The following is a 57,671-nucleotide window of genomic DNA, read 5'->3' as shown; positions in this document are numbered from 1 at the left end:
AACAGTTCGGTTCTTAATGGTACTGTGAAGTCTTTTAAGACGTTGCGGCTCTGCCCTTTGTTTTGGAATGATAAGTTTTTGCACTCTATTGAGAGCCGAAAAGACGAAAAAAATGTGTTCGTGATACGCTCATTGAGAGAATTAAAGCGCTTTGCAAATAGCATGTGAAAAATGCTTTAGGGCCTCGCGGACAAGTCGCAACTTGTCGACCCCTGTACTTGGATTCTCATCCGTCACATCCCAGCAAATACAAAAAAACCGGCGAAAGCCGGTTTCTTTATATTTGGCGGAGAGAGAGGGATTAATTCAAAACGCTCATGCGTTTTCAACCCTTTGGGCTTGGCGGACAAGCCGCTCGTTTCAAGTTGCTCAGTCGCAACTTGTCGAACCCTGTACTCGGGTTCTCATCCGTCATATCCCAGTAAATATAAAAAAACCGGCGAAAGCCGGTTCTTTTGTATTTGGCGGAGAGAGAGGGATTCGAACCCTCGAATGTAACCAATTCATAAAAAACACATGCGTATCAACACGTTAAGATTATCCGGTTAGTTCATATTGTACAACTTTTTTGTTTATCTTAGTCGTACAGTACCCATGGAGGAATACAGTCTAAATAAACTTCTTTGAACTTTGACCCCACCAAGCTCTTAATCTCGCTGTTGCCTGAGCCTATCACTAATCCCCTTCCAACAACTTTATCTGGATAACCTCTAAACTTTGGTGCCAGAAGCTCTAGCAGCTTTGGACCATGCCTATCTTTTTCATCTTTGACTGCCATCTGTATAAATTCACGGGTCGCCCCTACAATCATGTCCGCTAATTGCAACATAGTGCTGTGCTTCATTCGCGTGTAAAGTATCGAATCAGAAAAGTTCAAAGAGCAAAGTCTACCTGCATCATAAGTGTTGTTAGCTACACACACCCCTTTGTTGTACGCTGATGCGTATTCTTCATCATAAGGCTTAGATACGGACTTAGTTGGCCAATCCATAACTAATTCAGCTCTCGCCGGCTGATCGTCCTTTGCTTGATATGCAAACCTCATAAGACCATTAGTGAAAACGTAACGGCCTAAATTATCTTTTTGCTTCTTCAGCTTATCTTTGTCACTACTATATGACTTAACTAATGACACGATAATTGAAATGTCGTAGCGAGCAGCTGCTTCGAATATCTCTTTTCTTATATCAGCCATATTATCTTTCATCATTTTGTAGTACTGATGACTATTCGCGCTGATATAGTCTTTCTCAAGGTCCTTGAAATTCCACTTTATAGGAGCTCTTCTATCTGCATATTTCGCTTTAATTGCCTCAATGTCATTCTTTAGGCAAAGCTCGTCTTTAAACCCAATAGTGAATCCACCAAATAGCACAACATCAGGTGTATTATGGGTACTCAACATACTTAAATCAGAGTCATCTGCAAACCATCGCATAACGCCACTCAACTATTAATTTCCTTTGTCTAAACAATAGCAATCTATATTCATTAGGTATACCCACACGAGCATAGTCAAAACTGCCCCTAAACGTACCTATATGACTTGATTTTTATTTATGGGTACTTTACCGTTAGCCACCTCTTAGAATCAAACAGGTACAGGAAGTGGCTGATCTAGCATACATTAGGGTCTCTACTGCGGACCAAAACACAGACCGTCAGTTGTCAGACTCAGGGATTTCTTTCAAGAAGCAGTTCATAGACCGTTGTAGTGGTGGTACTACTAAACGTCCAGCATTGGAAGGTCTTAAGGAATATGTCAGAGAAGGAGATACTATCCATGTTCATAGCATTGACAGGCTCGCTAGAAACCTCGTAGACCTAAAGACACTTGTAACCCAATGGAACTCAGATGGTATCAACGTAAAGTTTCATAAAGAAGCTCTGTGTTTCAATGCTGGTGGGTCTGATGCTATGTCAGAATTGATGCTAAGCATGTTAGGAGCTGTTGCTCAGTTTGAGCTATCCATGATTCAAGAGAGGCGTCAGGAAGGCATAGAGAAAGCCAAGCAAGCTGGTAAGTATCGTGGGCGTCCAGTCAATCAATCTAACCACCAGCGCATCCATACACTGCGCTCTACAGGCATATCACTTCGTAAGATAGCCTTTATAGTAGGAGTGTCATTATCAACAGTACAACGAGCTCTAGCAGCCTCAGAGAAGCCTTAAGTAATCATCAATGAGTAAAGTAGTAACACCAAGAAAGTGTAGTGAGTGTGGTAAGCGTCGAATACCAGCTAAGCGGTCTAATGGGCGATTGAGTACCAAGTGTAAAGAGTGTTTTGGAGGACAGTTCTGGCTCTCAGAATTTGGTCGCTGGTTTGCTGAAGCTGCTAAAAGGCAGTCACAAGTAAGTATGCCCACTGATGAGAGTGATATTAAGGGAATTTATGCTCTCTGGGCTGAGCGTAAGAAAGCCACAGGTTTTACCAAAGCTAACGGTCAACTGAAGCCAGTCTATGATTACCACATTAGTCACAGAGACCCAGCGAAGGGAGAAGGCTTTCAAGGCCGTTTTACTGCTGCGAACCTAATCATAGCTACCGCTAAAGCTAACAAGATGGCCTATAACAATGAGTCAATAGATCATGGGTTTAGGGTCTACACTAGTAAGAAGCCCTTTGGAACAGCAGCAAAGGTAAGGGAGTGGTGTGGAGGGCAATATGACCTAACAGGGCTTGTGAGGGAGTTAGAGCTCAAGAAGTACGCACCTAAGAAAATCAGCACTGGTGATGTAAACTCTGACTTCTTACCAGAAGGAGTGCCGCCACAGACAATGCTGGAACGTCAACTGAGAAGGTTTAAGGGAGGCAGCACTGATCCGTGGAGACGTACCATCAGCAGTCCTAATGACTCGTTCACATCGGCTCTTGTCTATGGAATTGGTCTTGGTAGTGGTGAGCTCGATGAGTCTTATGATGGACCCAAAGAGCTTAAAGAGGAAGACTTTTAGTCTAATTCAAGGGCTACACCGTTACCACGAAAAACACTTCACGCTCCCCCGTGAGACCCATGTATAACGAGGGATACAGAGGTTTTTTCAAGGCCATAGTGCGCACGACATGACGTTACAGTAGCCCTTTTGCAAACCCTAGAAAGAGGCTTAGTTAACTGTCCCCTGAAAAACGAAATACCATCGACCCATATTAACCTTTAACAGTATTATTGCTTGTTAACAGGATGTACTGAAAAAATGAGCAAACGATAATAACGTTTTTTTGTAAAGTCATGGAACGATGCAATCGTTACTAAGGGTCATTACCTCGCCCCCTCCCCCCCTAGACACCTACCAGATACGCTTAAGGTTTAACCTTGGTAGTTTATCTATGGCAGATCTCTTAGTGTCTATAGTCACAGTGCCATAACGACCACCTTCATTAACCGCTGCGTGGCCTGTAATAGCATCACTAACACTGTCTTCTACTGAGAGACTTCTCATCAAAGTCTTAAAGGCGTGGCGAAAGCCATGAGAAGGCTGACTGATTTTGATTCCCTTGCCTCTTACTGTGTCAGTCCACCATTGCCCCACTTTAACACCTCTATTCCCGTACTTGTTTGGGCGTAGCTTTGGGAACAACCAGTCACTTTGCCTATTCGCATAATCAACAAACCCTAGTTCTACAATGTGCTTAGGAACCGGCACTTCTCGTACTGAGCTTGGTGACTTAAGGCTTTGTTCCTCGCCTTCTCTAAGATACAAATGGACTAAGTCCTTGCCTGTTATGATGACATCCTCTTTCCTCAGCTGTGCTATCTCATTAATCCTCGCACCAGTATATCGACATAGTATAGGGACCCAGTAAGACGCCATTCCATAGGAAGTTGTAACCTTTGTTGAATGAAATATTTCGTCTTGAAATGCTAGTTCAATATCAGCTTGAGAGTATCCTCTATCCTCTTTTGTCTCAGATTTATCAACAATCTCCTTCACCTTTACACCGTTAACGGGATTATGAGGTATCAGCCCCATATCCATTGCATGCGTAAACACTGTCGACAATAACTTTAAGGCTTTCTTAACTGAATTAGGTGCATAGCGTTTGAGATCTCGCTGTTCAGCTATTCGAATCTGCTCTTCTGGAGATTTATTCTTAACACTTTTACCACCGGAGCTAGGCATCAATCCCAGAGTGTCCCTTAGTTTCACAATATCACTACGTTGAACCGTTGTAACATCAAGATCCCCTATAATTTTGACTAAAGACCTTACCTTAGAGTCAGTCTCATCGAGTGTCTTGAGTCGCCCACCTTTTGCTGACACTCTCGATTTCTCTAACTCAATGTACGCGTCCAGTACTGATGTAATAGTATTGGTTTTCTTAACTTGGCGACTGGTGTTATTCACAGATTTCAGCGGTGCCTGACTTTCTTCTATTGCAACTGACAGTGCATTACCAGCAAGTTCACACCTTATTGGCTGATACGTCCAATCGTCCTTGTAGCGAGCTCTACAGAGCGACTCAAGCCTTGGAATGTAAGGGTAAAAGGAGCGTGCTAACTGAATGAAGCTAGGGCAACCAAATGGCACAGCAATCCCTTCAATGTCGAGTTGACTTTCAATGTGGTCTCGCAAGTCTTCAGCCAACTCTTTCAACTGAGCTTCAGTAGCACGAACTATCTCTGAACCTGATATAGGAAGCGAGTCAGACAATCCAAACTCATGGTAACGGTATTTCCCATCACACCACTCAGCGTCCCTTACAAGTATCTCTGTGAAGTCGCCACTGGCTTCCATACGGTCTCTAATGCGGATATACCAACGCTCAGCGAGTATGACGCAATCTTTGACCGTTAAGTTAACTGAGGGCTCATCACTGAGTTTAAGACGTGCGAGTTCAATCTCTCTGTGAGCTTCTTCGAGGTAACTGGGGAACAGTCTCTTAGCTTCAGCGAGACTTTTAGTCTTAAGGGAAGTCTTAAAGGCAGTTTTGCCTATGATAGGAATGAGGTCTTTAGGGACCGCCATTCTGAAGTAATACACCCCTGATTTTGGGTGCTTTTCAGGTGTAGCCATTCTACTCATTTATACCACCACTTTGTACAAGTTAGTGGTTACATCAAATTCTCTGTAAGCCTTATACGACAAAGCCCCGCGAACCGCGAGGCCTTGAGGTAATCTGGCGGAGAGAGAGGGATTCGAACCCTCGATACGCTATAAACGTATACACACTTTCCAGGCGTGCGCCTTCAGCCACTCAGCCATCTCTCCAAATTTGGTATCAAGGTTTCCCTTGAGCGCGCGTATAGTAGGTAATGCCGCGCGCTTAATCAAGAACTTGCTAAAAATTAGTGAGCAAGTGCTTATAAAACGCGCTGTTTTACAAGCCGCCTTTTGCTTTTAGCTCGGCAGAAAAATCTAACATGCGATCAAGGGGTATAAGTGCACCTTTTCGAAGCTCATCGTCCACAAAGATTTCATGCCCTTCACTTTCGCCCGTCAAAGACGCCTTAATCGCCTCTAAGCCGTTCATTGCCATCCAAGGACAGTGAGCACAGCTTTTACACGTAGCGCCGTTACCGCCCGTTGGAGCCTCAATAAAGGTCTTCTCAGGAGTAAGTTGTTGCATCTTGTAAAAGATGCCTTTATCAGTAGCGACGATAAAGGTGTCGTTGTCCATAGTTTGAGACGCTTTGATAAGCTGGCTCGTAGAGCCAACCGCATCAGCCATATCAACTACACTTGCAGGTGACTCTGGGTGAACCAATACTGCAGCGTTAGGGTACAATGCTTTCATGTCAGCCAGTTTTTGTGCAGAGAACTCGTCGTGCACAATACATTCACCTTGCCACATCAACATGTCTGCGCCGGTTTGCTTGGCGATATAAGAGCCTAAGTGACGATCTGGCCCCCAAATAATTTTTTTGCCTTGGCTATCTAGGTGCTCAACAATCTCTAATGCAATGCTAGAGGTAACCACCCAATCTGCACGCGCTTTAACGGCAGCTGATGTGTTCGCATAAACAACAACAGTATGATCTGGATGCTGGTCACAGAATTCGCTGAATTCTTTTACCGGACAGCCAATGTCTAACGAACATGTTGCTTCCAGTGTTGGCATAAGCACGGTTTTTTCGGGGCTAAGTATTTTTGCTGTTTCGCCCATGAAACGCACGCCAGCAACAATTAATGTTTGTTCTTGCGCATCGCGACCAAAGCGCGCCATTTCTAGCGAGTCTGCAACACAACCACCTGTCTCTTCAGCTAGCGCTTGAATTTCATGGTCGGTGTAATAGTGTGCTACTAGCACCGCATTGCGGGCTTTTAACAAGGCTTTAATTTCAGCCTTCAACTCAGCTTTACGTGCTTCTGATAATGGCTGTGGTTTTGCAGGGAACGGGTACTCTACCTGCTCCACTCGAAATGCTACTGACATTAACCTACATCTCTGTTGCGACAAGGGTGCGGATTATACCCAACTGTCATAAAAATTACACACTCCATAGACAACAATAGCGTAATAAAATAGTCGTAGTCATGCTTACTATTCAACGCTTTTGCTAAGTGCTTGAAATAAAGTACATGGGGACAAGAAGAGAAGATCAAAGGGCAAACGTGAAAGCACGTTCAAAATCGCTGCGAGAGTTTTGCCGACCAGCTTCGCTGGTTCAAATCCTAATTTCACATCGAAGGAAATTTTGCGTATTGGGGAGTATTTGGTTCTTGGCTTGATGGTGGGTCGTGCTGGATTCGAACCAGCGACCAATTGATTAAAAGTCAACTGCTCTACCAACTGAGCTAACGACCCATCAAGTGACACTATGATGTGCTGCGCATTTCAAATGATGGTGGGTCGTGCTGGATTCGAACCAGCGACCAATTGATTAAAAGTCAACTGCTCTACCAACTGAGCTAACGACCCATCATTTGATGCTAGGAGAGAAAGTGGTGGGTCGTGCTGGATTCGAACCAGCGACCAATTGATTAAAAGTCAACTGCTCTACCAACTGAGCTAACGACCCTTTCTTTCCTGTTGTTGCCTGTGTCTTGGCAACGGCGGCATATAATACTCAGATTTTTTTCTGACGCAACCCATAACGTCCTTTTATTTTCATTTTTCTGTCAAATTACGACTAAACGGTCAAAATGAAAACAATTCGCTGGGTATTTATACCAATGGATATTGAGTTTAGTAGATTTTGTACGTGAGCACACAAAAATAAGTGCAGAAGAATTGTGCAGTCTGTCTCTCATTTTATAAATATTTATTTTCAGAAAGACACAAAAAAGCCTCTTTAAAAGAGGCTTTGTTCACTACAAGTTATTTAATCGAGATTCTGCTAGGCGTTTTGCCGAGGAATTTGGATATTCATTGATAACTTGTTGCAGTAATTGGCGAGCCGAAGAAGCGTCTCCTGTACGTTCTGCAATCACACCAAGCTTAAGCAATGCATCGGGTCGTTTTGCAGAATCTGAGAAACGATTAGCAACAATATTAAATTGTTCACTCGCTTCACTCCAATTTTGTTGATTAAACAACAACTGCCCTAGCCAGTAGTGCGCATTTGGTGCGTAACTGCTATTAGGAAAGCGCTGAATAAACGACTGAAATGCAGGAATGGCTTTGTCGTACTCACGCGACTTCAGAATAAGATTCACCGCATTTTCGTACGCTTCATCCTCACCTGCTTGTGGCGCTTGTGGTGTGGTTACAGCAGGTGTGCTTGAAATTGGGGTTTCTACACCCGCGCTTGGCATTGCATTACCTTGTAGCGCTCCACCCTGCTTTAACGCCTCTACACGCTTGTCTATTTCTAGATACAGTTCACGCTGACGTTCCAACACTTTTTGAAGTTCATTGGTATTCACTTCAACAGCACCACGCAGCTGGTCAACTTCCATCTGCATGTTGTCTAACTGAGTTTGCAAGCGATGTTGCATTTCAGTACGACTTTTTACTATGCGTTCCAGTACTGCTATACGCTGTTCTAGTTCACCGCCGCCATTAGCGTTAACCACAGGGGCCTGTGCAAATGCAGTAGAAACAGCAAGGGCGGCACTTAACGTGACGCCCAGTTTTAATGTTTTATTCGCTAGAATAATCATTAGCGGTATACAACCACTCCGCGACGGTTTTGAGCAAATGCATACTCAGTAGAACCCATCACAGCTGGCTTTTCTTCACCGTAAGATACAACAGATACTTGGCTGCTGCTTACGCCTGCGTTAAGCAGATAAGTTTCAACAGATTGAGCACGACGCTCACCTAGTGCAATGTTGTACTCAGGTGTACCACGGCTGTCAGTGTGACCTTCGATAGTTACTTTCATGCTTGGGTTTTTCACCAAGAATGCAGCGTGCTTGTCAAGAATACGTTGGAATTCAGGCTTAATGCTTGAACGGTCGAAGTCAAAGTAAACGGTCTGTTCGTTTTTCAGCGCTTCCATTTCTTGTTGAACCATCTCTTCTTGACGCTTCATGCGCTGAGCGGCTTCAGCTTCAACGCGCTGTGCTTCTGCTTCACGTGCTTCTGCTTCGGCTGCAGCTTGCTCTTGTGCAAGACGGTTGCGTTCTGCTGCTAACTCTTCATCGCTAGGGCCTGACGAACATGCCATCATTGTCACTACTGGCAAGGCGATAATGAAGCTTTTCATCACTTTATTCATTTGCATCCTACTAATCCTTAAATTTTATTGTTTAGTCGTTAAATTGTTAGAACAAAAATGGTGACCAACTCGGCGATTTAACTTGCCCATTGGCTGCTGGTAACCTAGCTTTAAAGCGCCCATCAAGAGATACCAGTGACAACACTTGGGTGCCTTCATGCAGGGTGCTATATATTATCATGCTTCCATTCGGCGCTACACTTGGTGACTCATCTAAGTACGTCCGTGTCAGTACTTGTGGTGAACCGCCATCTAAAGACTGCTTAGCAATATGATAGTTACCATTTGTCTGGTTAACCATAATCATCTGCTTGCCGTCTGGAGAAATTGTACCGCCAAGGTTCTGTTCACCTACAAAGGTAACTCGCCTTACTTTCCCAGAATTTAAATTTACGCTATATATCTGGGGTTTACCACCCCGTTCAGAGCTAAATATTAAACCACTGCCGTCTGGAAGCCATGAAGGCTCTGTATCAATCGCTCTATTACGGGTGATACGGCGCAAGTTTTTGGTCGCCAGATCCATCACATACAGCTCTGGATTACCATCTTTCGACAGAACCATTGCAAGTTGCTTGCCATCTGGTGAAAACACTGGACTACTGTTTATTCCAGGGAAGTCCGTAATACGCTCACGCTCACTGGTATAGATGTTTTGAATGTATATCTGTGGACGGCGATTTTCAAAGCTAACGTATGCAAGCCTTTCACCGTCAGGAGACCATACAGGCGACATCAACGGCTCAGGCGACGATAGCAATCGAGTTTCGTTCTCGCCGTCATAATCGGCAATCACCAACTGATATGGTTTTTCTACTGTGTCTCTGTCGCGCACGATCACATAGGCGATTTTGGTAAGAAACGCTCCGCGCACGCCTGTTAGTTTTTCATAAACAATATCGCTAATGCGGTGTGCGTACTGACGAAAGTCATTGCCGTTAATCGCAGCTTGGCGCGCCACAATTACATGGTCATTGCTGGTAACCAATACACCATCTTTAAGTACTTTTGACTGGCCGCCATCAAGCTGGCCTTTCAATATGTCTATTAATTGATAGGTTACCAAATATCGATTTGCACCCTGCTCTTCAATACTCCCCACTAACACAGTATCGACACCCAGCGTTGCCCACGCGGTGTAGCTTACCTCATCAGCGGTTTCAGGGTACTGTGGCATTTTATCAACCGCTACAGGGTTAAATTTACCACTGCGCATCAGGTCAGCCATAATCACTTTCGAGATGTCACCAGGCATGGCGCCCTGCCCTTTCCATTTAAATGGTACAACACCGATAGGGCGTGCACTGTCGACACCTTCGGTAATCACAATTTCTAAGGAAGCAAATACTTTGGCACTGAAAGCCACGGTAATAAGCGCTATCCATAATCCTAATTTTTTCATACCACTATAATTCCACTTTTAACGTAATGTCTTTAAGTTGTTCGTACACATCCGGCGCTTCTGACACTGGCAATTTCTCTGCACGTCGTACCGCTGTTTCAGCGGCTCGACACAAGGCCTCATTACCACCTAGTACCCGAATGCTCGTCACAAATCCTGTTGTCGCTAGCCGGATATTCAATCGGCATGTTTTGCCTTCAAAACTATCATCAGAATATAAATTGCGTTTAATAGTCTGTTGGATTCGCGCTGTATACTCCTCTACTTCAGTTAGCACCTGCTTTCTGCGCCTCTCTTGCTGCGCAGCACGCTCCTGTGCTAATTGCTCTTGCATTATCCTTTCCATTTCTGCGCGCTCAGCGGCTTCTTTTTTCTTTCGTTCAGCCTCCGCCTTTGCTTGCGCCTCACGCTCTTTACGCTCTTGCTCTTTCTGTGCAGCAAGTCGTTCGAGTTCTTTCTGGCGTTTTGCTTCTGCGGCTTCAGCTTCTCGTTTCTCTCTTGCACGCTTAGCTGCAAGGGCTTGCTGGCGTTTTTTCTCAGCCGCTGCTTGTGCTTTTCTTTGGCGCTCTTGCTCTTCGGCGCGAGCTTGCGCCTCTGCCTGTGCTTGCGCACGCTTTTGATCCGCAATGGCTTGAGCATCAATAAACGTAGCTTCAATAACCGGCGCATTATTTGGGAGGCTGGGTAACGGATCAGGCGAAAAACTGACGCTAATTAGCAACAGTGCAGCCATAACAGCATGCAAGCCCAATGACTTGTACAAGCCAAGTTGTTCTGGGCTTATCTTGCTCGAGGTTTTTTTAACTGTCGTCGTCGACATTTCAGGCTTCGCCATTTCCTGGTTACTCGACTGGATCAGTCATTAGGCCTACTGAGGGCACACCGGCTTGCTGCAAGAGTACCATGAGCTGAATGACTTCATTGTAAGCCACTTGGCCATCGCCTTTAACAACCACAGGCGTATTTGGCTCTTTGGTTAACTGCGCTTTTACAATTGCACCCAACTCATCTTTACTAATTGGTGACTCTTGATCATTACCGACATTCAAGAAATAGCGCCCCTTCACGTCTACTGACGCAATAATAGGTGGGTTATCTTCTTGCTCAATAGGATTAGCACTCGCCTTCGGCAAGTCTACTTTAACCCCTTGAGAGATAAGGGGAGCCGTTACCATAAAGATAATAAGCAGCACCAGCATCACGTCGATGTATGGCACAACATTAATTTCAGATACTGGTCGGCGACGTTTTCTTACGTACATAACAAGTCCTCCGCTTCGTGATGTAGACGCTTAGGCTTGTTGTTGTGCTTGCGCAGCAACCGCTTGGCGATGAAGAATGGCTGAGAATTCTTCCATAAAGTTTCCATAGCTATTTTCAAGCTTCTCTACTTGGTGACTAAAACGGTTGTACGCTATAACCGCAGGGATAGCCGCAAATAGACCGATTGCAGTGGCAATAAGCGCTTCGGCAATACCCGGTGCAACCATTGCTAGCGTTGCTTGCTGTACTTCGCCTAGCGCAATAAAAGCATTCATAATGCCCCACACGGTTCCAAATAGTCCGATGTAAGGGCTAATTGAGCCTGCAGTCGCAAGGAAGGGTAAGCGGCTTTCAAGCTCTTCAACTTGACGTGACATAGACACACGCATAGCGCGGTATGTGCCATCCACAATACCATTGGTCGCGGTATTAGATTTACGCAAGCGAACGAACTCTTTAAAACCTGCACAGAATATACTCGCCATTCCAGTTAGGTTAGTTCGAGCAGATAACTCTTGATAAAGACGATTGAGATCGGCACCCGACCAGAACTTATCTTCAAACTGGCGCATCTCTGTGCGCGCTGCCGACAGCGCTTTGCTGCGCTGAAAGATAAATGTCCATGATGCAACAGACACGCTCAGTAGTAACAACATTACCAGTTGAACAATAAAACTTGCCTGTAGAAACAAGCCAATAAATGTAAGATCAGATGACACGCGAAATTTCCCCTAACAAAGTACGTGGTAGTCGTTTTGGCTTCATGGTCGCCAAATCGACACAGGCTACTTGAATATCTCCAGATACCAATTTACTGCCCTGTTCATTTTTTATGATTTGTTGAAACGTCATACTAGCGCCTTTCAATTCTACAACGTGAGACTCAATACTCAACAGTTGGTTAAATCGCGCTGGCGCATAGTTATGCATCTCAACGCGTTTGACGACAAAAGCGACAGATTGTTCCATTAATGTGTCTTGTTCGAATCCAAGCCCGCGTAACCACTCTGTTCGCGCACGCTCCATGAATTTTAGGTAATTGGCGTAGTACACAATTCCACCTGCGTCGGTGTCTTCGTAATACACTCTTACCTGATGTAGATGCATAACTATTCCCTTACCAAGAAAATTATTAATCCAAGTTACCGTTAAACGGCCTAGATAATACGATAAAATGCAGTACCGCTTTAGCCCTCAAAGCCCATGAAAGCGGACTTTTAATCAAAATTATACCATTGGTAAACATACTTTTAACACATTAGTTTTTTTAATGCGAAAGAACAATTTTACTCAATTGTGGTTTTTTCAGGTCACTCTATAATGCACAGCATCAGTCATACAGAGCGTGATGGTGCGAAGCACGGTCATGCAAGAGACATTCTCCTGTTAGACATGAGTTCCCTGGATTTATTTCCTTCAACACTTGTTGTTTTAGCCCGCTCTCTGAGCGGGCTTTTTTTTGCCTGTTTCTCGCTAGGCGCAACATCATACTCGCCTAGCATTGCGTTATTTATTTTGATGGCGTAAAGCCAAAGTGTAGGTAGGCGCGGTTAGACACGATACGTCCGCGCGGAGTGCGTTGTAAGAAGCCTTGCTGAATAAGAAACGGCTCGATCACATCTTCTATCGTTTCTTTTTCCTCGCCAATTGCTGCCGCTAGATTATCAAGCCCCACTGGACCACCATCAAATTTCTCGATAATAGCAGTAAGCAACTTACGGTCCATGTAGTCGAAGCCCTCTTTATCTACATCAAGCATATCCAATGCTTTCGCTGCAATGTCAGCGCCTACCGTTCCGTCAGCTTTTATTTCAGCGTAATCACGTACACGACGCAAAAGTCTATTAGCAATACGAGGCGTACCTCTAGAGCGACGCGCTACCTCTTGTGCGCCGTCTTCACTCATATCAAGATTCAGAAAGCTGGCACTGCGAGCCACAATGCTTGTGAGATCTTTAACCGAATAAAACTCAAGGCGCTGAACGATACCAAATCGGTCTCGCAATGGAGATGTCAGTGAGCCTGCGCGCGTTGTAGCACCCACCAAAGTGAAAGGAGGGAGATCAAGCTTAATAGAACGAGCAGCAGGCCCCTCACCAATCATGATATCAAGCTGATAGTCTTCCATAGCAGGGTAGAGAATTTCTTCCACGACAGGGCTTAAACGATGAATTTCATCAATAAACAACACATCGTTGCGCTCAAGGTTGGTCAGCAATGCTGCCAAGTCACCCGCTTTTTCCAATACCGGGCCTGATGTGGTTTTAATATTAACGCCCATTTCATTGGCAACAATATTAGCGAGTGTTGTCTTACCCAGACCAGGAGGGCCAAAGATAAGCAAGTGGTCTAGCGCATCATCGCGATTACGGGCAGCCTGAATAAAAATTTCCATTTGCTCGCACACGTGAGGCTGCCCAGTGTAATCCGCTAACATTTTGGGGCGAATAGCGCGGTCGATTACCTCGTCTTCCGTATTTGCATCTGGCGTAATCAGTCTGTCTGCTTCAATCATAATATATCTACTTAAAACAATACTTTGTGCAACTGCATATCACCAGCTAGCACACTTTTGTACTATGCGTTAAAGGGCTGCTTTGAGCGCCTCGCGAATAAGCGCTTCGCTTTCCATACCATCATTGTACACACTATCCACCAATTTACTTGCCTGTGCAGGCTTATAGCCTAATGCAATTAATGCACTTTGTGCTTCTTCTCTAGCATCATTGACTGCAACGATGGTATTCGCAGACAATAAATCACCACTGGGGGGAGGCACGGCAATACTCTGCGCTTTGCCAAATTTGGCCAGCCTGTCTTTCAGTTCAACCACTAATCGTTCTGCCGTTTTCTTACCTATACCTGGTAAACTAACCAGTGCCGAAACATCTTCGTTTTGTACACTCGCTAAAAATTGTGATGCAGACATACCCGACAGAATTGCCAAACCCAGCTTTGGTCCAACGCCATTGGCCTTAATTAACTCTCTAAACAGGCCTCGTTCCATCTTATCAGCAAAGCCAAATAACAATTGGGCGTCTTCTCGCACGACAAAGTGTGTGTAAACAATGACTTCTTCTCCCACTGCTGGCAATTGATAGAAGCTTGTCATCGGCATATGAATTTCATAACCAACGCCAGCCACATCTACAAGAATTTCTGGAGGCTGTTTTTCAGCCAACGTACCGCGAATTCGTCCAATCATGTGCTGTCTCTTTATAAACTCATTTTTCGGTGCTTTACGTACTATCGGTCGAGCGACACTACGCGTAGTTACACCCCAGTATTGTGAAGACGGGTTCTAGGAAAATAAGATTAACGCAAGCGTCCGCGCACTGTTTTGCGCGCTTGCCCAGCCATATTTATTAAGCTTTGCTCGGTATGCGCATGACACAGCGCAACGGCGAGTGCATCGGCAGCATCAGCTTGTGGAGTACCGCTTAAATTCAGTAAATGCTTAACCATGTGCTGAACTTGCAATTTATCGGCACTGCCTTTGCCCACCACGGCTTGTTTAATTTGTCTGGCGCTGTACTCAGCCACCGGAAGCGCTGCCTGCGTTGCCGCAACAATAGCTGCCCCTCTTGCTTGCCCGAGTTTTAGCGCTGAGTCAGGGTTTTTCGCCATAAAAACCTGCTCAATAGCAAATTGTGATGGGTTGTATTGACGAATAATATCGCCAATTCCAGTGTAAATATTGGCTAGTCGTGCCGGTAACTCGGCTGTGCCAACGCGAATACAACCACTTGCAACGTAAACTAATTTACCTTGCTTACGAGCAATTAAACCGTAGCCTGTGATCCTAGAACCTGGATCTATACCCAGTATAACCATTAACGCATACTCGGTACAAACAAAGATACTGCTTCTTTGTTTGACGGCGACCAAAGCCTATCTAGCGCTTCGTCTTTAGACACCCATTGGTACTGTAAATGCTCAGTTAGCGTCAACGGAATTTCACTATCTATTTGAAGGGAAAATACATGCTCGGTATTGTAAATCGTGCCGGGGGGGTAACGATGTAGCCAGCGACTACGGATTTCGTATTGATTCTGCTTTTTATGGTCATTGACCACAAAGCCATGCGCTTTAGCGTCGATGCCAATTTCCTCTGCTACCTCACGGTATGCGGTCTCAATTGGCAACTCCCCCTCTTCTAACGCGCCAGTTACCGACTGCCAAAAAGTGGGATCATCTTGCCGTTGCAGTAGCAACACTTGGTGGTGTTGGTCATACAACACCACCAGTGCAGATTCAGGCTTCTTATACGCCATAAATTACGACTGTTTCTTCACCGTCGCAATGGCTAACTCTTCAAGCTGTTGAGGGTTAGCAGGGCTAGGCGCAGACGTTAATGGGCAAGCTGCAGTCGTCGTTTTCGGGAATGCCATAACATCGCGAATTGACGTTGCGCCTGTCATAAGCATAACTAGACGGTCTAGACCAAACGCAAGACCTGCATGCGGAGGCGCACCAAAACGCAGTGCATCTAGCAAGAAGCCAAACTTGTTCTTCGCTTCCTCATCGTCGATACCAAGAATGTTGAATACCGTAGACTGCATATCTTCATTGTGAATACGAACAGAACCACCACCTAATTCAACACCGTTTAGAACCATATCGTAAGCGTCAGACAATGCTTCAGCAGGATTCGCTTTAAGCTCATCTGGCGTTAATCCGCGAGGTGCAGTGAATGGGTGGTGAATAGCGTGAAGCTGGCCATCAAACTCTTCGAACATTGGGAAATCAACAACCCAAAGAGGCTTCCAGTCACCTTCTAGCAGTTCGAAATCTTCGCCTAACTTAAGACGGAGTGCGCCCATTGCTTCAGTAACTACCGTGTAGCTGTCTGCACCGAACAATAGAATATCGCCTGTTTGTGCGCCCGTGCGCTCAAGCATCGCATTAGTGATATCTTCTGTTAGGAATTTAAGAATTGGCGACTGTAGACCTTCAAGCCCTGCTTGCGCATCGTTCACTTTGATCCACGCTAGACCCTTGGCGCCGTAAATACCAACAAACTTGGTATATTCATCAATTTGCTTACGCGAGAGTGACGCACCACCTGGTACGCGGATAGCAGCTACACGGCCTTTCGGATCGTTCGCTGGGCCACTGAATACTTTAAAGTCAACGTTCGCTAAAAGGTCAGCGACATCGGTAAGCTCTAATAGGTTACGCAAGTCTGGCTTGTCGCTACCAAAGCGAGTCATCGCTTCTTTGTAAGTCATACGAGGGAAATCGCCAAGTTCAACGTCTAGCATTTTGTTGAACAAGTCGCGGATCATACGCTCAGTAATTGACATTACGCCATCGGCATCAAGGAACGTAGTTTCAATATCGATTTGAGTAAATTCAGGCTGACGGTCTGCACGTAAGTCTTCGTCGCGGAAACATTTTACGATTTGATAATAGCGGTCCATACCCGACATCATCAGAAGCTGTTTGAACAGCTGTGGCGATTGCGGTAATGCGAAAAACTCACCTTTATGGGTACGGCTTGGCACTAAGTAGTCACGTGCACCTTCAGGCGTTGCCTTGGTAAGAATAGGCGTTTCGATATCAAGGAAACCTTCATCTTCTAAAAAGCGACGTACTGCACCAGTCACTTTTGCACGGAACTGCAGACGCTGGCTCATGACTGGACGGCGAAGGTCAAGGTAGCGATAACGCAGGCGTTGCTCTTCTGAGTTTTCTTGGTTCCAATCAAGTGGAAGTACGTCAGATTTATTGATCACTTCAAGACCAGTACCAAGAATTTCGATTTCACCGGTACGCATATCTTTGTTTACCTGACCTTCAGGACGTGCACGCACTTTACCTGTTAGCTTCACGCAGAATTCGCTACGCAACGTGTTAGCAACAGATAACACCTCTGGCAGGTCTGGGTCGAATACCACTTGCACGATACCTTCGCGGTCGCGTAAGTCGATGAAAATTACACCGCCTAAGTCGCGACGCTTGTTAACCCACCCGCAAAGGGTGACTTCTTGTCCAATGTATGATGAATCGATATTCCCACAGTAATCTGTGCGCATGGTCCTTGACCCCTGATATATTTTCTTGCTTCGCATGGAGTGTAAGTGGCGCTTATTTGAGCATTGTTTAGGGCTTATTAGATTGACTAAATTCGCGTAAACTTGCTGACCAATTAACTGGCCTGCCCACTACATGCATAATGTAATGATTTAAAGGCCGCATAGTATAAACAAATGCTTCCTAAAGCCCAATGACAAATATGCATAAATCGGCCTTATCTCGCGGAAATATCTATATTGGATTACCCATGTGGCAACATAGCTATTGGCCAAAGACGTGGTTTGCTAATTATCCCAAGTCAGATAATGGTTTGTCTGTGTATGCTAAGGAATGTAATACGGTTGAGGGTAATACTACGTTTTATTCTCTTCCTCACCAAGACGCTGTAACGAGATGGCGTGATTCAGTGCCCGAACACTTTCGGTTTGCTTTTAAATTCCACCAGAATATTACCCATGTACATCAGTTAAAACACTGTGACGAAGAGGTTGCTCAACAGCTTTCCTTGTTAAGCCCTTTGAAAGAAAAGCTAGGGGTAATGATGCTTCAACTGCCCGCTTCATTTGGGCCAGAAAAGCTGCCCGATTTAGATACGTTTTTAGCAGCACTGCCCCAAGAATTAAACGTCGCAGTGGAAGTACGGCATTTAGCCTTTTTCGCTAAGGGTGACGAGGAAAAGGCGCTTAATCAGCTTTTGATCAGCCGCAGTGCAAATAGAGTCATTATGGACACCCGAGCGCTCTTTACTGGGCCTGTGGATGCAGGAGGAACAAGTAGACGTGCAATGCTAGAAGATGTCAGAGAGAAAAAGCCCCGTGTACCTGTAAATGTTATCGCTACAGGTGATACACCTATTGTACGCTTTGTGGGCAATGACGTGGATGACGACAACAGGCGCTGCTTACTGCCATGGGTGAAAAAAGTGAAACAATGGCAAAATGAAGGTAAAGACGTGTATTTCTTTTGCCATCGACCAGACAATAAAGACGCCCCTTGGTTAGCTCAGCAGTTTATTGATTTATACAACGAAGACGAAACAATTCACCTACTTAATAATCTTGCGATTAAGCATCAACCTGAGCAGGATGCGTTGTTCTAGCTAAGCATTTAAGGAACAAAGAAAAACGCATCACAAAAAGTGATGCGTTTTTCTTACTTTTTTGACTTGCCTATTTCTATCTGAAGTCAGCGGCATCAAGTTCGTGTTTTTTCATCAGCTTATGCATATCGGTGCGGTTTCTACCTGCAAGCTCTGCAGCACGCGTAACATTCCCATCTGTCATTTTTAACAGTTTATGCAGGTACTGCTGCTCAAAAGCATCGCGTGCTTCTGTGAGTGTTGGCCAACTTTGCTTGGTTGCAGACAGCGCTTGCTCAACAAGGTGAAGCGGAATTACCGGCGTTTGTGTTAACGCTACGCATTGCTCTACCACGTTAACTAACTGACGTACATTACCCGGCCATGAAGAGGTAACGAGTTGCTGCATAGCGTCGTCAGAAAACTGGCTTACGTTCACACCATGGCGCTGCGCACTTTGCTGTAATAGTGAGCGGGCTAATAGTGGAATATCTTCACTTCTCGACTTCAACGATGGTAGTTTGAGGTTTACCACATTGAGACGGTAGTAGAGATCTTCACGAAACGTTCCCTCTTCCATTTCTTTGTGCAAATCTTTATGGGTTGCCGAAATGATACGAACATCGATGTCCACATGCTTACTGCTTCCGACAGGGCGAATTTGGCGTTCCTGAAGCGCACGAAGCAACTTAACTTGAAGTGTCATTGGCATATCGCCAATTTCATCTAAAAATAGCGTGCCGCCGTCGGCCTCTCTGAACAATCCAGGATGCGCAGCAACCGCGCCCGTAAACGCGCCTTTCGCGTGACCAAATAACTCAGATTCAAGTAAGTTCTCGGGCAAGGCGCCACAGTTGATCGCAACAAAAGGTTTATCACTTCTGTTACTTGCTTTGTGAATGGCGTTAGCTAGAAGTTCTTTACCTGTTCCGCTTGCACCGCTGATTAGTACCGACACTTCGCGCTGGGCAATACGGTAGGCCTGATCTAATACGTTCAGCATTTCGGGGGAACGAGTAATAATATCTTTTGCCCAGTCTCCTGGTTGTGCCGCTTGTGACTGACTCAGCGCTTTTTGCAACAATGCTCTAAGCTCATCATGATCGACAGGCTTAGGAAGAAAACCAAATACACCGCGCTGGGTTGCCGCTACAGCATCTGCAATTGTGCCGTGAGCAGTCATAAGGATGACAGGAATATCTTTGCGAATACCCATGATTTCTTCAAATAGACTTAGGCCGTCTAAACCTGGCATGCGCAAATCGCTTAGTACAACATCGTAATTGTCGTTTTGCAGTTTTCTCAATGCTGACTGACCATCTTCTACTGCCGTCACAGTATAACCTTCGCCTTCCAAGCGTATAGTCAATAGTCTCAATAGGCTCTTGTCGTCATCTACCAACAATAAGTTTGGGTTAGTGCCGGCTTGCTCGCTCATTGTTGTGTACTCCTATTTTTGTCCATCAGTGTTGCTTCAATTTGCAACAGTTCTTCTAGTTTTTTTCTTAGCGTGTCCGTTTCGCTTTTAAGCGCTTCAAGTTGCTGTGCACGAGAGGTATTTTCTTTTTCCAATACAACAAGTGCTGACTCAAGTTCCATTTGTTGATTGTTCTGCGCACCTGCAACGGTGGATACAACCTTTTGAGCCAGTGGCGTAAACTCCCCAGCCACTTCATTCAAAGCCAGTTGAGCTCTTAGACGATCTTGATATGGCGTATCGTTTGGCAAGGTGTAGATATATGCAGTTAGTACATCAAATTCGGTTGTACCTAGCGCTTTAACCGCCGCCTTTCGTTCACTCCAATTGGTACTTCCCGCCTCTAACCACAAATTTAACCAATACGAGGGGTCGCAATTGTGCTCAAATGATTCTGGTGCTTGAGCATAAAAACAAAAATCTTGGGTAATTTTAGGTTTCGCGTTAACTGACGCTAAAGGCGCAGCATCTTCTTTATTGCCCTTGAGCATTTGACATCCTGTCAATACCATCAGGGCGGCTACTAAGCCTACTGTTCTCATTGTTATATTTCCTGTTGAGGGATTGTCACTCTAAAGCAAACGTCAGCGTAGTCTACATCGACCACTTGCACTTCACCGTGCATTAAACGGGCACAATCTGCCACTATAGACAGCCCTAGCCCTGTGCCAATGACGTTATCATTTCTTGGTTCGGTGCCTCGGATGAAAGGCTCAAATAATGTTTTTACTGACTCAGGTGCAATTCGCTTACCGCGGTTTGCCACATCAAGGATCACATTATCATTTGCATTGTAAATATGAATGTTAATTGGCCGTCCCACCGCGCCATGCGCAACTGCATTAGACACGAGATTATCTAATATGCGACGGAATAATTCCTCATCAATGGTTATCTCTGCTGGTTCAACGTTAAGATCGACCTCTCTATCTTGAATCGCGAGTGCGTAATCTTCTAAACAAGCGTCAGCTAAGACTTTGGGGTTGCTTTTTACCATCTTAGGTTGCGCTTGCTGAAGAAGTAGATTGTAATCGAGTAGCTTTTCAACCAAGGTATTTAGTCGTTGTGTACTAGCAGTTAGCAACGACAGCACCTCTCGCTGACTATTATTTAACTCACCCACAACATTTTCAGACAGCAAACTACACCCCTCTTTAATACTCGCTAGGGGCGTTTTAAGCTCATGTGCAGCGTGTCGCAACAGCGCCGTTCGAATATGCTCTAGTTGTTGCAGTCTTTCGTAAAGCCAGTGCAAGTCCTTTTCTACGTCAATTAACTCCTTTGGCGCTTGTCGAGACAACGGCGGTAGTTGCCCATCGCTGTGAGCCACAATACGAATAATTTTCTTAAGATTATTGACCGGATTTACAATAAGCTGACTGCCTAGCAAAATGAGGAGCAAAGACACACTGACTAACATTGCAGTAGACCACGCTTGCTTTGCTTGCATAGCATTTAAGTCGTCTTGTTGAAGCTGAACACGTTTACTTATCGCTGACTCGACATCAGCTCTCAACTGGTCAACGCTACTTGCTACAGACGCCAAATAAGCGTTTAGAAGTAATTGGTCTTCAATTGTCCGGTACTCAGCCAATTGACTAATTTGCTCTGAAAGCCGACGACAGCTTGGCGGCGCAGCCAGCGCCTGACACAAGTTATCAGCCGCGAGCGTAAATTGCTCTATCGCACTATCAGATAAGGTCGCCACCTGCTCGTTTCGCAGCACAGCAAATTGTCTGATACTGCGCTCTACGTCAACAACAGCATTATCAAGACGTTGCATATCACCGACAACGTCTACAACAAAACGTGTTTCTAATGTGGTCATTTGACCCACTTTGGCAAGGTCACTCTGACTTTGCCACAACAGCGCAATTAACGGTATTAACGCCAAGACAAAGCTACCTAGTGTTAATTGCCGTAGCGATCCCAGCTGAACAAGACGCTCGCCAAATGAAAACTTATGTATCAGAACCTTATCCTCTAATTGTTTGACGCCACGCTAGCATTTCCAGGAGTGAGTTCGCTTTTAGCCATTTCAGACTCTGAGAGTTTGCCGTCCTCATTGTCATCAATAAGACCAAAATTACGCAACAACTCAGTGTGTCGCACCGCTTCTTTCAGCGAAATTAGTCCATCCTTATTGGTATCTAATTTCTGCATCAAATTGGTCGCAGCCGATGCGTGCGCATCAGCAACTGATATTGCTTGTACTGCCGCTACCGCGCACAGTGCTAAAAAAACTTTTTCGAGACGTTTCATCATGAATCCTCCTCACATGCCCTCAAATCCTTTTGCTATACCCTTTCCATTGCATTTCAGACTATATCCGATGGCTATGCCTTTAATTCTGACTATGCCAAATTTGGACCACATGTGAAAAACCCATTATTTTCAATAACATTTGAAATTTAACTATGCAGAGTTACTTTCAACCAACAGAAGCATGTTGCAAAAAAGAAACACTTTTTTGCAACAGCGGTTACATTACGCTAAGAAAGAAACGATGTTAACTGTCGCGTGCAGTTAACTTGCTTTTGCAGCTGTATAATGGGAGGGCGACGCAATAAGGTCAGCAAGAGGAACAGGTTTACTAAACATAAAGCCTTGTACGCTGTCGCATCCGTGTAGCTTAAGATAATCCCATTGCTCTTGGTTCTCGATACCTTCTGCGCATACAGCAAGTGACAGTCGTTTAGCTAAATCGATGATAGCTCCTGTTACTAAGCGACTGCGCTCTGAGGTCTGAATTTCAGTAACAAACTGCCTATCAACTTTCAGTGTGTCGATATTGATTTGTGTGAGATAACTTAATGATGAATAACCCGTGCCAAAATCATCCAGTGCAATGGCACAGCCCATATTACCAATGCGCCTGAAGAACTTATTGGAAAGCGCAAAATTTTCCAAATAGGCACTTTCTGTTACTTCAAACTCAAAATTCTCAGGGTTAATGTCGTAAAGGTTAAATGTATTGTAGATGTAGTCAAACAACTGGGCATTGCGCAAATCATGTCCAGATAAATTGACAGATACTCTGAACGGATTAGACGCCCATTGCCTGATGTCTGGCATATCGATACAAACGCGCTTGATAACCCACTGCGTAATTGCAGTGATTTTCCCACCTTGTTCTGCAATAGGAATAAACTCATTGGGCATTACAAGACCAAACTCAGGGTGTACCCAGCGAATTAGAGCTTCAGCACCAATTACTCGCCCTTGGTTGTTTACCTTAACTTGGTAGTAAACGATGAATTCATCATTAGCTAAACCTTGTTCAATACCGTTAGCTAAGTGCAGTTTACGCTTGTGTGATTCGACCATATCTGGGGTAAATAGTGTATAGCTTCCACGCCCTCGCGCTTTAGAGCGATACATAGCAAGATCAGCATTGCTCATCAATTCGCTTAAATCGTAGCTCGCATCAGATGCGGTTGCTATTCCAACACTTAACCCCACGGTTAAGGAAAGGCCCCGTAGCTCGAAGGGTTCATCGAAAGAGGTGATCAGACGCGACGCTAAGCTTTGAGCTGCTTCAGGTGACACGTCTCTATCTGGCAATACCAAGAACTCATCACCACCAAGTCGGGCAAATAAATCGCCATCGCGTAATAGACGCTGAACGCGATCTGCAACCTCAATTAAAATAAGATCACCGGTTTCATGGCCCAATGAATCGTTTATCCCTTTAAAGCCGTCTAAGTCGAAAAACAGCAGCATAAGATCTTCATCGTTGCGCTTAGCCCGTGCTAATTCAAGACGCAGATTATCAAGTACAAATTGACGATTGGGTAGCCCCGTCAAACTATCGAAGTTTGCTAACTGAGACATGGTCTCTTGCTGGTCAACCAATGTTTGTTTTTGTTCAAAATTAATCAATAGCTCCACTTCAATCGTGTCGAGAAGGCTATTGATATTTTTTGCGAGTCGGCCGATTTCATCATTGGAGTCGTGAGAGCATCGCAACGCATAATCTTTGGATTCAAATACTTCCTGCGTGAACCGCTTAAGCGAAGTAAGTGGCGCAATTAAGTGGTAAAGGATGTAGGTACACATACATACACAAAGAAGCCAAAGCCCAAGAATGACAGGTAACTGCCCCAGAAAGCTGCCATACACACTGCTCGTTAATAGCTTAGTAGAGTCTGCATATATAACGATATGTCCAAGGGGGTATAAACTACTACCGATTAACTGGTGTGATACCACAATATTATCGTGACTGGTGACACCAAAAGGCACATCTTCTGGTGTTGTGGGAATTGAACCATCTTCGAACGCCATAACCGCATCGGTGCTAACGCGGGCAATAACATTGTAATTGTTATCGTAAAGGGTCGCTGAAATAATATATTGGTATTCTCTTAGCGGATTAAATAGTTGAGAATACAATGCTTTGTCACCTGGGCTGCGTTCCATCACCACGGCAAGTTGCTGCGCTAAATTGTTGCTTAAGGCAATGGTGTTTTCCTGCATAACGGCTTTCACAGATGCATTTTGCTCTGCTCTGGTAACAACAACGATACATATGACCAATACCGACATAAATAACATTATTGCCAGGCCAATAGGCACTTTCAACGTTTTAAACACTTCCTCTTCCTTACCGCAATACTACAGTTCACCAACTTGCAGCCAATTTTAGCGACACCCATAGTAAGGGAGAGGAGTTAAAAATAAAATCCTTTTTTAAAAGGTGTCAGTCGCGCCCCTCAGAGACTTCTAGTTTTGTTTTAATGAATTGGCTGTGCGGGACGTAAAGTAAGTCGGCCACCTGACGGATCGTACTCTCTTCTAGCGGCGCCAGTGAATCATCTGCATACGCAATTGCCCATAGGCTTCGTATCACATCTCTTTTCTCTTCAGCGTCACAGTGTGCATTCAGCACTTTGGTAAACTTAACAAGGTCAATGGCTTCTTCAGCCGTTTCTTCCCCTTTTTCAAGTAAAAGCGCCATTGCTTGCTCGTCAATATTCACATGACGGCGCATTTGTTTCTTATATTCTTCTTGTTCACTTTGTGTCACTTTGTTGTCAGCATTAACTATCTCAGAAAGTAACGCAGCTGTGGCTAACTCAACAGTGACCGACGACGCTTTTTTCGCTTGCGTATCCTCAAAGAGTTGTAAAAAAGCTTTTAGCATAAATCCCCACAATTTAAATTTCTGTATGTAGCATTAATAATTACGTAGATATCGGATTAATCGTTTAATCGCGCAAATTGCAGGTTAAAGTAGATTTGAGTTTGTAGTGTCTAATATGCAGTTAACTTTGCTACCGTTGTTCTCGAACCATAGTTTTTCACATAAGGTATGAAGTAGTGCTAACCCACGACCATGAAATTCATCGTGATTAAATTGTTGCGCGCCTTCCCACTTAAACCCCTCGCCACTGTCTTCAACTGAGATAATAATATGATTGGCAGTGGGTTGAGATTCGATTCGTATTGTTATTGTTCCTTCTTCGAGCGCCTCTAACGCTACTTCTCGGTTTTCATAGTAGGTTTGAAAGCCATTGACGCCGGACTTTAGTTTCGAGTCAAGACACAAGATCCCGTGCTCAAGTGCATTATTAAACAGCTCTGATAACACCGTATACAATATTGAGCGTACCCGTTGTACACCTTCACCACTGCTCGCTAGCTGTAATACGCGCTGCAAAATATCTGGCTGTTTTAGATGCTCTGGCTTAAGTACTACTTCGTGTACCGAAGGTAAACCAACATCTCCGGCATTAGATGAGATATTAATAGGTTTTGATGTAAACACGACAAGCGTGACGTCATCGTCAAAAACAGGCGCTGCTGCATGCTGTTGTACGCGCTTGTACAATGATTTTGCTAATACCTTTCCGTTGTTCTTGGTTTCATCTCTAATTAGTTCAATGAGACCTTCTTCCATCAACATCTCATCGTTTTCGTTAGCATTCTCAATTAAGCCGTCACTGTAAATAATAAGTTGCTCTCCTACGCCAAGTTGAACAATGTCATAATCAGTATTGAGTTCATGCTCTTCCAAAATTCCTAAAGCCATATGACGGGACCCAAACGAACGGAAGGCAAAATTAGAGCTTGAAGGAACAATAGCGGCAGGCATACCACCTTGCCATAAGCTTACTTTGTCACCTGCAGCGTTTATCTCACCGACAACCGCTGCCATAAACATATCACCAGGTAATATTTGCAAGAGGATTTTATTAAGCTCAGAAACTGTTTCTGCTATCGACACACCTTTTTGACTGTATTCATGAAATGCGCGAGTGACGGGTAATGCACCAATGGCTGACGCGAGACCATGTCCCGTAAAATCAGCAACGAGAAAATAAATCCCCCCACTTGGACTTGCTTCACATAGAAACAAGTCGCCATTGAATGTTTCCGCTGGCTGCAAATAACAATCAAAATGGGAAAGAACTTCAGGGTTATTGATAATAGCATGGCTAAAAATGTGCTCCACGATTGCGTGTTCTCGTGCAACACGCTGCTGGTACATTCTCAGGGTTTGATTTTGTTGTTCAATGTGTAGGCTTAATGCGCGGATCTTTAAATGAGCACGAATTTTAGCAACCAGAATATGCCTATCAAACGGCTTAGTAGCGAAATCGTTACCGCCCACTTCGAGACAACGCACCAAACTTTCTTTGTCTTCTAGCGCAGTGATGAACAAGATGGGTAGGTAACTACCGTCAGCCTTGCTGCGAATGAGGGGAGCTACATCAAAACCAGACATCCCCGGCATGACTACATCCAACAAGACTAAGTCAGGTGTCTCTTGTTCGAACAAACGCAACGCTTCCTCGCCGCTTTCAGCCACTACGCAATCTGTATAACCAGCGTTATGCAACATATTGGCGAGAAGTGCTCGGTTGATGGTTTCATCATCGACAATCAAGATCTTCATGCGCGCTCTTCTTATTCTTGAATTGGACTACCGAATTTCAAACTTTTTATCAAACCGGGATATTTTAAGAATTTTCTCCACTTGAGGGCGGGCATTATCGATACTGTAAGTAAGTTTGCGCTCAGAAAGCGCCTTTTGCATGTTTAGCAGCATCCCCAACGCAGAGCTATCCATATACTCAGTGCGCGACAGATCTATTGAAATATGTTCAACACTTGTATCAAGACCCGCATATGCATTGCGAAAATCCTCTACTCTGCTGAAATCGAATTTAGCGCCGACATCTATCGTTAACTCTTTCCCTTGGTTCTTGTAATTCGCCGTAATATCCATTTTGTCTCCTGTAAAATTATGAGCACAATACATCGTCTCATGCTTTCTGTTTTGCTATTCTTTATAGTAGCCGAACTTTTTTACAACGCCATCGATAAAAGTTTATTCTTTACTTAGTGTTAATTATTGAAAAGCAGTATCGATAAGGCAAAGCAATAATTTGAGGTATCCATGCAAGATTGGCAAGAAGCCCTTTTGGTATATAGTACAGATGGCGGAAAAATTAAGCCCGAAGCCAAAGAAGCCGCGCGCTCTGTATCGTCAGATGGTATTGTGCGAATTCATCGTGAAACAAAAGGCCGTAAAGGCAAAGGCGTTTCGCTAATAAAAGGACTAGACTTAGCTCCAGAAGCGTTAAAAAAACTGGGCTCTGAGCTAAAAAAGAAGTGTGGATGTGGTGGCGCTGTAAAAGATGGAGTGATTGAAGTACAGACTGACGATAGAGAAAAACTTCGTTCGCTGCTTACTGACAAAGGCTACAAGGTAAAGCTTGCTGGAGGTTAATATTTATAACCTCTGACATTTTCATAAACAAATACAAAAAGAGTCTGAAATGGAAAAGCTGTCAATTTCTGATTTACATATTATTTTAGTTGAACCTTCTGATACCCAAAGGAAGATCATAACTACCCTACTACTTAAAGAGAACGTTAAGGAAATTGACCCCGTCAGTACCCTTGCTGAAGCGCGCTCTGCAGTGAAGGCACATGGTGCTGATTTGATTGTCAGCGCCATGTACTATGAAGATGGCACTGCTATTGAATTACTTAAATTCATTAAAGAAGATGATGAATTTAAGACTATTCCTTTCATGTTGGTTTCAAGTGAAAACCGCCTGAGTAAACTTGAAGAGTTTAAACAAGCCGGTGTAGCAGCAATACTACCTAAGCCGTTTGAACCTTTACATTTGTCTAGAGCGCTGAATGCCAGCCTTGACCTTATCAATCACGATGAGCTCGATTTAGAATTGTTCGATGTGCAAGAAGTAAGGGTACTCCTTGTTGATGACAGCAAATTGGCGCGTAACCACATCAGACGTGTACTTGAAGGAATGGGTCTTAAAAAGATTAGAGAAGCTGAAAACGGCGCAATGGCATTAACCTTTATTAAGGATGAGCCTTTTGACTTAGTAGTGACTGACTACAACATGCCTGAAATGGATGGCCGTGAGCTTTCAGAGTTCATCAGATTTAACCCTGAAACCACCCATATTCCTATCATTATGGTAACGTCTGAGTCGGCAGAAAGTGCACACATGGCCAATATTCAACAAACGGGCGTTAACGCATTGTGTGATAAACCGTTTGAACCTACTGAGGTTAGACAGATGCTGTCAGCCTTGCTAGGCAACTAAAGGAATAGCGGGTTAGTTAGCACGGCGTGACGTGCTATAGAAAAGGCAGCTTTTAGGCTGCCTTTTTTGGCTACATCAAATTTACAGCACTATCAAGTGCTGATAAAAAAAGACTCTCTCGATTTGTAAAAATGGGTTGACACTATCAGCTGTTCAACATACATTCGTAGCCATGAAACAAAATACACAGTATGCAGCTATTTTCTTTTTTGCGTTTACATCCTTTCACTAGGGAGGCGCAGTTGCATGCTAAAAAACCTCCCAACCGGGAGGTTTTTTTTTAGCTTAAAACACTACGGGAATAACATGTCAGATAACGCATTAGATACTGTAAGAGAACGCATTACCGCGCTCGACAGTGAATTACTTACGCTACTTTCCGAGCGCCGAAAGCTCACTAATGAAGTGGCTGAAACAAAAATAAAACACCACATTCCTGTTAGAGACCAAAAACGCGAAGAGCAATTGCTAGTTCGCTTAATTAAAGAAGGGCAAAGCATTGGCCTTGACCCACACTACGTGACGCAAATTTTTCATGTCATCATTGAAGATTCTGTATTAAATCAACAGGCCATGCTAGCAGAACGCGCCAACCCTGGAAGTACACTGCCATTAAATCGTGTAGCGTTTCTTGGTGATAAGGGTTCATATTCGTACCTTGCAACACAAAAGTACTTTTCGCGTCGCCCCGGAGAATTACTTGAAATTGGTTGCCAGAGCTTTGCCGAAATTATCCATAAGGTAGAAAATACCGAAGCTGATTACGCAGTTTTACCCATTGAGAACACTACCTCTGGCAGCATTAATGAGGTTTACGACCAATTACAGCATACGCAGTTAAGTATAATTGGCGAACTCACCCACCCTATCAGACATACACTGCTAGTCGGGACAAACACTAGCATCGATAAAATTAAAACGCTTTACGCCCACCCACAGGTGTTTACCCAGTGCAGTCACTTCCTAGCTGAACTTGGTAATGTGGAAGTGAAAACGATGGATAGCACGTCCTCAGCAATGCTTACAGTAAGCGAGCTTCAACGAGACGATGTAGCCGCTATAGGTAGTGAAGCCGGTGGTAATCTTTATGGCCTTATGGCAATAAAGAGTAACCTCGCTAATCAAAAAGAGAACCATAGTAGGTTTATCGTTGTTGCAAGAAATCCAGTAGTAGTGCCGCTACAAGTTCCAGCAAAGACAACGCTTGTTATGTCCACGGTTCAGAAGCCCGGCGCATTAGTAGAAGCCCTTATGGTACTTAAAGACAACAGTATCAATATGACCAAGCTAGAGTCTCGCCCGATTCCAGGCAACCCATGGGAAGAAATGTTCTATATTGATGTTGAAGGTAATGTAGAAGATGGTCCAGTACAAAAAGCGCTCGACGCATTGCGTAGTATTACTCGCTATATCAAGGTATTAGGCTGCTACCCAAGCGAAGAAATTAGTCCAACAAAAGTTGCTGCGGCAAGTGCGCTTACGCAATAACTAAGTGCCTCTGAGTGTTATCGCTGCTGAACAGCCCTATAGTCAATACTTGGGCTGTTCAGAAATACATTTACACCACAAACTATGACCTAGCGCAAAGTTTTGCCAGTTGTCATCGTAGTAAACTACAGTCGGAAAGTGTTTTATCGATAAGTAGGGTGTAAGTTGTTATGCAGGCATTTTGGCAGTTATACGATGTTATAGAACGAACGTTCTTCTACACACTCACACGAAAAATAGTGGGTAACATAACGTTTTTGTTTCTTTTTCAAGTTGCTAATTTCTATCTATTCTATCAAGTTGCTTCAGCCCCCTCCGATGAACGTTCCTCCCTTTTTTCTGCCATGATCACATTATCCGTGCTTGGGGCCTTTAGCTTTGCTTTTACTATTTTTTATTTGCATTACCTCATCGTACGACCAGTAAACGCGCTACTTAATACGCTAAACGACATAAATCATACTCAGGGTAATTTAGCAACGCGTTTACCTGCTTTTACAAGGGATGAATTTAGAGATGTCTCTCAAGCTTATAATTTATTCGCTGATAATCTCAGCCAATTGATCAAATCCATTAATCAAGATGCCGAAAAAGCATCCACGGCTAACGCGGTTATGGTCACTGCCATTGAAGAAGTGAGTCAGCAAGCCTGCACACAAAAGTCGCTCAGTCATGTTATTAGTACATCGACACATACGGTCAGTGAAAGCATCGACGATATTGTAAGCGCTGCAGATCAGGTGAGTACGACTAACACTATTAACCTTACTAGCGCCAAAGATGCGAATAACAACCTGTTATTGTCGCATCAACAAATTGAAAAAATAACGACCCTGCTGCAACAGTTTTCAACGACGGTCTCGGGGCTTCAAGACAACGCAGATAATGTGCGGAATATTCTCAAAATGGTGGAAGAGTTTGCCGACCAAACAAACTTGCTTGCACTTAACGCCGCGATAGAGGCAGCAAGGGCCGGTGACGCCGGAAGAGGGTTTGCTGTGGTCGCGGATGAAGTACGTACACTTTCAGCTAAAGTAGCTGATGCCACCCAGAAGATTAGTCACTTCCTAAACGATATGGAAACGTTAGTGGGAGAAACCCAAGAAGAATCAACAATGCTTATCAGCGCATCTGATTCGATGAAAGTTAACATTGACACTACCATTACGCTGTTTGACAAAATGATGAAAGACTTTGAGCAAAATATTGACGCGTTCAAAGTCATATTGTCATCAGTGAGCACACTGCAACAACAACATGAGCAAGCCACAGACAACGTAGAACATATAACACAGTTAAGTGACAATATTCAGGCCCAAATGGTCGTTACAAACCGTGAAGCCCAGCAAGCACAAACTCTTGCACTTGCCACTCAGAAAGGATTAAAGCAGTTTACAAACTAGTTGAAGACGCGCGCTTTAAACGCGCAGTCTTGCTAGCTTACTTATCGCGAAGAAGCTGACCATCGTCAGCTTTCAAAAGCATTTGCTTGCTGTCGACAAGACACTTTTTAGCATAGTCGCCAAACCACGCCCCTACTCGCATAAACTGCTCTACAAACCCTTTTTTATCGCCCTTTTCCAGTAATGTAAGCGCCAACCCAAATCGTTCGTAAAAACGACGTAGTAGCGCAAAGTTGTCTGGGTTATTGAAAATAATGTCTGCATACAGTTGGGGAGACTGCGCAAAGAGACGCCCTACCATAGCGAGTTCAAGGCGATAAATGGGTGAACTAAACATGGTAAGCGACTCAAGGTTAGGGTTTTCCCCTTTTAAGTGTTGTCCGTACACAAAGGTGTTGAAATGTCGCATTACCTGAATATAGGCCATGGCTTGATCATGCTCATTGGCACTAGAGTCGTGAATAGTTGCCCCCCAAATTCGCATTTGCTCAATAAGCCATGCATATTTATCACTGTCCCGACCGTCGCAGACTACGACAACCTGCTTTATCATCCCAGGGGCATCAGGCCCAAACATCGGGTGGAGACCAACAACCGGACCTGAGTGTACGGCCAACATCGCGTCAAGCGGTTTAGCTTTTATACTCGTGATGTCGGCAAGCACACACGTTTTGGGTAGCATGGTAAGCTTGCCAATTACCGATTCGGTTAAATTGATAGGAACTGCAACTACGACCAAAGATGCTGAGCTTAATACCGAGTGAGCACGGCCGCTATCCCAGTCATCTTTTTCAACCACCGAAACCGTATAATTACTTCGCTCAAACAAGCTAACGAATACACGCCCTAATGCGCCTGCGCCACCAATGACAACTACATTATCAAGATCTGGCTTTACACAGCGGTAGTTGTTGTTTTGGGTGTGGTAGGATTCACGCATTACACGGCGCAGTAGATCTTCGGTTAGGTCAGGAGAGACACCAAGCGCTTCGGCCTGCGCTCGCCGAGAAGCAATAAGGGCTTTTTCACGTTCAGGAACATAAACAGGCATACCTGCCTGTGCCTTAATCTGCCCTACTTGGGTGGTAATTTTATTGCGTTTTGCAAGTAGCTCGACGAGCTGTGTATCCAGCTCGTCAATACCTTCACGCAGCGCAGAAAGTTGCTGCGAAAAATCGGCCATATTGCGTATTCCTTGAATCAAATGGCACGGATACGTCGGCTTAAGCCACCGTGCGCTTATTTTGACGTAAGGGTAACACAGTTATTAATTTATCTCTGGTTTGAGCAATCAAGTTTTCTGTGCTTTCCCAGTCAATACAACCGTCTGTTATGGAAACCCCGTATTCAAGTTCTTCAGGCTTTTTCCCATCGGCATTCTGATTACCAGGTTTTAAGTGACTCTCTAGCATGATGCCAATAATAGATTGATTACCTTCGAGTATTTGATTTACTACATTCTGAGCAACCAATGGCTGGCGGCGATAATCTTTTGCCGAATTTGCGTGACTGCAGTCAACGACTAGTCCAGCAGTAAGGCCTGCGCCTTCTAATTCCAACTCGCATTCAGAGACACACACAGAATCATAATTTGGCTGCTTTCCACCACGTAAAATGATGTGTCCATCAGGGTTACCGCTTGTACCTATGATGCTCACTTGCCCCTGTTTGTTAATGCCCATAAAACGATGCCCTGATGCAGCAGACTTAAGTGCATTTATGGCTATATCTAAACTACCGTCAGTCCCGTTTTTGAAACCAACAGGCATTGAAAGTCCACTGGCCATTTCACGGTGCGTTTGTGACTCAGAGGTACGAGCACCAATAGCTGCCCAACTAAATAGTTCAGCAAGGTACTGAGGACTTATGGGATCCAGCGCTTCAGTGGCTACAGGAAGCTCTAACTCAGCTAACCAAATAAGTAGTTCACGCGCTTTGCGTAGACCCGTTTCGATATCAAAACTACCGTCAATATGCGGATCGTTAATCAGCCCTTTCCAACCCGTTGTCGTGCGCGGTTTTTCAAAATACACTCGCATTACAATAAATAAGGTATCTTTGCATGACTCATGCAGCTCTTTCAGTTTTAGCGCATACTCTTTCGCTGCTTCAACATCGTGGATAGAACAAGGCCCACACACTACAAGCATTCTGTGATCTCGACGGTGAATAATGTCTGACACGATTTTGCGTGAGGCAGAAATTGCTTCTAGGGCTTTATCTGATACCGGTAGTTCGGCGCTTAACGCTTCTGGAGTAATAAGTACGTCTTCTGTACTTACGTGAACATTGTTGACTGTGTCCTTAATCATGGGAGCTCTCTTAACTTTGAAACCTAAAAAATAAAACGTTAAAAGAGTATGCAACCTGCATGTAAACTTTATTGTACAACCAGCTTTTTCTATATTTCTTTAACGTCATTGACTTTTTAACAACTCACGAATGACAACGCAAGCATTACCGAATAATACTTTAATCTAGTCTAGAATCTTAGGGAATCAACGTGATTATTTGTCAACCAAACAATCACCAGGTCGCTTTTTAATCAGTAGTGAAATAATAATGCGAATGTACGCTAACTTACTGCGTATGAAAAATGCGATTAATGATAATAACCACAGTTAATTTCTATAAATCGCTAATATGTAGGAAAATAAGGGCAAATAAGAAAATAAGAGCATTATTATGGATTTAGTCAATATAACCTATCACGGTGATGTCGCCCTACTTACCATGGAAAATGGTGAAAACCGTCACAACCCAAACTTTGCTGAAGCAATGCTTGCCGCGCTTAGTAGCGTTTTAGAAAACCCGGACTGCAAAGCGTTGGTGTTAACCTCAAATGACGAAAAGTGTTTTAGTTTGGGGATCGACACAGAGTGGTTGATGCCAGCAATGAAGGCTCAACAATTTAGTGATATCAAGCAGTTCATGTACAACATGGATGAGGTTTTTAAGACACTGCTATTATTCCCCTTGCCTGTTATAGCAGCAATAAACGGCCATGCTTTTGGTAACGGCGCTATTTTAGCGTGTGCATGTGATTTTAGGTTTATGCGCTCAGACAAAGGCTTTTTCTGTTTTCCTGAAGTCGATTTATCTATACCGTTTTTGCCCGGAATGATTGAATTCGTGAAAAAAGCGTTGCCCTACCATCGGTTCAACGAGATGAAATTATCAGGAAGACGTGTATCTGGAAGAGAGCTTGAACAAGATCATGTGGTTGAGAAAGCCTACGATACACACGCTATGCTGATGGAAGGTGCGTTGAATTATGCAAAAACCTTTGACAAGAAACGTGGCATATTCGGGGAACATAAAAGGCGGTTACACAAACACATCATCGAGACTATCGAGAGAGAAAATAAGCCGCTTATTGAAGCACTTTCGCTCGTAATCCAATAAGCGTCGACAACAACTTAGCACATTGTCATTTACAGTGAGAAGTAGAAGTTCTTCTCACTGTATTTCCGGGTTGCCCTCATCTATTTCGATAAAATCAACGCCATATCGACGTAACATAGTGCGCCATTCTGGTGTATTAAGCTCACTCTGTAATCGCTGATTAAGATGAGATTCTGTGCGACTTAAATGACGAGGCACTAACATGTGCCTAAAATATTCCTCATGAGGTACTTTGGAAATGTGAATACTTTTTATGTAGTCATTTTTATCGTACAGATAGGCCAGCGTGCTTTTGCTAACAACACCGAAGTTGACCCTCTGGTGTTCAATCATATCAATGATTTGTTCTTCTGACTCAGTGTCAAATCGCTTTAACTGACCATCTTCAATAGCGTTGTTAAGACCGACGTAAAAAAGCCCTCGAACACCGGCCATTGCCTTGTCAGACAATTCATCAACTTGGAATTCGAATGGCGTATCGGCATTCGAAACAATTTCGTCCTTATCTTCAATAAAGGGAATTGACCATAAGTATTTCGTTTTATCACCATCGGAAAACCAATGTGGGCTTACGCCAATTACGACGCCTTGAAGATCATTATTCTCTAGCAATTTATTAATTCTTTTTCTTGGCATATAGGCCAATTGGTATTCAACCGTTTCATCGCTTAGCAAAGATAACATATCGTAATAGAGTCCAGAATTGACGGCTTCATCGATGATAAAAGGGGGTTTGAGGTGATATGAATAGACGGTTACAACACTCGGGCTCCGTTCTCTTTCATTGGCAAAAAGCGAAGCGCTTGCGAAGAAGAGCAGTATGACTATCGCCGTTCTTAACACCAATGTTAAGCGTGAGGATATAACAGCGTCTGTGTGAGTAGTGCAATTACCAACAAAGGACAATTTAGCCAATCTTTTCATCGCCTTAAGGGAGCGGGTTATATTAGATTAAACCATATAACAAAAATTTAACTAGTATGACCTCTTTTCTAAAGCTGTAATTCGACCGTGATTTAAGGTAAACGAAAAGCGCGTTTTTTGTGTGTGCGTTTATGAAAGAGGTCTATATTCCAGTTCCAATAAACCGAACCTAATCGTAAAAAGACGGTTACGATAAGTGCGCCTAAGATACACCAAAAGTAAGCAATATCCATCGCAAACAGCGCGGCATACGTTAACCCACCAGCCAAGCAAGTACTTGCATACAAATCACTTTTCATAACCAACGGGACCTCTCGACATATAACATCACGCATGAGTCCACCAAAAATACCTGTAACTACTCCCATTGTGAGTGCTACAAGCATGCCTGTACCTTCAATAAGCGCCTTTTCAATTCCTACAATATTGAAAATAGCCAGGCCAATTGCATCCATTACAATGAAAAAGAAGTTTGCGGGGGAAGGCATATAACGCACAAATAAAATAGTGACTAAAATCGCGGTGTAAGTTGCAAAAATATAGTCTGAGACCTCAACCCAAAAAATCGGTTTGCCTAACATAAGGTCGCGGATAGTCCCTCCACCAATTGCAGTGATCGCACCTACTACAACAATGCCAAAGCCATTAATTTGTTTTTGATGTCCCATTAACGCACCTGATACAGCGAAGAATGCTACACCAACAATATTGAGAAATAAAAAGTAGTCCGAGCTCATATCTAATTAGTAACCCATCGTGTTTAATCGAAACACGTATAACTGTTCAGTCGTTCCACTGTGATGTCTGTAAGACACAATGCGTTGATTAGCACTGACAAGTGGCATTAACTATTTTTAAGGTTTGCGGCGGGAAAAAGATCGAATTTCAGGCACAAAAAAGCCCGCTTAACGCGGGCTTTTTCGAAGTTAACAATAACGCAAGGATTAGTAATCTTAGTTAAGCTTCTCTTTGATACGTGCAGATTTACCTGAACGCTCACGTAGATAGTAAAGCTTAGCACGACGAACCGCACCGCGACGTTTAACTTCAATTGAAGAAACTGCCGGGCTGTGTGTTTGGAACACACGCTCAACGCCTTCGCCGCTAGAAATTTTACGCACGGTAAAAGACGAGTGCAGACCACGGTTACGTTTAGCGATAACAACACCTTCATAAGCCTGAAGACGCTCTTTGTCACCTTCGGTAACGCGAACTTTAACAACTACTGTGTCACCTGGACCAAACGCAGGAACATCAGTCTTTAGCTGTGCTTCTTCGATTTTTTTGATGATATCTTGACTGACTTTGCTCATCATATCCTCTCGTCCTAGTTAACTGTCATCTTGCTGCAGTTGCGCTTGGAATAATTCAAGCAAACGCTGCTGCTCCTCAGTCAGAGCTAGGTGATTTAACAATTCAGGGCGACGCTGCCAGGTTCTACCTAATGACTGCATCAATCGCCACTGCCTAATTTTTTCATGGTCCCCACTTAACAACACCTCAGGAACCTTTTGACCATCAAGTATTTCGGGCCGCGTATAGTGCGGACAATCCAAAAGACCGTCAGTGAAAGAATCTTCAACCGCTGAAGCTTTATGCCCCAGCACACCAGGAACTAGTCGAGCAACCGCGTCCATAAGGACCATTGCTGGTAGTTCACCGCCGCTTAACACGTAATCACCAATAGAGACTTCTTCGTCAACATGGCTTTCGATTACCCGCTCGTCGATGCCTTCGTATCGACCACAAATTAAAATTGTGCGGTCGATATTAGCAAGGCGCTGAACGCCTGCTTGGTCAAGGGGTTTCCCTTGGGGTGATAAGTAGATCACCTTACTGTTTTCGCCACCCACTTTCTTGGCGGCTTGTATTGCGTCAGTTAGCGGTTTTACCATCATCAGCATACCGGGGCCGCCTCCATAGGGGCGATCGTCAACTGTACGATGGCGGTCATGTGTAAAGTCACGGGGGTTAAAGGTATCAACCGATAATGTTCCAGATTTAACTGCTCGACCTATCACACCCTGTTGGGTAAATGGGGCAAACATGTCTGGAAACAGGCTAACAACTCCAAACCACTTTTCCGGTGTCACTTAAAACCCCGGGTCCCAGTCAACTTTAATGACCTTCGCTTCTTTATCTACCTCTTGTACGACATCGTCGAACACAAAAGGTATAAGTCTCTCTTTTTGACCAAAAGCATCGCCTACATTCGCTTTAACGTGAATAACGTCGTTTGCACCTGTATTGAATACTTCTTTCACCACACCTAAGTCGTAACCTTGCGTTGTTACCACTTTCATGCCGGTGAGCTCGCGCCAATAAACCCCTTCGTCACCTAAATCAGGCAGCTGTGAAGCATTTATGTTGATATCCAAGTTTTTGATGCGCTCTGCATCATCTCGGTTCTCAACGCCCACAATTTTTGCAACGAGGCTCTTACCGTGCGGTCGCCACTGGTCAATTTGGTATTCTTTTTCATCGCCAAGAAACCATGGCGTGTACTCAAAAATACCTTCTGGTGTTTCTGTATAGCTGTTGATTTTGACCCAACCTTTAACACCGTACGGTGCGCCAATTTTGCCAACAATCACTTTGTCAGACGCTAGACTCATCTATACCACCAGTTAATAACAGCTTACGCTGCAGATTTTTTCGCTTCTTTTACCAAGCTAGAAACGCGATCTGATAAGCTCGCGCCTACGCCAACCCAGTATTCAACACGCTCTAGGTCGATGCGAAGACGTTCCGCTTGACCTTGTGCAGTTGGGTTGAAGAAACCGATGTTTTCGATGAAACGACCGTTTCTTGCACGACGGCTATCAGCCACCACTAGTTGATAAAATGGACGCTTTTTCGCGCCACCACGCTGTAAACGAATAGTAACCATAAATGCCTCAAACTCGTTGTAGCGTTACCGTTAACTTAAGCCTTCGTTTGACGACTAAAAAATAGACGCCAATTAGAAGGCCGCCGAATTATACGGATATGGGGTCTGATTGCAAGTTTTTATCCGCATTAAGGGCTTTTAAATTAAGATAATTTTCCAAAGCGGTACATTAGCAATGAGGGGCATCTATTTATATGGTCTTCGTGCGCTTATCACTTACATTGGCAAAGCTATCGATTATTCAAACCACTTGTGTTGTAAGTCACGTATAGTGAAGCAAGAAACCGTTAAATTTATTGTGGAGTTATTTTGTCTAAAGGGCTTGAAAGCGTGTCTACCAAAGTGGTGTTTAAATGGATTGGTGGGCATTTAATGAATTACCGCACGCGTGTGGTTGGTGCCATTGTTGCTCTGTTTACTGCCGCCATTGCATGGTTAGCATTGGGGCAAGGTATAAAGTACGCCATTGACAGTGGATTTGTAGAAAGCGCATCAGATACATTAAATCAAGCTACAGTATTGGTCCTTGTTGTTACCGTTATCGCATGTATTGCCACCTATGCCCGCTTTTATTTGATGACGTGGTTAGGAGAGCGTGTGAGCGCTGACATACGCAAGCAAGTATATTCACATTTACTGTCGCTTCCCCCGTCGTTTTTCGCAGAGCTGCGTACTGGCGAAGTCATTTCTCGCTTCACTAGTGACACAACCATCATTCAAACGGTTGTGGGAATGAGTCTTTCAATGACACTGCGTTCGGTGGTTACTTTCATTGGCGCAATCAGTTTGATGGGCTTTTCAAGCCCGCTACTTACCTTTTGTGTCATTGTGGCGGTACCTGCTGTTTTAGTGCCTATTAAAGTGCTCGCGCCACAAGTACGCCGTTTTGCTAAAGAAAGTCAGGACAAAGTGGCTGACCTTGGTGCGCGTATTGATGAAAGCCTACATGAAATCATGACGGTACAAGCCTATACCGCTGAAGAAAATGAGCGAATGCTTTTTTCAAAGCAAGTAGAAGCTGCTATGGACGTTGCCAAAAAGCGTATTCATTACCGTTCACTACTTATTGGCTGCATTATGTGTATCAGCATGATTGCGATTATTTTTATCGCATGGGTAGGTGCTCGACAAGTATTGAATGGCGCAATGACCGTGGGCGAATTATCAGCGTTTCTATTTTATGCCGTTATGGCTGGCGGCAGTATTGCCACTATCAGCGAAGTCATCGGTGAAGTGCAGCGCGGTGTCGGAGCAAGTGAACGGCTTTATGAATTATTTAACACGCAACCGGATATTGCATCGTCAGTAGATAATTACAATAGCGCCAAAGGTGAGATTTGTGCCACAGCGCCACAAATCACCATAAATAATGTGCACTTCGCTTACCCTAACAGCAAGCCTTTGTTCAGCGATTTAAATGTAACAATCAAAGCAGGCGAAAAGCTCGCGCTCGTTGGTCCAAGCGGCGCAGGCAAAACAACGCTCTTTCAGCTATTGTTGAGATTTTACGACCCACAAACTGGGCAAATATGCTTTGACAGCAAGGCCATTCATACAATGCCGGTAGAAGCGTTACGCCAACACATTGCCGTTGTCACACAAGAACCTGTGGTATTTGCCAGCTCAGTAGTGGAAAACATTCGCTATGGCCGCCCTAGTGCCAGCGACGATGACGTGGTCGACGCCGCCAAACAAGCCTTTGCACATGAGTTTATCGACAACTTAGATGAACGCTACAATACACAACTTGGTGAACGCGGTGTAAAGCTTTCGGGTGGGCAAAAGCAGCGCATTGCCATCGCCCGCGCAATTCTAGCCAATCGTCCTATCTTATTGCTCGACGAAGCCACCAGTGCCCTTGATGCAATGAGTGAACGTATGGTGCAACAAGCCATTGATAAATTAATGCAAGGGAAAACGAGTATTGTGATTGCGCATCGATTGGCCACAGTTCAGCACGCCGATCGCATTTTAGTCATGGATAAGGGCCAAGTTGTGGGCGTGGGTACCCACGCCTCACTCATGAAAAGCGATACCTTGTATAGGGAATACGCTGAACTGCAACTGCTAAGTTGAACCGCATGCGATGCTATTAGGTACAAATGAACATTGCTGGATTGGTTATTTTTCAAACAGCACGTTCAAACAACAATATATAAATAGAATATCGCTACGGGTTAATAAATGAAGAAGTCTGTTTTTAATGCAGCAAAGACATGGACAAGTCTTTGCGCCTTGTTACTAATGATACCAATTGCCAACGCACAATTTATGGGCGATAGGCAGGCGAAACTTGTCGTTACAAAGCCAATCGAGTTTATGAACGAAACGCGCAATGTAGAGGCGGTAGGCAGTGCTGAAGCTGTGCGCTCAATTGCCTTGTACCCTGCCGTTTCAGATGAAGTCACCGAGATAAACTTCGTACCTGGCCAAGCCGTTGAGAAAGGCAAAGTATTGGTTCGACTTGATGACAGAAGACAACAAACGGCACTGAAACGCGCAGAATTAACCTTGGCCGATGCACAGCGAACAGTCGAGCGTTTAGCATCAAGCTATAAAAATGGCGCAGTGCCAGTAAGCGAGCTGGACCTTGCACGAGTGCAGCGTGACCTTGCAGAGGTGGCGCTAGAAGAAGCAAAAGCCGATTTAGAAGACCGTCATATCGTTGCACCTTTTGATGGCGTTGTGGGTATCACTGACGTAGAGGTTGGCGACCGTATAACCGAACAAACCCTTATCACTACCTTGGATAACCGCAGCAAGCTATTTATTAACTTTAAGGCGCCAGAGGCATCATTACCGGTGTTAATGAATGCTCCCATGGTTACTCTTGTACCTTGGAGTGACAAAGAGAAAACAGTACAAGCGGAAATTGCACAAATTGACTCCCGAATTAATGAAGCTGACCGCACCTTGCGCGCTCGTGCAATTTTAGACAATTCTGCTGACATTTTTCGCCCGGGCATGAGTTTTCGGGTAAATCTGAGCATTGAAGGTGAGCGCTTTGCTGCCGTACCCGAAGCGGCACTATTGTGGGGTGCTACAGGTGCTTACGTATGGCTTGCAAAAGATGGCAAGGCACAACGGGTAGATGTAAGTGTTCACCAACGTTTAAGAGGCACAATACTTGTGTCAGGCGAGATACGTGAAGGCGATACGCTTATCGCAGAGGGTGTACAACGCTTAAGAACTGGCCAAGCAATTACCACCGAGTTGGCGGGAGGGCCACAAGGTGAGTGATCCACAACTTTCCTCTTCAACAAACGATTTGCCATCATTATCAATAAGACGTCCCGTTCTTATTGTTGTATTAAACCTATTGATCGCCATTGCAGGACTTGCAGCTCTGAGCGGTCTTGAAGTTCGAGAACTACCTGATGTCGATACTCCGCGCGTTACCGTTACCGCCAACTTCCCCGGCGCTTCACCTGAAACGGTAGACGCTGAAGTCACTGGCAGACTTGAAGGTGCAGTTGCGCGAGTAAGCGGCGTAAAGAACATTTATGCCCAAAGCGAAGAAAACTCAGCGCGTGTACGCGTTGAATTTCGACCTGGCGTAAATTTAGAAGACGCAGCAAATGAAGTACGAGAGTCTGTAAGCCGTGTACAGCGACAATTACCAGAGGATGTAGAGCAAGTTGCTATCATTCGTGCCGACAGCGATGCACAAGCTGTGGTTAGCTTAGCAATTTCAAGTGACACACTTGATATGGAGACGCTGACAGAACGAGTAGATACCGACGTAGCCCCGCTATTTTTAAGTATTCCAGGCGTTGCCGATGTCACGTTAAATGGTGATAGAGAACGTGTATTACGGGTATCGGTTGATCCATTGCGTTTGACTAGCTTTGGCCTATCAATGACCGATGTTGCCAACGCCCTATCACTTGCCCCTTTTGATGTCCCTGCTGGCAGCATTCAGTCGGCCGAACAGGCTCTCATTGTGCGCGCAGATGCAACTTCAGTAACGGCAGAAGACGTTGGTGACATTGTGGTTTCAGGCGACATTCGTATAAACGATGTAGCCAGCGTGTACTTTGGTCCTGCCGACACGTCAAGTATGGTGCGTTTGGACGGCACACCCGTAATTGGCGTTGGCGTTATTCGCCAGGCCAGTTCTAATACCATCGAAATTTCAGATGAAGTTTTGGCAATGGTTGAAGATTTAGACAAACGCTTCACCGATATGAATATCGTCGTTACCTCTGACGATGCAGAGTTTATTCGTGACTCTGTTAAGGAGGTTGTAGTTTCACTGAGCCTTACTATCGCATTGGTGGTTGTTACCTTATTGGTATTCATTGGCTCGTGGCGAGCCACCATTGTTCCAGCGCTTTCTATTCCAGTATCGCTTGCCGGTGCGCTTGCCATTATCTGGGCAATGGGCTTTTCAGTGAACATTCTTACTTTGCTTGCCTTAGTATTAGCTACTGGAATGATCGTTGATGACGCCATTGTGGTATCTGAAAACATTCAACGACGCAGAGGCATGGGATTAGGTGCCAGAGCTGCCGCAGTGGTTGGTACAAGAGAAGTATTTTTCGCAGTGGTAGCCACTACTGCAGTGCTGGCATCAGTATTTATCCCTATCGCATTTTTACCTTCAACTGCAGGAAGACTATTTAGAGAGTTTGGTGGTGTGCTGGCCGGGGCTGTGGTTATCTCGTCTTTCGTTGCGCTGTCATTAGTACCTGCGCTTACTGCACGACTTAAAGTCAAAGAAGCGAAAACAAGCGGGCTTTTCAGCAAAACGTTTGGACGCTTTGGCAATGCGTGTCTAGGCCTTTATCAATCGTCACTGTTGAAGGCGCTTAAGTATGGCTGGGTTGTAGGCATTTTGAGCCTTGCAGCTGGCGGCGGAGCATATATCCTTTCTCAGAATATCGACAATGAATTATTACCCAGTGAAGATAGAGGCACTATTCGTATTTTTGCTCGCGGTCCTGACGGTGCAGGCCTGAACTTTATGGACAGGCAAGCAGAGAAAATGGAAGAACTGCTGTTACCCTATGTAGATAACGGTACTATCGATTCGATTTACACCGTTGTAGGGTCATGGGATCCAAATATCGTGTTCATTACTGCACCTCTTAAGCACTGGGACGAGCGTGATAAATCGCTTCAAGATGTGGTAAATGAAATACGTCCTAAGTTGCAGCAAATTCCTGGTGCGCCAGGCAATGCGTTTGGTGGCAATAGCCTTAACTTACGCGGCCAAGGTGGCGGCCTTGAAATTGCGTTAACTGGCGATACATACGAAAACATTTTTGCCGCGTCTCAAGCATTCGCAAGACAACTTGAAGATGCAATGCCTGAACTGGGACGCCCTCGTATAAGCTACGACCCTACTCAGCCCCAAATGCGCGTGAACATTGATAGACGTCGCGCTGAAGAGTTGGGTGTTCCACTCAACGACATTGCTAGCACGTTGCGGGCAGCAGTAAACGGTGACGATATTGCAGATTTAAACGTGGGTGACCAATCCATTCCAATTATGCTGCAAACCAATAACCGCAGTACAATAAACCCTTCTGATCTCACTAGCTTATATGTGAAAAGTAACAACGGGAATCTGGTACCGCTATCTAGTGTTGCTTTCATCACAGAGGAAGGTGTGGCGGCTGAGTTAGAGCGTCAAGCACAGCGTCGTGCTATTCAAATAGAAATGGAGTTACCAGAAGATGTTCCGCTAGCAGACATCGTTGATAAGGTACGCACACTGGCGCAAGACACGTTACCTGACGGTATAGGTCTCGTATTCCTTGGCGAGGCACAAACCTTTGAAGAAACGTCAAAGCAAGTTGCTCTTACCTACATTCTCGCCTTTGTCATTGTACTACTGGTACTTGCGGCACAGTTTGAAAGTGTTAATAGTGCAGTGGTCGTCATGTTAACGGTACCTTTTGGTATCGCAGCAGCGGTCTACGCCCTTTTCCTTACCGGTACAAGCATCAACATATACTCTCAGATTGGTCTAGTTATGCTTATTGGACTACTTGCGAAAAACGCTATTCTACTTATTGAATTTGCAGATCAACTTCGCGATAAGGGCTATGAGATTTACGACGCAATTGTTGAGGCGGGTAAAGTGCGCCTTCGCCCCATTATGATGACACTGGTGTCTACGATATTAGGTGGATTACCGCTTATCTTATCAACTGGTGCTGGTGCGGAAGCACGTAATGCCATTGGCTGGGTGGTATTTGGCGGCTTAGGCATTGCAGTGGTATTTACACTTTACCTAACGCCAGTGCTCTACCTTGCGTTAGCACGCTTTACTAAGCCACGGGCAGACGAAAGTGCAAGGCTTGAACGCGAAATGGAAGAAGCGCAGGCTCACCACTAACAAGCATTGCTATCCATCAAAAAAAACGCCACTATTAACGTGGCGTTTTTTATTTGTATTATGTACATACAGTAACTTATCTCATCTTCGTTACATTGCTCTACAAAACCCTTTTACTTTTGCTTTACCTACAAAACCTAAAATATTGTCTACCATATTCGTGAAGTAAGGGTTGTAGGTAAGACGAGCATGCACCTTATCGTTTTCTTTGTAGCCCCACGGTCCGTACCAGACGGTTTCGCCATCCTTACATCGGGCTTCCTTGTTGCTACCCTGCCCATTGTCGCAAATACGAAATTCACTTTGCGTACCGTACAAGCTGTTACTCGATGCGAATAAATTACTCATGTGTGACGCCGCACTTATACGTAACTCGGGTAACTGCATGCTTTGCATCAGTACATGTTGTGGGGGGAGTTCAGGCATAGATTCTCCTTGCCACAGCAAACATTTTCGCGGATGCGTAAAGTTGTCGCCAAATTGCGTAGCCACTTTTTCGGTATCAACTACGCTGTCTTTTTCTGCAACCGTCATCAATACCGGAATATGCAGTGTATTAGGTTTATCATCACGATTAAAAAGTGTCTGCAATTGATTAACGCTTTCTTGATATGCCGCAAACCCTGGCATTGCAGTAGAGTTGTAGCGCGAGGGATTATCTTCGTCTTCAACATTTGGCCATGGAAACAATGAATCGATATACGGTGCCAATCGAGACACAAAAAAGCGCGACTTAAACGCAGGCGAAAAATGTATTAGCCCTTCGATATCGGTGCGAAAAAAGCTTGCGATAGTCGTGAGATTGGCACCAGTAGAAAAGCCACCAATATATAGCTTTTTGACTTCACCTGAAAAAAGTTCGATGTGAAAATTGGTCTCAGTTTGCCACTGCTCATAACTCACAGACAACATATCACCAGGCTTTGTACCATGACCTGGCAGTAAAATTGTACGTACATGAATACCATCGGCACACAACGCGTTCGCTACATCGCGAAAGAAGAAAGGTGAATCACCCAACCCGTGAACCAATAAAATGCCTACTTCATCGTACTGTGCTCCGCACTCAAAGGGCATATTCATTGCAAGTTCTTTTGTTTTTTCCTGCTCGCTGCCAATGAAAGTACGGTTCTTTTGGATATATTCCTCAACCTTATCTAAATAGACGTCGTAAGGTGCCACTTTAACAGGGAACGCGGTGTCGCTAGCGCTAAACTGTGCGCTATGAGAAGAGTGACACCCAGAAAGTGATAATAAGGTTGTTGCAGCGACGAAAGATAACGCCGCTCTTTTAACGGATATAATAAAATTCAACTGATACTCTGGCGTAACTAACCGTTTCTACTGAAGTGTATCTTTACCAGAAATCAGTGCCTTTGCCAGCAATTTATGTGTAAGCAAAGATAACAACTCAGTTTCTTCTTCACTTCGCTCGCCGTCTACGCCGGTAATCGCCATCGCTACTTCTAGCGTTTTTGCAGCATCGAAAACTAAATCGTTTTTTAAACTACGCAGGTAAGTGACAGCGTCGCCCGTATCAATTGCTTTGCGGGTTTGATAAATGGTGTCGTTTAGAAACGCTTCTGGGCAGATTGGGCTTTGCCAGTCTAAAGAGTCAACCATGGCATTCAAATAGTCTTGTTCTGACAAGGTGACCATACCATCGACCTGATAAAGTAACACTGAGAGCTTGATTAGGGCTTGGTTAAAGCTTTGTTGTTCTGATAATTGCATAACATTCTTCCTCTTCGTACTGTACGCGGCAGTACCACAACATTTTCTGCATCCTGCAGAAACGAATGGCAAGTCCTTCTAAAAAAGAAAGATTTGCCTCTGTTCACCGCACGTCACATAGCATAGCGTGTGCGAATGACAGCAATACTACGCAGTGATGAACATTAAAGTTCACATTGTTAATTTTATGTAAACAACCTTTATATTATAGGTCTTTTTTTGCGTATTCCAAGTGTGCTATTGGCAAGATAAAACCGAAGAGTAGGTAAAACTGTGAGGTAGAATTCAAAAAGGCGTGGAAGAATGTCATTACATTATCCCGCGCCTTTTATTTAACTGAACAAACAAGGTGAGTTAATTCGTTACCTTAAGCCCAGCGTAATATCGTTGATGTAAAAATTACCAGTATAGACTTTGTCATTATCGCCGTGGGGCTCTAAAGCAAAAAATTGTTTATCTTGATCATCGAGCGCTTGATACCCCCCAATTACCTGATAAATCCACACCTCAGGGTCAAATTCTAGGGATTTCTCTTCAAAGTAATCCAACGCCGTCTTAGGTTGGCCTGAATCAATCACATCGCAGAAATAATCCTCAACGGCTTTTTGCAGTGGGTCTTTTTCCAGCGAAACGGTTGATTGCTCAGTCACATCAATATCGACAGGCTTGCTATCTTGATGTTTGTTTTGACGTTTATGCACATGGGTTAACGACGCAACAATGTATTGATAGTCAGCTTCGTGCTCAACATTGTTCACGTCAGGGCTTGCATTAACGATGGTGTTTGCAGACTGATTAAACAGAACAGGAACGTTAGTCAAGTTTGCATAGTTACCCGGCGTAAAGTCTGGTTGTTGCTCCATATGCAACAAGAAACCCTTTAACAAACGTGTGCGGCCTTGGAACTCTCTGAATCGTCCTAGCAAATCGAGTAAGCGCGCTTGCACCACTGACAGTTCTTGCGCTGCTTTTGCAAAGCGTTGCTGTAGCGAAACCACTAATAAGTGACGTAGTTCGCGATTAGATCCAGCGAGCTCACTGAGCTCATCAAAACGAAAACACTCAAGTTGTGAGAGCAAGTCTGTCACCTGCCCTTGTGCAAGTTCGTTTTCACGAATCTTCGCTTCTACAGATGAAACATAACCAAATTCATTATTGATGCGCCCAAACATGACGCGAACACTGTTACTGAGTGACTCAGACAGTTGATACACATGTTCGGTTAAATCTCCCATATGGGCAGCGGCTTCATTGTATTTGTTGTAATGAAGCGCCTCTTTATAGTGTTCTGTCAACGTTTTAAGGCTTGCCAGCGAAGCACCAATATTGGCGTTAATAGTACGATTTCGCTCGTCTTGAAGGCTTCCCTCCAACAAACTTCTTACCGCACTTTTAAGGCGCAACTCGCTTTGCGCTTCAGGGCGCCAAAGCACGCCTAGCTGCACCAATTGTTCAAGCACTTTTGGGCTATGGTCGCGCTCTTTCACTGAGCCATTGATATAAGCCTGCATAATTAAATCACTATGACGCCCCAAGGCGTTAAGCAATTTAGTGCCGGCTTGTATTAGCACCTGACTCATATCAAGCTACCTTGCGAAATGGCGGCCTCCGCTTGCTCTGACAAGCTAAGGGCTTCGGTTTCATCAATAAATCGCAACATTTCGTAAAGGTGCTCGATTTTTCCTGTTCCCAAATAAATTTGTTTGTCTGGATTAGGCTTAATCAAATACCCCATCTCCGTCAGCCGCTTAAACACTTGCTTAAGCTGACCATCTAAATTCACACTGGTCGAGCCGAACATGCGATAACGCGAGATTTTTTCTAACTGCTCCGCATAAGCAGGTGTATCTTCAATGGTTGTTTGCAGTTCGTTTAAGCGAATGGCACTGCCCATTGTGATAGGCATGTCAGATTCATTAGCTTGTTGTACCAACAACAACCACTCCACCAGCGGAACGAGGTTTGACGCGGTATCTTGAAACTGCTGCGTCAGCACTTTGCGCTCACTTTCACCAATGGTTAGGTAGCTTGCAAAGAATACATCACCTTCTGCAGTGGTAGATAGCGTGCGATTAAGCAGCGTAAGATGTGGCTCAAGTTGTGCGGCATTGTCACGACTTTTTAGAAAACGCCACGCTTCTTCATCGGTCACCTGACAAATAAATGCGCCTTGTAAAAGTGCACTAAGTACACGGCCTTGTTCTGTCATCATGCTGATGTCTCCTCACCTGCAACTTCATTCTTTCGAGCCTTGATTCGTGCGGCAATAGCGCTCGCTTTTGGCTGTACCACCTGAAGTTGACGGGTCACCTTATCTATTAAATAGCGGTTTTCAAATAGCGTCAGTACTTCTGATTCTGGATTAGGGAATGCGCCAACTACGCTAATGTTATTGTTTTGACACGCTTCAAAGATTTTCTTCACGTTGTTCTGGTGAAGTGTACCCAATTCATCAATAGGCCAATGCACTGTGGCGTCGGCATCACCGCGTAATAAACGCGTGAACGCGAGTAGAAACTTACACAAGATCAGGTATGCCATACCGTGGCTTGATGATTCGTTAAGCTGGCGGTCGGTACGAATAACAAGGTCACTTTTTCCTTCTCGAAGGTGCAACTCGATATCCAATAGTTTGCTAATACCACCTGTTAATGCTGCGCGACCAAGAATATCAAGAACACGACGCATGCTCTGTCCGTATTCCTCTTCTGGCAACTCGTTGGCGCCCTCTTCCATCCAATGCTCGTAGAGCTTTCTGAACTGTTCAAGCTCAGGCCAGAATTCTAGTTCGCTTATGCGAGAGCGAATTTTCACAGCAGAGTCAGATACACCATCAAGGAATAGCTCACCGTCAACTTCCTGAGTAATACGGCGGCTTTGGGACACAATGCGTTTGTCGATATCAGCAAGTACAAAATAGTATTGCGATAGGTCTGCACCAAATATACGGCCTTGCTCACGTAAGCCTTGAAGCTTTTGCGGCACAATCACGTTAAGGAGCTGCGCAAGGTGCGATACCATGCGGCGGTGATCAAAGCTTTTGACGCCATGAGCATTTAATGTAGCGCACTCTTCTCGTGCCCGCTCCCAAGTGTCAGAAAGCCCCGTGCCCGCTTGTGCAGCGATAAGTTGATCGAACCGCTCTACATAAGCACGAATATCGCTGAGTAAGTTTTCACGTTCCTGAAGTTGGCTTTGTACTTCAGAGATACGCTGGCCTATGCTGACATCATCGTGCTTAATATCCGCCGTTTCATCACCTGCATGCAAGGTAAGCTTCGCCAACGACTTGCTAAGTGTTTTCACTTGCTCAAGGTGCTCGCTGGCTGTTTTAAGTGTGAGTTCAAGCTGAGTATGTTGTTCTTGCAGCTGCTCACGAGTGGCTTTGTAGGCACTTTGTTTGTTTGCTAGGTTACGTTCTGATTCGCCGAGAAGCTTACGAGATTTTGACAGACCTTCTTGCCAAACCACTTTTTGCTTAGTGAATACATTTGTGTACCAACGCTCGTAATCCGCAACTTTGTGGCGATGGGTTTCAGTACGCGCGATATCTTCTTTTAACTTATTAATTTGCTTCTTAAGTTGGCCTATTTCATCAACATCTACACCGCGATTACTGAGTTCACTTTCCAGCCAATCTTGCATGTCTTTTCGGTCTTGCGCCGCATTGTCTTTTGCTTTGCGCATATCACTATCGAGTTGGGATATACGCGCTTCACTGTCTGCGATAAGCTGCTGCCAGTGAAACTTGTGCTCAGTCTCTGCTTCGCGCTGCTGGTCTTTAATTTCGTCGCGACTTAGCTCATATTGCGCTTTCGCTTGCTTTTGTGCTTGTTGATTGGCTTCAAGCTTAGTTTTTGCTTTTTGCTTGCGTGCCGATAGTGCCTGTTGATATTCACTAAGTACCGTATCTCTATCTTGCTGTGCTCGCTTTCGACTAGCTTCAGCGCTTTTTACTGCGTTGTCTTTTTGCGTAACAACGAGTTCAGCGTTTCGAACATCTTCGTTAGCCTTGGCGAGTCGCTGCTCACACTCATTCTGCGCAGCTAAAGCGGCAGCTTGACGAATTTCTGCTTCTTGTAATTGTTGCTTTAGCGCTTGTTCGGTTTGCGCGTATTCAGGTGTATCAAGTTCGGACAACGCAAGCTTTACGCCCATGAAGGTATCGCTTGCACCTTCCATACTCGGAGCTAAATCAGTGCGTTCAAGTAACTCTGGGCGAATGACTTTGCCTAGTGACAGTTCCCAATCTTCAACATTAGCGCGCAAGAATTCGAGCAGCGCACCTTCTCCTGGATAAAGCAACGCATTAATTTTATTAACGGCTTTTTCTTCTTGTAGAAAAGCGTTTCGCGCTTTGTCTAACGCGTTAGAACACTCTCTTCGAAATTCAATGGCTTTATTTTGCAATTGCTGTGCGTGACGAAGTTCAGATCTGGTTGCATCTTCGTTTATAGACGCCTCTTTAATTGCGGCATCGAGAATATCCAACTGTGACTGTTCAAACTCGTTGTAACCGGCGTTTGATAATGACGCTTTCAGTTCGGCCTCAGAAACCTTTAGCGCATTGGTATTTTGTTGAAAGTCATTTTGTAGCGCATTTAACTGGCCACTGTAGTCATCGCGAATTCGACTCAGCGCTTCGCGTTCATTTTGTTGTTGCTCAGCTTTGTTTTCTGCTGCTTCTTGACGTGCAGCAGACATCTCTTCCAGTGTGATCGAGAGTCTTTCACCTAACTCAGCCAAACGCTTATTATATGCAGACTCAATATCTTGGTGCTTCTCAGTAAGTAATATGTAGCGGCTATCAGCTAATGACTTTTCATTTTGCCATTGTGATAGATTGGCTACGTCTTCTTTAAGCTGCTCAATGTTTTCGTCTTGCCACTTATCAAATTCGCGCTCGACAGTATCAAGCTCACTAGTGAACTTTTCTACATCTGCACGGGCTGATGAAATTACCTGATTTAAGTGGTCTCGCGTGTCGCCCCACTCGCTGTCTGTTTGCTTGCGCTGAAAGCTGTTTTCATCCAGCTCATTTTTGGTGGTTTCAACACGAGCGGCCAGATAGGTTTTATCAAGTTCAAAACTATGCTTTAGGTTAGCGAGTACCTGCTCTGTGCTGGTCAGCGCCATATCAGCTTGTTCTAATTTCGAAAACTCTGGGCGAATTTTATCGAACTGCTTTATAAGGTGGCATTCTTTGATCCAGTCATCTACACGATTGCGGCTTAGGCCCGACGTAGGTGGTGTTACGCCATCTTCTTCCAAAATAGCGGCAATCATCGCTTTGATGGTTTCCATCTTGCCTTCTTTAGAATGCACCGCCTTGGCCAGCTTTTCTATGTGGCGCATGTGCTTTGACGGTTCACACAAGCTGAAGATTTTTGCGTAACCTAAGAGCTCTCTTGCATTGTTGCTTTGATTTAATACGCCATGATCATTTTGAATAATGGCGCGAAAATCTTTGGTATTGAGCAGGCTTGTTACCATGATGTTGTTACGCTTCATAGCGCGTGCTAGCTCTGCACTGCTTACACTGGCGTGTTTACCATTTTTTTGTTCAATCAAGTAATCGTTAATATCAAACGGTTTACCCACCAGACGATAATTGACACCCGTTCCGTTTGAGCTCAGCACTGCTTGACACAGGTCACCTTCAGCGCGCGTATATTCATAGATGATAAAGCTAGACAAACGGGGGAGATACCAACGCTCAAAACTATCGCGCGTAGCAGGCACCACACGAGAAGGATATTCGCCATAGAATACGGGAATAAGACGCTGAAGTGTTGTTTTACCCGATGCGTTTGTACCACAAATATTGGTATGTCCATCAAGCTTTAGTTCGACCACGCCTGGCAAGTGGGTGTCGATAAGAATAATACGTTTTAAGCCTGCCATAGTGTTCCTGTGTTATATAACTCGTCTTTGATATGTGATCAGCAGTAGATAGCGTTCAAACTAGCAGGGCAGTGTATTACGATTTATAGACTTTGCACAGATATAGAGGCGCTTGTTGAACATAAAGCGAGCGAAATTGCCGTTTTTAGAAAAGCGCGATAGCAAATTAGGAATATTGCTAGCGTTACAAAAAAGCCTCTTTACAACAAAGAGGCTTTTGTTAGCGATAAAATATATCAGATTTATTTAGCGCGGAGGGAAACCGCCGCCACCGCCAAACCCGCCGAATCCACCCGGGCCGCCTGGACCACCAGGGCCTCCAAAACCACCACCCGGAGGCATCATGCCCTTCATCTGACGCATCATTTTCTTCATGCCGCCGCCAGACATCTTCTTCATCATTTTCTGCATTTGCGTAAACTGTTTAAGCAAACGGTTTACGTCTTGAATTTGCGTACCTGAGCCTGCTGCAATACGACGTTTACGCGAACCTTTAATCATATCTGGACGAGCGCGTTCAGCCGGTGTCATTGAGTTAATGATGGCTTCCATTTGATTGAACTGCTTGTCGTTTGCCTGATCTTTAATTTTATCAGACATACCGCCCATGCCAGGCAGCTTATCAAGCATGCCCATCATGCCGCCCATATTCTTCATTTGCTCAAGTTGATCTTTGAAGTCTTGTAGGTCGAAGCCTTTACCTTTCTGGACTTTCTTGGCCAGTTTTTCTGCTTTCGACTTATCAACTTTGCGCTCAACCTCTTCAATTAGGCTAAGTACATCACCCATTCCTAGAATACGAGATGCTATACGCTCTGGATGGAAAGGCTCTAGTGCATCAACCTTTTCGCCCATACCAATGAATTTAATTGGCTTACCAGTGATATGACGTACAGATAAAGCAGCACCGCCTCTTGCATCACCATCGGCTTTAGTAAGAATGACACCAGTAAGTGGGAGTGCATCATTAAACGCTTTCGCTGTATTCGCGGCATCTTGACCTGTCATGGCATCTACCACGAACAAGGTTTCTATTGGTTTAACTGCCGCGTGAAGCTCTTTAATTTCATCCATCATGTCGCTATCAACATGAAGACGACCTGCGGTATCAACTAACAGTACATCAAAGAAGTGCTTTTTCGCTTCGGCAATGGCATCGTTAACAATGTCAACGGGCTTTTGCAAAATAGTAGAAGGATGGAACGCAACGTTAACCTCGCCTGCCAAGGTTTCGAGCTGTTTAATTGCCGCCGGACGGTATACGTCGGCACTTACTACCATCACCTTTTTCTTTTCGCGCTCAGTGAGGTACTTCGCTAACTTACCCACAGAGGTTGTTTTACCCGCACCTTGAAGACCCGCCATCAATACAACAGCAGGCGGTTGCGCAGCAAGGTTTAGCTTTTCGTTCGCTTCCCCCATAACCGATTCAAGTTCAGACTGCACAATTTTGATGAACACTTGGCCAGGTTTAAGGCTCTTAGTCACTTCTGTGCCGACTGCTCGCTCTTTGACTTGCGCAACAAACGCCTTTACAACAGGTAAGGCAACATCAGCTTCAAGAAGCGCCATGCGCACTTCGCGCAGCGTTTCTTTAATATTATCTTCAGTAAGACGCCCCTTGCCGCTAACATTTCTTAATGTTTGGCCTAAGCGTTCGGATAAATTTTCAAACATAGTATGAAACTTCTTTTTATTTCAGACGTAATGCCCACATTGTAACGTAAAAGGCGGGCGTAACGTACCGCAATTTATTTTAAATTTTCAATTCTGAAAAATTGTAGACTGGTGTAAAAGTGGGCACGAGATAAACAAAATCAAGTAGATGGTTGAATTTACTTCCAAGTTGAAGTATCAATACCGACTCAATTGGTGACCGACACCACCTCATCACAGGAAGCAACATGAACACCCTTTTCGCCATATCCGCTGCTTTTTTATACGCTTCAGCCGCTGCGGTGTTAATTGGCAAGTTTGTCCATCACGAAGGACCTAACAAGCGTCTTGGTTTATCGCTAGCAAGCGTTGGGGTTATTGCGCATATTGCCTTTTTGATTAACGCGATAATGATTGCACCAGGCCAAGATATGAGTGTGACCAATGTACTTTCCTTGGTGTCGTGGATCATTACGGTCGCCATGTTGATTTTTGCCCGCGCTATCCCGAACCTTATTTTGTTACCGGTGGTGTTTGGGTTTGCCAGTTTCTCAGTATTGGCCTCTAAATTCATCCCCGTATCTTACATAATGCATATCGAGTTGCAGCCTGGTTTAGTCGTTCACATAAGCTTGTCGCTTTTTGCTTACTGCACATTAGTGATTGCATTTTTATACGCACTGCAGATGTCTTACATTACCTATCGCCTAAAACAGAAAGGGGCTTCACTGCTGCACTCTTCGCTTCCACCTTTAATGTTAGTAGAGGGCATTCTTTTTAAGTTACTTTTGGCAGGTACTTCGCTACTTACCGTATCGCTTATCAGTGGCTTTGTGTTTCTCGACGATATGTTCAATAAAACCTATGCACACAAAACGGTACTCTCTATCGCGGCTCTAGTGGTTTTTCTCATTCTGCTTGTGGGACAAAAACTTAGAGGATGGCGCGGCCGACAGGTTATCGTTATGACAGTGTTAGGCGTCATCTTATTGTCACTGGCTTACTTTGGAAGCAAGTTAGTTAAAGAACTCATTCTCTAATTAGCAAATTAGATAACAGTATTTTCTAAGCAATTAGCGTGTTTTCTGCATTTTTCGCTTGAAACAATGCCATCAAATTACTACATTTGAAGGCTAGTTAAAGACAGGACCCCCTAATTGGACGACATATCTACGAGTACGCTGTTTATCGCGCTCGGCGTACTCATACTTCTATCTGCGTATTTTTCTAGTTCTGAAACTGGAATGATGTCGATAAACCGCTATCGACTTAAGCACCTTCAAGGCGAAGGTAACCGCTCAGCTATCCGCGTTGCTAAGCTACTCGACAGACCTGACCGCCTTATAGGTCTCATCCTTATCGGTAATAATCTTGTCAATATTGCTGCATCGTCATTAGCAACGATCTTGTGTATCCGGTTATTTGGTGATTACTGGGGGTTATTTGCTGCTACTTTTGGTCTTACTTTGGTACTACTGATATTCGCAGAAGTGACGCCAAAGACACTTGCTGCGCTCTACCCTGAAAAAGTTGCGTTTCCAAGCTCAATCATTTTGCTCCCCTTGCTCACCCTGCTCTACCCTTTTGTAGCGGCAATAAACGGCATTACAAATGGTATTTTGGCTCTTTTAAGAATAAGTCCAGCAAACGGTAGCGACGATTCATTAAGCCGTGAAGAGCTGCGAACAGTTGTGTTTGAAGCTGGCACCATGATCCCCAAAAAGCACCAAGATATGTTGGTTAGTATTCTCGATTTAGAGAGTGTAACCGCGGAAGACATAATGGTTCCGCGCGCTGAAATTTTCGCTATCGATATCAACGATGATTGGAAAAAGATTCAGAAGTCACTTACCCATGCACAGCACACGCGAGTACTCTTGTACCGTGACAGTATTGATGATGCGGTGGGTTTTGTACACGTTCGTGATGCATTGAGACTGTTATCTAAAGATCAATTCACAAAGTCGAGTCTACTACGTGCGGTTCGCGAGATTTACTACACTCCAGAATCCACCCCACTTCACACGCTAATGTATAAATTCCAAGCCGAAAAAGAACGCATTGCGTTGGTTGTGGATGAGTACGGTGACATTATGGGCTTGGTTACATTAGAAGATATCTTGGAAGAAATCATCGGTGACTTCACGACGAGCATGGTGCCTGATCACAGTAAAGAAGCACATGTACAACAGGATGGGTCTGTACTAGTAGATGGCAGTGCCAACGTTCGTGAACTTAACAAAGAGATGAACTGGAATCTACCAACAGAAGGTCCGAAAACGTTAAATGGTTTGTTGCTTGAATACCTTGAAGATATTCCTGAAAACAAAATAAGCGTGCGCTTGGCGGGTTATCCATTAGAGATAGTCGATATTACCGAGAACATGATTAAAACCGTTCGAATTATGCCCGAGTACTACGTCGCTCCGCGGGATAACGGTACAGAAAGGCCGAATTAATTATCATCGACAAGGCGCTGCGCTCTATTTGCCAGTGCCTTTGCTTTGGCGGCTGCCACCTTGTCTGACAAAACTGATAGTTTTGCAATGATATCCTGAGTCTCCTCGTCTTCGCGTAAATCTGCTTCTGCCATATGTGATTGCAATGAACGCTTTAGGAGCTCAGGAATAGATTTGCTGTCCATTTCCCAACCCTTCAATAGAATAATTTCTGACACTCTCAGTCAATCTATCGACCATACAAAAATTAACTTAACGTTTTTTTGTAAAAAAGCGGGAATAGTTTTAGGTTGCATTACAGCCCTTGATAATGCGTAACTAACGTACCTTTGTGCTCTCTAAGAGAATACTTAACTACCGCAATAGAAGCCGTTGAAAACAAACTTGTTGTATAAGATTGACAAAGTTCATCGACCAAATAACTAACAAATGGCATATGGCTTACCAGGAGCATTGAACGAATGGGCTTTTTTGCATTTATTGCGGCGTGAACTCGCGCATCAATGTAGTCGCTCACCAGTTTGGGAGAGCCTTCAGGGATGATATCTTCGCTGCTTTCTAGTTTGTCAGCAATAATGTCTAAAGACACCATGTCGTGAGTTTGTTTGGCGCGACGGTATGGGCTTACTAGCGCTAAGTCCACTCGTCCACTCTCACAATAGTGATGTTTTAACCATGCCGCTGCAGCTTTGGATTGTTCTCGACCAACTGCCGTTAATTGCCTACTTCTGTCATCCAATCGAGGCGATTCAGCCTCGCCGTGACGCATAATAAACAAATAAATGTCGTCGTTGCTACTTTGACCTGACATAACATTGCGCATAGTATTAATGAAAGTATGGTAACGATAACAGAGAGCAGTAACCACGCATAGCGTTAAACGCCGAATAGTGAGAATTTTTATACATTATCAGTCGTTTCGCGAACACTAACTCAACCTTCGCCACGGCAGTAAGGCGTTTACGACTACTATCGAGAAAACGTGAGTAACACTATAAACTTTGAAAA

General features: G+C 44.4%; 55 protein-coding genes and 4 tRNA genes (2 of these 59 cut by a window edge). 16 read left to right on the top strand and 43 right to left on the bottom strand.

The window, feature by feature from the left end; translation table 11 throughout:
• Positions 1-168, top strand: the end of a protein-coding gene (locus tag OZ660_RS06520; RefSeq protein WP_274742935.1) for an adenylate kinase. It extends 351 nt beyond the left edge of the window; 168 of the gene's 519 nt are visible here — the last part of the coding sequence; its start codon lies beyond the left edge, outside the window; its stop codon occupies positions 166-168.
• Positions 169-577: 409 nt separating this feature from the next.
• Here OZ660_RS06520 and OZ660_RS06515 read toward each other — a convergent pair whose 3' ends face one another.
• Positions 578-1,450 carry a DUF3800 domain-containing protein gene (locus OZ660_RS06515; RefSeq protein ID WP_274742934.1) on the bottom strand — a complete coding sequence of 291 codons (873 nt, stop codon included), beginning with the start codon at positions 1,448-1,450 and terminating at the stop codon, positions 578-580.
• A 158-nt stretch (positions 1,451-1,608) separates the two neighbouring features.
• Here OZ660_RS06515 and OZ660_RS06510 point away from each other — a divergent pair, with 158 nt between their 5' ends.
• A complete protein-coding gene (locus OZ660_RS06510) occupies positions 1,609-2,172 on the top strand; it encodes a recombinase family protein (protein WP_274742933.1) in 564 nt (187 codons plus the stop codon).
• Between the two features lie 10 nt (positions 2,173-2,182).
• Positions 2,183-2,956, top strand: a complete 774-nt coding sequence (locus OZ660_RS06505) for a hypothetical protein (protein ID WP_274742932.1) — start codon at positions 2,183-2,185, stop codon at positions 2,954-2,956.
• 333 nt (positions 2,957-3,289) lie between these two features.
• On the opposite strand, the gene OZ660_RS06500 is transcribed toward OZ660_RS06505, so the two are convergent.
• The 18 genes from OZ660_RS06500 to aspS all read right to left on the bottom strand — a co-directional run bounded on the left by OZ660_RS06500 (position 3,290) and on the right by aspS (position 17,310).
• Complete coding sequence (locus OZ660_RS06500; RefSeq protein WP_274742931.1) at positions 3,290-5,026, bottom strand: DUF6538 domain-containing protein; 1,737 nt, start codon at positions 5,024-5,026, stop codon at positions 3,290-3,292.
• A 95-nt stretch (positions 5,027-5,121) separates the two neighbouring features.
• Positions 5,122-5,212, bottom strand: a tRNA-Ser gene (locus tag OZ660_RS06495).
• 109 nt (positions 5,213-5,321) lie between these two features.
• Positions 5,322-6,377 carry a quinolinate synthase NadA gene (nadA, locus tag OZ660_RS06490; protein ID WP_274742930.1) on the bottom strand — a complete coding sequence of 352 codons (1,056 nt, stop codon included), beginning with the start codon at positions 6,375-6,377 and terminating at the stop codon, positions 5,322-5,324.
• A gap of 296 nt (positions 6,378-6,673) precedes the next feature.
• Positions 6,674-6,749 (bottom strand) — tRNA-Lys (locus tag OZ660_RS06485).
• 38 nt (positions 6,750-6,787) lie between these two features.
• A tRNA-Lys gene (locus OZ660_RS06480) sits at positions 6,788-6,863 on the bottom strand.
• A 24-nt stretch (positions 6,864-6,887) separates the two neighbouring features.
• Positions 6,888-6,963 (bottom strand) — tRNA-Lys (locus OZ660_RS06475).
• Positions 6,964-7,255: 292 nt separating this feature from the next.
• A complete protein-coding gene (ybgF, locus tag OZ660_RS06470; protein WP_226432776.1) occupies positions 7,256-8,047 on the bottom strand; it encodes a tol-pal system protein YbgF in 792 nt (263 codons plus the stop codon).
• Positions 8,047-8,613 carry a peptidoglycan-associated lipoprotein Pal gene (gene pal, locus OZ660_RS06465; RefSeq protein ID WP_274742929.1) on the bottom strand — a complete coding sequence of 189 codons (567 nt, stop codon included), beginning with the start codon at positions 8,611-8,613 and terminating at the stop codon, positions 8,047-8,049. Before pal ends, ybgF begins: the two co-directional genes overlap by 1 nt.
• 40 nt (positions 8,614-8,653) lie before the next feature.
• Positions 8,654-10,009, bottom strand: coding sequence for a Tol-Pal system beta propeller repeat protein TolB (gene tolB, locus OZ660_RS06460; RefSeq protein WP_159623063.1), 1,356 nt, complete (start codon positions 10,007-10,009; stop codon positions 8,654-8,656).
• A gap of 4 nt (positions 10,010-10,013) precedes the next feature.
• The gene (tolA, locus tag OZ660_RS06455) at positions 10,014-10,844 is read right to left on the bottom strand and encodes a cell envelope integrity protein TolA (protein WP_274742928.1); all 831 of its coding nucleotides are present in this window, start codon (positions 10,842-10,844) and stop codon (positions 10,014-10,016) included.
• Positions 10,845-10,851: 7 nt separating this feature from the next.
• Positions 10,852-11,271, bottom strand: a complete 420-nt coding sequence (tolR, locus tag OZ660_RS06450) for a protein TolR (protein ID WP_159623067.1) — start codon at positions 11,269-11,271, stop codon at positions 10,852-10,854.
• 30 nt (positions 11,272-11,301) lie between these two features.
• Positions 11,302-11,991, bottom strand: a complete 690-nt coding sequence (gene tolQ / locus OZ660_RS06445; RefSeq protein WP_202264541.1) for a protein TolQ — start codon at positions 11,989-11,991, stop codon at positions 11,302-11,304.
• The gene (gene ybgC, locus OZ660_RS06440) at positions 11,981-12,379 is read right to left on the bottom strand and encodes a tol-pal system-associated acyl-CoA thioesterase (RefSeq protein ID WP_159623071.1); all 399 of its coding nucleotides are present in this window, start codon (positions 12,377-12,379) and stop codon (positions 11,981-11,983) included. The genes tolQ and ybgC overlap by 11 nt, the downstream gene beginning before the upstream one ends.
• Positions 12,380-12,782: 403 nt before the next feature.
• Positions 12,783-13,787: a Holliday junction branch migration DNA helicase RuvB gene (ruvB, locus tag OZ660_RS06435; RefSeq protein WP_274742927.1), complete on the bottom strand. Its 1,005-nt coding sequence runs from the start codon at positions 13,785-13,787 to the stop codon at positions 12,783-12,785.
• A gap of 69 nt (positions 13,788-13,856) precedes the next feature.
• Positions 13,857-14,477, bottom strand: a complete 621-nt coding sequence (gene ruvA, locus OZ660_RS06430; protein WP_159623075.1) for a Holliday junction branch migration protein RuvA — start codon at positions 14,475-14,477, stop codon at positions 13,857-13,859.
• A 110-nt stretch (positions 14,478-14,587) separates the two neighbouring features.
• Positions 14,588-15,106 (bottom strand): crossover junction endodeoxyribonuclease RuvC, encoded by a 519-nt coding sequence (ruvC, locus tag OZ660_RS06425; RefSeq protein WP_274742926.1) that lies wholly within the window; start codon positions 15,104-15,106, stop codon positions 14,588-14,590.
• The gene (gene nudB, locus OZ660_RS06420; RefSeq protein WP_274742925.1) at positions 15,106-15,546 is read right to left on the bottom strand and encodes a dihydroneopterin triphosphate diphosphatase; all 441 of its coding nucleotides are present in this window, start codon (positions 15,544-15,546) and stop codon (positions 15,106-15,108) included. Before nudB ends, ruvC begins: the two co-directional genes overlap by 1 nt.
• A gap of 3 nt (positions 15,547-15,549) precedes the next feature.
• The gene (gene aspS / locus OZ660_RS06415; RefSeq protein WP_274742924.1) at positions 15,550-17,310 is read right to left on the bottom strand and encodes an aspartate--tRNA ligase; all 1,761 of its coding nucleotides are present in this window, start codon (positions 17,308-17,310) and stop codon (positions 15,550-15,552) included.
• A gap of 200 nt (positions 17,311-17,510) precedes the next feature.
• Here aspS and OZ660_RS06410 point away from each other — a divergent pair, with 200 nt between their 5' ends.
• Positions 17,511-18,410, top strand: coding sequence for a DUF72 domain-containing protein (locus tag OZ660_RS06410; protein ID WP_274742923.1), 900 nt, complete (start codon positions 17,511-17,513; stop codon positions 18,408-18,410).
• A 76-nt stretch (positions 18,411-18,486) separates the two neighbouring features.
• Here the strand turns inward: OZ660_RS06410 and OZ660_RS06405 are convergent, their stop codons facing one another.
• Genes OZ660_RS06405 through OZ660_RS06395 form a run of 3 tightly spaced genes read right to left on the bottom strand, consistent with a single transcriptional unit; the run spans position 18,487 to position 21,694 of the window.
• A complete protein-coding gene (locus tag OZ660_RS06405) occupies positions 18,487-19,827 on the bottom strand; it encodes a sigma 54-interacting transcriptional regulator (protein WP_226432770.1) in 1,341 nt (446 codons plus the stop codon).
• Positions 19,824-20,408, bottom strand: a complete 585-nt coding sequence (locus tag OZ660_RS06400) for a hypothetical protein (protein ID WP_274742922.1) — start codon at positions 20,406-20,408, stop codon at positions 19,824-19,826. Before OZ660_RS06400 ends, OZ660_RS06405 begins: the two co-directional genes overlap by 4 nt.
• A gap of 2 nt (positions 20,409-20,410) precedes the next feature.
• Positions 20,411-21,694, bottom strand: coding sequence for a sensor histidine kinase (locus tag OZ660_RS06395; protein WP_226432768.1), 1,284 nt, complete (start codon positions 21,692-21,694; stop codon positions 20,411-20,413).
• On the opposite strand from OZ660_RS06395, the gene OZ660_RS06390 reads away from it, so the two are divergent.
• Positions 21,685-21,861: a hypothetical protein gene (locus tag OZ660_RS06390; RefSeq protein WP_274742921.1), complete on the top strand. Its 177-nt coding sequence runs from the start codon at positions 21,685-21,687 to the stop codon at positions 21,859-21,861. The two genes, OZ660_RS06395 and OZ660_RS06390, sit on opposite strands and share 10 nt — an antisense overlap.
• On the opposite strand, the gene OZ660_RS06385 is transcribed toward OZ660_RS06390, so the two are convergent.
• The 5 genes from OZ660_RS06385 to OZ660_RS06365 form a co-directional block, all read right to left on the bottom strand.
• Entirely contained in the window at positions 21,850-22,131 is a 282-nt protein-coding gene (locus OZ660_RS06385) for an EF-hand domain-containing protein (RefSeq protein ID WP_201283703.1), read from the bottom strand. The genes OZ660_RS06390 and OZ660_RS06385 overlap by 12 nt on opposite strands.
• 261 nt (positions 22,132-22,392) lie before the next feature.
• The gene (locus OZ660_RS06380; protein ID WP_274742920.1) at positions 22,393-24,462 is read right to left on the bottom strand and encodes a bifunctional diguanylate cyclase/phosphodiesterase; all 2,070 of its coding nucleotides are present in this window, start codon (positions 24,460-24,462) and stop codon (positions 22,393-22,395) included.
• Between the two features lie 106 nt (positions 24,463-24,568).
• Positions 24,569-25,012, bottom strand: coding sequence for a tellurite resistance TerB family protein (locus tag OZ660_RS06375; protein ID WP_159623089.1), 444 nt, complete (start codon positions 25,010-25,012; stop codon positions 24,569-24,571).
• Between the two features lie 84 nt (positions 25,013-25,096).
• Positions 25,097-26,767 (bottom strand): ATP-binding SpoIIE family protein phosphatase, encoded by a 1,671-nt coding sequence (locus OZ660_RS06370; RefSeq protein ID WP_274742919.1) that lies wholly within the window; start codon positions 26,765-26,767, stop codon positions 25,097-25,099.
• Between the two features lie 27 nt (positions 26,768-26,794).
• Positions 26,795-27,100, bottom strand: a complete 306-nt coding sequence (locus OZ660_RS06365) for an STAS domain-containing protein (protein WP_202264527.1) — start codon at positions 27,098-27,100, stop codon at positions 26,795-26,797.
• Positions 27,101-27,271: 171 nt separating this feature from the next.
• On the opposite strand from OZ660_RS06365, the gene yciH reads away from it, so the two are divergent.
• From yciH to OZ660_RS06345, 4 genes are all read left to right on the top strand, one after another.
• Positions 27,272-27,604: a stress response translation initiation inhibitor YciH gene (yciH, locus tag OZ660_RS06360; protein WP_202264525.1), complete on the top strand. Its 333-nt coding sequence runs from the start codon at positions 27,272-27,274 to the stop codon at positions 27,602-27,604.
• Positions 27,605-27,653: 49 nt separating this feature from the next.
• Positions 27,654-28,454, top strand: a complete 801-nt coding sequence (locus OZ660_RS06355; protein WP_159623097.1) for a response regulator — start codon at positions 27,654-27,656, stop codon at positions 28,452-28,454.
• A 246-nt stretch (positions 28,455-28,700) separates the two neighbouring features.
• Entirely contained in the window at positions 28,701-29,942 is a 1,242-nt protein-coding gene (gene pheA / locus OZ660_RS06350) for a prephenate dehydratase (protein ID WP_413228882.1), read from the top strand.
• Positions 29,943-30,112: 170 nt separating this feature from the next.
• On the top strand, positions 30,113-31,345 hold the full coding sequence (locus OZ660_RS06345) for a methyl-accepting chemotaxis protein (protein ID WP_274742918.1): 1,233 nt from the start codon (positions 30,113-30,115) through the stop codon (positions 31,343-31,345).
• Between the two features lie 37 nt (positions 31,346-31,382).
• Here OZ660_RS06345 and tyrA read toward each other — a convergent pair whose 3' ends face one another.
• Entirely contained in the window at positions 31,383-32,528 is a 1,146-nt protein-coding gene (gene tyrA / locus OZ660_RS06340) for a bifunctional chorismate mutase/prephenate dehydrogenase (RefSeq protein WP_274742917.1), read from the bottom strand.
• 40 nt (positions 32,529-32,568) lie between these two features.
• Positions 32,569-33,657 carry a 3-deoxy-7-phosphoheptulonate synthase gene (locus OZ660_RS06335; RefSeq protein ID WP_274742916.1) on the bottom strand — a complete coding sequence of 363 codons (1,089 nt, stop codon included), beginning with the start codon at positions 33,655-33,657 and terminating at the stop codon, positions 32,569-32,571.
• Between the two features lie 373 nt (positions 33,658-34,030).
• On the opposite strand from OZ660_RS06335, the gene OZ660_RS06330 reads away from it, so the two are divergent.
• A complete protein-coding gene (locus OZ660_RS06330; RefSeq protein WP_202264508.1) occupies positions 34,031-34,750 on the top strand; it encodes an enoyl-CoA hydratase/isomerase family protein in 720 nt (239 codons plus the stop codon).
• Between the two features lie 54 nt (positions 34,751-34,804).
• Here the strand turns inward: OZ660_RS06330 and OZ660_RS06325 are convergent, their stop codons facing one another.
• The 6 genes from OZ660_RS06325 to rpsP form a co-directional block, all read right to left on the bottom strand.
• Entirely contained in the window at positions 34,805-35,665 is an 861-nt protein-coding gene (locus OZ660_RS06325; protein ID WP_274742915.1) for a hypothetical protein, read from the bottom strand.
• A 101-nt stretch (positions 35,666-35,766) separates the two neighbouring features.
• Positions 35,767-36,411 (bottom strand): trimeric intracellular cation channel family protein, encoded by a 645-nt coding sequence (locus OZ660_RS06320; RefSeq protein ID WP_274742914.1) that lies wholly within the window; start codon positions 36,409-36,411, stop codon positions 35,767-35,769.
• 216 nt (positions 36,412-36,627) lie between these two features.
• Positions 36,628-36,987 carry a 50S ribosomal protein L19 gene (gene rplS / locus OZ660_RS06315; RefSeq protein WP_024015986.1) on the bottom strand — a complete coding sequence of 120 codons (360 nt, stop codon included), beginning with the start codon at positions 36,985-36,987 and terminating at the stop codon, positions 36,628-36,630.
• Between the two features lie 18 nt (positions 36,988-37,005).
• Positions 37,006-37,767 (bottom strand): tRNA (guanosine(37)-N1)-methyltransferase TrmD, encoded by a 762-nt coding sequence (trmD, locus tag OZ660_RS06310; RefSeq protein WP_159623113.1) that lies wholly within the window; start codon positions 37,765-37,767, stop codon positions 37,006-37,008.
• Positions 37,768-38,289: a ribosome maturation factor RimM gene (gene rimM / locus OZ660_RS06305; RefSeq protein ID WP_159623115.1), complete on the bottom strand. Its 522-nt coding sequence runs from the start codon at positions 38,287-38,289 to the stop codon at positions 37,768-37,770.
• 23 nt (positions 38,290-38,312) lie between these two features.
• The gene (gene rpsP / locus OZ660_RS06300) at positions 38,313-38,564 is read right to left on the bottom strand and encodes a 30S ribosomal protein S16 (RefSeq protein WP_131095552.1); all 252 of its coding nucleotides are present in this window, start codon (positions 38,562-38,564) and stop codon (positions 38,313-38,315) included.
• 372 nt (positions 38,565-38,936) lie between these two features.
• Here rpsP and OZ660_RS06295 point away from each other — a divergent pair, with 372 nt between their 5' ends.
• The 3 genes from OZ660_RS06295 (at position 38,937) to OZ660_RS06285 (ending at position 44,910) form a co-directional block, all read left to right on the top strand.
• Positions 38,937-40,640 carry an ABC transporter transmembrane domain-containing protein gene (locus OZ660_RS06295; RefSeq protein WP_446698972.1) on the top strand — a complete coding sequence of 568 codons (1,704 nt, stop codon included), beginning with the start codon at positions 38,937-38,939 and terminating at the stop codon, positions 40,638-40,640.
• Positions 40,641-40,748: 108 nt separating this feature from the next.
• Positions 40,749-41,804 carry an efflux RND transporter periplasmic adaptor subunit gene (locus tag OZ660_RS06290; protein ID WP_274742912.1) on the top strand — a complete coding sequence of 352 codons (1,056 nt, stop codon included), beginning with the start codon at positions 40,749-40,751 and terminating at the stop codon, positions 41,802-41,804.
• Positions 41,797-44,910 (top strand): efflux RND transporter permease subunit, encoded by a 3,114-nt coding sequence (locus OZ660_RS06285; protein ID WP_274742911.1) that lies wholly within the window; start codon positions 41,797-41,799, stop codon positions 44,908-44,910. Before OZ660_RS06290 ends, OZ660_RS06285 begins: the two co-directional genes overlap by 8 nt.
• Positions 44,911-45,000: 90 nt before the next feature.
• Here OZ660_RS06285 and OZ660_RS06280 read toward each other — a convergent pair whose 3' ends face one another.
• The 6 genes from OZ660_RS06280 to ffh form a co-directional block, all read right to left on the bottom strand.
• Positions 45,001-46,224 (bottom strand): alpha/beta hydrolase, encoded by a 1,224-nt coding sequence (locus OZ660_RS06280; RefSeq protein ID WP_274742910.1) that lies wholly within the window; start codon positions 46,222-46,224, stop codon positions 45,001-45,003.
• A gap of 27 nt (positions 46,225-46,251) precedes the next feature.
• Positions 46,252-46,644: a TerB family tellurite resistance protein gene (locus OZ660_RS06275; protein WP_159623129.1), complete on the bottom strand. Its 393-nt coding sequence runs from the start codon at positions 46,642-46,644 to the stop codon at positions 46,252-46,254.
• 362 nt (positions 46,645-47,006) lie between these two features.
• Entirely contained in the window at positions 47,007-48,224 is a 1,218-nt protein-coding gene (locus OZ660_RS06270) for a phosphoenolpyruvate carboxylase (RefSeq protein ID WP_159623131.1), read from the bottom strand.
• Positions 48,221-48,856, bottom strand: coding sequence for a condensin complex protein MksE (locus OZ660_RS06265; protein WP_159623133.1), 636 nt, complete (start codon positions 48,854-48,856; stop codon positions 48,221-48,223). The genes OZ660_RS06270 and OZ660_RS06265 overlap by 4 nt, the downstream gene beginning before the upstream one ends.
• Entirely contained in the window at positions 48,853-52,548 is a 3,696-nt protein-coding gene (locus OZ660_RS06260) for an ATP-binding protein (protein ID WP_274742909.1), read from the bottom strand. The genes OZ660_RS06265 and OZ660_RS06260 overlap by 4 nt, the downstream gene beginning before the upstream one ends.
• 246 nt (positions 52,549-52,794) lie before the next feature.
• On the bottom strand, positions 52,795-54,225 hold the full coding sequence (gene ffh / locus OZ660_RS06255; RefSeq protein WP_159623137.1) for a signal recognition particle protein: 1,431 nt from the start codon (positions 54,223-54,225) through the stop codon (positions 52,795-52,797).
• Positions 54,226-54,452: 227 nt separating this feature from the next.
• On the opposite strand from ffh, the gene OZ660_RS06250 reads away from it, so the two are divergent.
• Both OZ660_RS06250 and OZ660_RS06245 read left to right on the top strand, forming a co-directional pair.
• The gene (locus tag OZ660_RS06250; protein WP_159623139.1) at positions 54,453-55,244 is read left to right on the top strand and encodes a cytochrome C assembly family protein; all 792 of its coding nucleotides are present in this window, start codon (positions 54,453-54,455) and stop codon (positions 55,242-55,244) included.
• Positions 55,245-55,361: 117 nt separating this feature from the next.
• Complete coding sequence (locus OZ660_RS06245) at positions 55,362-56,663, top strand: HlyC/CorC family transporter (protein ID WP_159623141.1); 1,302 nt, start codon at positions 55,362-55,364, stop codon at positions 56,661-56,663.
• Here the strand turns inward: OZ660_RS06245 and OZ660_RS06240 are convergent.
• Together OZ660_RS06240 and sixA are read right to left on the bottom strand one after the other, a co-directional pair.
• A complete protein-coding gene (locus OZ660_RS06240) occupies positions 56,660-56,848 on the bottom strand; it encodes a hypothetical protein (protein ID WP_159623143.1) in 189 nt (62 codons plus the stop codon). The genes OZ660_RS06245 and OZ660_RS06240 overlap by 4 nt on opposite strands.
• 110 nt (positions 56,849-56,958) lie before the next feature.
• A complete protein-coding gene (gene sixA, locus OZ660_RS06235) occupies positions 56,959-57,474 on the bottom strand; it encodes a phosphohistidine phosphatase SixA (protein ID WP_226432746.1) in 516 nt (171 codons plus the stop codon).
• A 171-nt stretch (positions 57,475-57,645) separates the two neighbouring features.
• Here sixA and OZ660_RS06230 point away from each other — a divergent pair, with 171 nt between their 5' ends.
• Positions 57,646-57,671 carry the beginning of an insulinase family protein gene (locus tag OZ660_RS06230; RefSeq protein WP_274742908.1) on the top strand. Its footprint extends 2,722 nt past the window's final position, so only the first 26 of its 2,748 coding nucleotides appear in the window; its start codon is at positions 57,646-57,648; the stop codon falls past the right edge of the window.

The sequence above is a fragment of the Alteromonas sp. 009811495 genome, assembly GCF_028865455.1.
GTDB lineage: Bacteria > Pseudomonadota > Gammaproteobacteria > Enterobacterales > Alteromonadaceae > Alteromonas.
Note: the sequence above shows the minus strand (reverse complement) of the source record. Positions and strands in the feature narration are given on the sequence as shown.

Excerpts from the sequence above, each read along its gene's own strand:
- tolA (WP_274742928.1), bottom strand. The coding sequence starts at position 10,844 with ATGGCGAAGCCTGAAATGTCGACGACGACAGTTAAAAAAACCTCGAGC.
- rpsP (WP_131095552.1), bottom strand. The coding sequence starts at position 38,564 with ATGGTTACTATTCGTTTACAGCGTGGTGGCGCGAAAAAGCGTCCATTT.
- ruvB (WP_274742927.1), bottom strand. The coding sequence starts at position 13,787 with ATGATTGAAGCAGACAGACTGATTACGCCAGATGCAAATACGGAAGAC.
- OZ660_RS06335 (WP_274742916.1), bottom strand. The coding sequence starts at position 33,657 with ATGATTAAGGACACAGTCAACAATGTTCACGTAAGTACAGAAGACGTA.
- OZ660_RS06385 (WP_201283703.1), bottom strand. The coding sequence starts at position 22,131 with ATGATGAAACGTCTCGAAAAAGTTTTTTTAGCACTGTGCGCGGTAGCG.
- rimM (WP_159623115.1), bottom strand. The coding sequence starts at position 38,289 with ATGAGTCTAGCGTCTGACAAAGTGATTGTTGGCAAAATTGGCGCACCG.
- OZ660_RS06240 (WP_159623143.1), bottom strand. The coding sequence starts at position 56,848 with ATGGACAGCAAATCTATTCCTGAGCTCCTAAAGCGTTCATTGCAATCA.
- OZ660_RS06275 (WP_159623129.1), bottom strand. The coding sequence starts at position 46,644 with ATGCAATTATCAGAACAACAAAGCTTTAACCAAGCCCTAATCAAGCTC.
- OZ660_RS06410 (WP_274742923.1), top strand. The coding sequence starts at position 17,511 with ATGCATAAATCGGCCTTATCTCGCGGAAATATCTATATTGGATTACCC.
- ybgC (WP_159623071.1), bottom strand. The coding sequence starts at position 12,379 with ATGCATCTACATCAGGTAAGAGTGTATTACGAAGACACCGACGCAGGT.
- tolR (WP_159623067.1), bottom strand. The coding sequence starts at position 11,271 with ATGTACGTAAGAAAACGTCGCCGACCAGTATCTGAAATTAATGTTGTG.
- OZ660_RS06505 (WP_274742932.1), top strand. The coding sequence starts at position 2,183 with ATGAGTAAAGTAGTAACACCAAGAAAGTGTAGTGAGTGTGGTAAGCGT.
- OZ660_RS06290 (WP_274742912.1), top strand. The coding sequence starts at position 40,749 with ATGAAGAAGTCTGTTTTTAATGCAGCAAAGACATGGACAAGTCTTTGC.
- OZ660_RS06395 (WP_226432768.1), bottom strand. The coding sequence starts at position 21,694 with ATGACCACATTAGAAACACGTTTTGTTGTAGACGTTGTCGGTGATATG.
- aspS (WP_274742924.1), bottom strand. The coding sequence starts at position 17,310 with ATGCGCACAGATTACTGTGGGAATATCGATTCATCATACATTGGACAA.
- OZ660_RS06330 (WP_202264508.1), top strand. The coding sequence starts at position 34,031 with ATGGATTTAGTCAATATAACCTATCACGGTGATGTCGCCCTACTTACC.
- ffh (WP_159623137.1), bottom strand. The coding sequence starts at position 54,225 with ATGTTTGAAAATTTATCCGAACGCTTAGGCCAAACATTAAGAAATGTT.
- tyrA (WP_274742917.1), bottom strand. The coding sequence starts at position 32,528 with ATGGCCGATTTTTCGCAGCAACTTTCTGCGCTGCGTGAAGGTATTGAC.
- rplS (WP_024015986.1), bottom strand. The coding sequence starts at position 36,987 with ATGAGCAAAGTCAGTCAAGATATCATCAAAAAAATCGAAGAAGCACAG.
- OZ660_RS06260 (WP_274742909.1), bottom strand. The coding sequence starts at position 52,548 with ATGGCAGGCTTAAAACGTATTATTCTTATCGACACCCACTTGCCAGGC.
- nudB (WP_274742925.1), bottom strand. The coding sequence starts at position 15,546 with ATGGCGTATAAGAAGCCTGAATCTGCACTGGTGGTGTTGTATGACCAA.
- tolB (WP_159623063.1), bottom strand. The coding sequence starts at position 10,009 with ATGAAAAAATTAGGATTATGGATAGCGCTTATTACCGTGGCTTTCAGT.
- OZ660_RS06365 (WP_202264527.1), bottom strand. The coding sequence starts at position 27,100 with ATGGATATTACGGCGAATTACAAGAACCAAGGGAAAGAGTTAACGATA.
- OZ660_RS06250 (WP_159623139.1), top strand. The coding sequence starts at position 54,453 with ATGAACACCCTTTTCGCCATATCCGCTGCTTTTTTATACGCTTCAGCC.
- OZ660_RS06295 (WP_446698972.1), top strand. The coding sequence starts at position 38,937 with ATGAATTACCGCACGCGTGTGGTTGGTGCCATTGTTGCTCTGTTTACT.
- OZ660_RS06500 (WP_274742931.1), bottom strand. The coding sequence starts at position 5,026 with ATGAGTAGAATGGCTACACCTGAAAAGCACCCAAAATCAGGGGTGTAT.
- ruvA (WP_159623075.1), bottom strand. The coding sequence starts at position 14,477 with ATGATTGGACGAATTCGCGGTACGTTGGCTGAAAAACAGCCTCCAGAA.
- OZ660_RS06405 (WP_226432770.1), bottom strand. The coding sequence starts at position 19,827 with ATGAGCGAGCAAGCCGGCACTAACCCAAACTTATTGTTGGTAGATGAC.
- OZ660_RS06355 (WP_159623097.1), top strand. The coding sequence starts at position 27,654 with ATGGAAAAGCTGTCAATTTCTGATTTACATATTATTTTAGTTGAACCT.
- pal (WP_274742929.1), bottom strand. The coding sequence starts at position 8,613 with ATGCAAATGAATAAAGTGATGAAAAGCTTCATTATCGCCTTGCCAGTA.
- yciH (WP_202264525.1), top strand. The coding sequence starts at position 27,272 with ATGCAAGATTGGCAAGAAGCCCTTTTGGTATATAGTACAGATGGCGGA.
- ruvC (WP_274742926.1), bottom strand. The coding sequence starts at position 15,106 with ATGGTTATACTGGGTATAGATCCAGGTTCTAGGATCACAGGCTACGGT.
- pheA (WP_413228882.1), top strand. The coding sequence starts at position 28,701 with ATGCTAAAAAACCTCCCAACCGGGAGGTTTTTTTTTAGCTTAAAACAC.
- OZ660_RS06370 (WP_274742919.1), bottom strand. The coding sequence starts at position 26,767 with ATGAAGATCTTGATTGTCGATGATGAAACCATCAACCGAGCACTTCTC.
- sixA (WP_226432746.1), bottom strand. The coding sequence starts at position 57,474 with ATGTCAGGTCAAAGTAGCAACGACGACATTTATTTGTTTATTATGCGT.
- OZ660_RS06390 (WP_274742921.1), top strand. The coding sequence starts at position 21,685 with ATGTGGTCATTTGACCCACTTTGGCAAGGTCACTCTGACTTTGCCACA.
- OZ660_RS06375 (WP_159623089.1), bottom strand. The coding sequence starts at position 25,012 with ATGCTAAAAGCTTTTTTACAACTCTTTGAGGATACGCAAGCGAAAAAA.
- OZ660_RS06270 (WP_159623131.1), bottom strand. The coding sequence starts at position 48,224 with ATGAGTCAGGTGCTAATACAAGCCGGCACTAAATTGCTTAACGCCTTG.
- OZ660_RS06265 (WP_159623133.1), bottom strand. The coding sequence starts at position 48,856 with ATGATGACAGAACAAGGCCGTGTACTTAGTGCACTTTTACAAGGCGCA.
- OZ660_RS06320 (WP_274742914.1), bottom strand. The coding sequence starts at position 36,411 with ATGAGCTCGGACTACTTTTTATTTCTCAATATTGTTGGTGTAGCATTC.
- OZ660_RS06400 (WP_274742922.1), bottom strand. The coding sequence starts at position 20,408 with ATGAGAACAGTAGGCTTAGTAGCCGCCCTGATGGTATTGACAGGATGT.
- OZ660_RS06345 (WP_274742918.1), top strand. The coding sequence starts at position 30,113 with ATGCAGGCATTTTGGCAGTTATACGATGTTATAGAACGAACGTTCTTC.
- nadA (WP_274742930.1), bottom strand. The coding sequence starts at position 6,377 with ATGTCAGTAGCATTTCGAGTGGAGCAGGTAGAGTACCCGTTCCCTGCA.
- ybgF (WP_226432776.1), bottom strand. The coding sequence starts at position 8,047 with ATGATTATTCTAGCGAATAAAACATTAAAACTGGGCGTCACGTTAAGT.